The following is a 52,147-nucleotide window of genomic DNA, read 5'->3' on the forward strand; positions in this document are numbered from 1 at the left end:
TACGAGACGGGCACCAGCCTCGCCCCGCTACCCGCCCTCAAGGTAGCGTGAAGATCAACTCATCGACCCTGTCCGTCGAATCGGGTCAAGCCCAGTGGGGGCGTTTCCGGTCAGCTGGTTGTGTGGGCTGGCGGAGGGGGCGGTTGGAGGGCGTTCCGGTCAGCTGGGTGCGGGCTAGTGGTGGGGGCGGTCTGGGCGGCGTTGGTGGTCAGCTGGGTGTGAGGGCTGGTGGAGGGTGTGGTGTGGGGGTGGGGTTGGCGGCGTTGGTGGTCAGCTGGGTGTGAGGGCTGGTGGAGGGCGTGGTGTGAGGGCGGTCCAGGCAGCGTTGGTGGTCAGCGGGGCCAATGGGCTGGTGGTGGGTGTGGTGTGGGGGCGGGTTGGGCAGCGTTAGTCGTCAGCTGGGTGTGTGGGCTGGCGGTGGATGTGGTGTAAGGGCCGGCAGGGCAGCGCTGCTGGTCAGCCGAGGGTGTCGGCTGGCGGTGAGTGTCCTTGCGGCGGAGGTCAAGGCGTGATGAGTGCGGTGACGGCCGCGAGCACCTGAGGGCCGTCGAGGAGAACGCGATCGTTGTGATCGGCCCCGGCCACGGCCACCTCGGACACCAAGCCGGCCGCCCGGCCCGCCACCGCCGCGCTCTGGGACGGCGGCACGACCGTGTCGGCCGTGCCGTAGACGACCACCGTCGGGGCCGTGACCTGCCCGACCAGCGACGCGACCGGGAAACGATCACGCAGCAGCAACCCCACCGGCAGGAACGGATAATGCTCCCGCCCCGCCGCCGGCAGACTCTCGAACGGGGACCTCAGCACCAGCCCGGCCGGCGGCCGCCGCACGGCCAGCGCGGTGACGACCGCCGCGCCCAGGCTCTCTCCGTAGTAGAGCACCGGCAGACCGGCCTGCGACGAGAGGTAGGCCAGCGCGGCGTCGGCGTCCCGGGCCAGGCCGGCTTCGCTGGGTGAGCCGGGGTTGCCGCCGTAACCGCGATAGTCCAGCAGCAGCACGGTCAGGCCGAGGCCGGCGAGCGCTTCCCCCAGGGGCAGGCGCCCGGATCGGTTGCCCGCGTTGCCGGGGGCCACGAGGACGGCGAGGCGGCGGTCCGGCGTACCGGGCGGGGGTTTGATCAGCCACGCGCTCAGCCGCAGCCCGTCGGACGTGCTCAGGGTGATGTCGCTGACGCCGGCCGCCGGCGGCGGCGCGGCGCGGTCCGGGAAGTAGATCAGCTTGCGCTGCAGCGCCCAGGCCAAGATCAAGATCAACACCAGGGCGATCAGTACGACCACAGCACCCCGCACCAATCGACCCACCTCGTCATTCTCCGCCGCAACGGTACGGATGCGCCCGCCTGTCACGATGATCTCGTGGACGCCCGGGAGTTCGTGCTGATCCTGACCCTGATCCTCCTGTCGCTGTTCTCGGCGGGCTACGCGGTGCTCGACGCCGGCCGGAACGTGGTCATGCGAGCGACCTGGTATGAAGGCGTCGCAACGGTCCAGCGGGTCGACCTCGCCCCCGACGAGCGGAAGCTCTACCTGCTGGATTTCCAGTGGAAGGGCGAGGTCCACCAGGCGTGGACCGACCGGGAGTCCGGGGATCCGCAGCCCGGCGACCGGGTCGAGGTCTACATCGACGAGGACGATCTCGGTTCGGTGGCGATGCGGGGCTGGTTCTCGGACGACCTGTCCGGCTACCTGGCCCTGACCGGGCTGGCGGGCGTGACCGGGCTGGGCGCTTTCTGGCTGGTGCGGCGCCGCTGGCGGGAGCCTGAGGAGCCGCACCGCATTCTGCGGCCGCGCGGCAACCCAGGCCCCCGGCACCCGGCCGCGGGCAACCGAAGCCAGCGCCGGCGAGCCGAACGGCGCCGCCAGCGCGACCAGCGCCGAAGCAACGAACGCCGCCGGTGAAGCACGGCTACGCGGGCAGCGAACGCCGCCGGTAAAGCACTGCAAGGCGGGCAGCGAGCGACGCCGGCAAAGCGAAGCAATGCGGGAGGCGGGGAAGGGCCGGCGAAGCAGGCATCGCCGGCAGAGCCGAACACGCCGCTGAGGCCGAAAGCGATCAGCCCCGAGCGAGCCGCCACAGCCGGTGCGACCACCCGATGTCGACGGTGTCGACGACCCGCAGCCCGGCAGCGGCAAGCAGCGCCCCCACCCGCTCCTCGGTGCGCCGCCCACTGCCGAAAGCGCAGCGCATCTTGAGATCCCACTCGATCTCTTCAGGATCGGTGTCGTCCAGCGACCGGCATTCCTCGACCAGCACCACCTCCGCCCCACCCGGCAACCCCGCCGCGAACTCGGTCAGCAGATGCTCGGCGTCCTCGTCGGTCAGCCATTCCAGTGCCCGGACCAGCAGGTGGACAGCACCCGGCCGCACCGGGACCGCGCCGGACGTCGGCACCAGCTCGGTGCGTTCCGCCACCTCCGCGTCGAGGATCTGGTCGCGGAGCACCCCGAGCGCCGACGGCGCGGCCGCGATGCTCAACTCGATCTGCGGGTGTGCCTTGGCCAGCGCGTTCAGCGTGACGCCCGCCCCGTGCCCGGTGGCGGCGACGGCCCGCACCCCGGACCAGTCGTACCGGTCGATCAGGGTCGGCACCATCCACATCGCGGATTCCTCGATCGTGGCCCGCGCCGCCCCGCCCAGCCCGCTGTCGCTCTCGAACGTCGCGCGCAGCCCGGCCGCCGGCCGCCCGCGGCGAACGGTCTCCACCAGCCCGAGCAGCGACAGGTCGAGGGCCGCCTCGGCGCCGTCCAGGTGGTACCAGTCGGCGTCCTCGAGCAGCTCGTCACCGAGCTCACCGAGGCCGTAGCGGCCGTCGGCGTCGACGGTGAGCACGTCGAGCCCGGCCAGGTAGCCGAGCAGCAGGCGCAGCGTGCCCAGGTCGGCGTCGGTCTCCCGGGCCAGCAGTTCCGCGGTGTCCGCGCCGAGGTTGACCAGTTCGATCAGCCCGAGCGTGACCGCCGCCCGGATCGCCAGGCCTGGCGTCAGGTCGGTCAGCTCGTGCAGCCGCTCGTGCGCCTCGTCCTCGTCCTCGTCGGCCGCGGCGACCGGTGCGGTCAGCTTCCAGTACCCGGTGATCTCCATCTGCTCCGGTGGCAGCCCGCGTTCCACCCGCAGGTACCGGCGCAGCGGCTTGATCGCGCCGGCCTCTCCGGCCACCCAGACGAAGACCGTCCCGTCCGGCCAGGGCATCGTGCTGACCGCCTCGGCGAGCGATTCCCGCCCGGAGATCAGCCAGCTGATCTCCGCGTCCGCCGCGGTCGGCAGATCCTGCTTGCGGTCCTCCGCGGAGATCTCGATGAAGACGTACGCCCGGGTGCCGGCCGGCATCTCCCGCAGCCACCGCCGGATCGCCGGCAGTGCGGTCTCGTCCCCGGCGGCGATGACGACGTCGGCGCCGGCCGGGTGGCTCAGCGACATCTTCGGGCCGGCGACCCACACCGGATCGCCGGGGCGGGCGCTCTCCGCCCAGGTCGCGGCCGGGCCGGAGCCGTGCCGCACGAAGTCCAGGTCCATCTCGGTGGCGGTGACCCGGTGCGGGGTGTAGTCCTTGGCGATCGGCCGGGCCTCGACCGACCAGTCCAGGCTCGCGACCTGCTGTCGCGGCAGGACCGGCCGGTCGGCGCCCGGCGCGGCGAAGAAGAGCTTGACGTGGTCGTCGAAGCCTTCGGACCGCAGCGCCGGCAGGTCCAGCCCGTCCCGGTGGAACGCCCCGAACTGCGGGCCCCCGACAGTGATCCGGCGGGTGCCGGCGTTGACGTCGGCAACCCGCAGAACGGTCAACTCCCGCAGGACGATCGGGAAGGTCACGGTGGAACGCATACTGCGGCTGGACACGGTGGCCAGCGTACGAGCGGTCCGGACCCGCGAATCCAACGCAGGAACCGGCTCGTCATTTCGACAGCCCGCGCCGTGGTTTGGACTCGCCGCCCCGGACCGCTCGTACGGTTCCCCGCGTGAACCGGGCTGAACTGATGCGCCGATCCCTGCGGCAGGTCCGGGGTTTCCTGCTGCGCGCGGTCGGCTCGGCCGTGGTCCGCCAGGTCGCGTTCCTGTCGCTGCCCTGGCTGCTGGGGCGGGCCCTGGACGACGGCATCCGCACCGGTTCGGTGCGCGCCACCGCCGGCTGGGCGCTGCTGCTCGCCCTGGCCGCCGCCGTCGAGTACGCCGGGATGCGGGGCTGGGTCTGGTACGCCAACCTCGCCGGCGCCCGGGCCGGGATCTGGCTACGTGCCGAACTGCTGCGCTCCCTGCTGAGCGCCGAGACCGCCGACCGCGGCCACGGCGACCTGGCCGCCCGCGCCGGCCGGGACGTGCAGGCGGTGCTGGCCTGGGTGCACGGCCTGCCCACCTGGGTGGTGATCGGCACGACCGCGGTGGTGCTGGTCCCCGGCATCGCCCGGCTGGACCCGATGCTGCTGCTCGTCGCGGTGCTCACGGTCCCGGTGGTGGTGCTGGCGAACCGGCTCTTCCCCCGGCTGGTGGACCGGCGGGCGGCCGAGCTTGCCGAGGCGCACGGCCGGCGTACCGGCACCGCCGAGGAGCTGCTCACCTCGATGCTGCCGTTGCGCGGGGTGGGCGCCGACTCGCTGCTGGTCGACCGGCATCACCGGCACAGCGCCGGGATCACCGAGGCCGCCCTGCGGCTGGCGCGGGTGACCGCGAGCTGGGAGACGACCGGCTGGCTGGTGCCGCAGACCGCGGTGGTCGCCGGCCTGCTGGCCGGTGGTCTGGCCGCGCTCGACGGTGGCCTCACGGTGGGTGCGCTCACCACGTTCGTGCTGTGGATGGGCACCGTGTCGATGGCGGTGAACGTGACGGTGATCCGGCTCGGCGAGCGGGCCGAGGCGCTGGCGTCGGCGGCCCGGATCGCCGAGCTGCTGGAGCCCTCGCCGTTCTGGCCCGGCCCGGACGTGCTGCCGGAGCGCGGGCTGCTGGAGGTCACCGGACTCACCGTGGAGCGTGACGGCCGGCCGCTGATCGGGCCGCTCGACCTGGTCGCGGCGCCCGGCGAGTGGGTGGTGCTGACCGGCGCCACCGGCTCCGGCAAGAGCACCCTGCTGCGCGCGATGGCCCGGCTCCAGCCGCTCAGCGGCGGCGCGGTGCGGTTCGGCGGGGTGGATCTGGCCGGGGTCGCGCCGGAGACGCTCTACGAGACGCTCGGCTTCGTGCCGGAGAACCCGCTGCTGCTGAGCGGGACGATCGGCGAGAACCTGCGGCTGGCCGCGGACGCCGACCCGGCCGCGGCGCTGCGGACCGCCGGGCTCGACCTGGACCCGGACACCCCGGTGGGGGACCACGGCGGTGCCCTCTCCGGCGGGCAGCGGCAGCGGGTCGCGCTGGCCCGGGCGCTGCTGCGGGAGCCACGGGTGCTGCTGCTCGACGATGTCACCTCGGCGCTGGACGCCCGTACCGAAGCGGTCGTGCTGGACCGGCTGCGTGCCGCCACCCGGGAGACGGTGGTGGTTTTCGCCGGGCATTCCGGCGCGGTCCGCGACCGCGCCGATCGGGTGATCGAGCTGGTGGGAGGAGCGGTGCCGGTCCGTGGCTGAGGTGGCCGGGCTCAGCGACGAGCCGGACGAGCGGGCGGTGTTCCGCCGGGCGTGGCCGTTCCTGCGCGGGCATCGCGGGGTGCTCGGCACCGCGGTCGTGCTCAACCTGCTCAACGGCGCGGTCGCGGCCGGGGTGCTCGCCCTGGTCGGCCGGGTCGCCGACGCGGTGGTGGCCGGGGACCGGGCGGCGCTGCTGCGGGCGCTGCTGGCGCTGGCCGTGGCGACCGCGGTGGGCGGGTCGCTGGTCTGGTCCGCCCGCTACTGGCTGGTGCGTGCCGGTGAGCACGCGGTGCGCCGCCTGCGGGATCGGGCGGTCGCCGCGGTGGCGTCCGCGCCGTTGCGCTTCGTCGAGGTGCACCGCCGCGGCGACCTGCTGCACCGGTGCACCGGCGAGATCAACGAGCTGGCCGCGTTCGCCGGCGGGACGCTGCCCGAGCTGGTCACGGCCGGGGTCATGCTGGCTTTCACCGGGGCGCTGCTGTTCGCGTACTCCGGGCTGTTGACCCTGCTCCTGCTGGTGACCTTCCTGCCGGTCGCGGTGCTGATCGTGCGCCGCTTCCGGGTCCGGTCCGGGCCGGCGTTCGCCGCGATGGCCGCCGCCCGGCGGCAGGTGGCCGGCACGTTCGCGGAGATCCTGCCGGCCACCGAGCAGCTGCGGGTGAGCGGTGCGGCGGGCCGCTGGCTGGAGCGGTTCGGCCGGGAGCAGCGGGGACTGCTCGGCGCGGAACGGGGCCGGTTGCGGGCCGGGCTGGTTCTGCACCTGCTCACCCCGTACCAGAGTGTCTGCGTGGCCGCGCTGCTGGTGGCCGGCGCCGTCCTGGCCGGCCGGGGCCGGCTCTCGGTCGGCGTGCTGGTGGTCTTCGTGCTGGCCGCGCGCGACATCTTCCACCGGTTCGAGGATCTGGCGGCGGCGCTCGGCGAGGCGCGCGAGGCGCGCACCTATCTGGCCCGCGTCCTGGATCTGATCGCGGCGGCCGGCACGCCGGCCACCGCGACCGGAGCCGCGCTGCCCGCTCGCGGTGAGCTGGTGCTCGATCAGGTCACTTTCCGGTACGCGGAAAGCACCCCGGCTGTCGACGGCGTGAGTCTGCGGATCCCCGCCGGTGAGCGGCTGGCGATCGTGGGGGAGACCGGTTCCGGCAAGTCCACCCTGGGCAAACTGCTCGCCGGCCTGTATCCACCGGACGCCGGCCGGCTGACCTTCGCCGGGCACGACCTGACCGCTGCCGACCCTGCCCAGGTGCGGTCCCGGATGGTGCTGGTCCCGCAGGACGTGCACCTGGTCGACGGCACCCTGCTGGAGAACGTGACGATGGTCCCCGGCGCGCCCGGACCGGAACGGGTCACCGAGCTGCTCGACCGCCTCGGCCTGGCGGGCTGGGCGGCCGGGCTGCCGGACGGGCCGGGCACCCGGGTCGGGCCGCGCGGGTCGGCGCTGTCGGCGGGGGAGCGGCAGATCGTCGCGATCCTGCGCGCCGCGCTGACCGATCCGGCGGTGCTGATCCTGGACGAGGCGACCGCCGATGTGGATCCGGCGACCGCGGCGGTGCTGGAGACGGCGCTGTCCGCACTGGCCGGCGACCGCACGGTGGTGGTGATCGCCCATCGAGCCGGAACGATCGCCCGGGCCGGCCGGGTGGTGGAACTCTCTGGCGGCCGGTTAGGCTAGCCTTACCTCATGATGGACACGGCGACGTTGGACCACGAGGTGCTCCCGTTCGCCGAGTGGGGGAATCCGCCGCACGCTCATGACGAGCATTTGTTCCTCTATGTCCCGCTCGGCCGGATCGTCATCACCGTCGCCGGCCGGGAATACCCGGTGGACGGCTCGACCGGGCTCTGGGTGCCGGCGAAAGCCGAGCACAGCGGCTGGTTCAGCCGGGACGCGCTGATCATCTCCGAGCTGTTCGACGCCTGGGAGCACCGGCTGCCGCACGGGGGCCCCGCCTCGGTGGAGGTGACGGCGTTCGCCCGGGAGCGGCTGCTCGCCCGCCACCGGATCGGCGTCGACGACCTGGGCGACACGGCGCTGTTCACGCTCCTGGCCGGGTTGCGCGGCAGCCGGCTGTCGCTGCCCGAGCCGCGCAGCCCGATCGCCCGCGCGGTGGCCCGCCGCCTGGCCGAGGCCCCGGAGGACCAGCGCACCGCCACCGAGTGGGCGGCCCTGCACTACACCAGCTCGACCAGCCTGCGGCGGGCGTTCCGGGCCGAGACCGGACTGGCCTTCACCGAGTGGCGCACCCGGCTGCGGCTCAACCACTCCCTCGACCTGCTGGCGAAAGGGATGCTGGTCGGCGCGGTCGCCGCCCGGGTCGGTTTCACCAGCGCCAACGGCTACATCCTCGCGTTCCGGCGGCACTTCGGTGAGACGCCGGGCGCCTACATCGCCGGTCGCAGCACCCCCGGAGGAACGCACCATGGCCAACTTCAAGATTCGTAAGGCCGTCGACCCGCACGTGATCATGCTTGACGTGGTCGGCAGTGAGCGGATCTCGCCCAACGTGGTCCGGGTGACCCTCGGCGGCGAAGGCCTGGACAGGTTCACCCCGATCGGCTTCGACCAGTGGTTCCGGCTCTTCCTGCCGCGGCCCGGGCAGGACACGCTGAAGCTGCCGACCCGCACCTCGGGGCTCTGGTACGCGCAGTACCTCGCCACCGCCAAGCAGAAGCGGCCGTTCGTGCGCAACTACACGGTCCGTGCGTACCGGGCGGAGCCGCGCGAGCTCGACGTCGACTTCGTGATCCACCTGGAGCCGGACGGCACCTGCGGCCCGGCCGCGACGTTCGCGCTGGAGGCGAAGCCGGGCGACCAGGTGGGCCTGCTCGACCAGGGAATCGGCTACAACCCGCGGCACGAGCACGACTGGACGCTGCTGGTCGCCGACGAGACCGGCCTGCCCGCGGTGGCCGGCATCTGCGAGTCGCTGCCGGCGGAGACCAAGGGCGTGGCCATCGTGGAGCTGCCGTCGATCGAGGACCGGCAGGAGTTCCGCGTGCCGGCCGGTGTCGAGATCAACTGGGTGCCGCGCAACGGGCAGGGCGGGGTGCCCGGTGGGCTCGCCCTGGCCCGGCTGCGCGAGACCCAGCTGCTGGGCGGGTCCGTCTACGCCTATCTGGTCGGTGAGTCGGCGCTGGTCACCGGTGGCCGCCGGCACCTGGTCGAGGAGCTGAAGGTGCCGAAGACCAACGTGGACTTCATCGGTTACTGGCGCCACGGGCGCGCGGCGATGTAGTCCGGTGCAGCAGCTTCACGGCCAGGCTGCCCCAGTCCTCCAGCACCGTCACCGTGCCGTCGTCGAACGCCTTCGGCGACGGCGCCATGGCGCACAGGGTGCCCACCACCGAGCCCTGGACGTGCAGCGGCACACCGGCGTAGGCGCGGAACGGCCCGAAGATGCTGCTCGCCGGGAACGCACCCCACTGCTCGCTGTGCAGGTCGTCGACGAGCAGCGCCCGGTCCGGGTTCACCACCCGCGGGCACACCGCCCAGCCGGCCGGGATGGCGCGGGCCTCGGCGACCCAGCCGCTCAGGCCGGTCGCGGCGGCGACCAGGACGGCGTCCTCGCGGACCAGGTTCACGGCGGCGATCGGTACGTCGAGCTGCCTGGCGACGTCCTGCACGACGGCCTGGAGCTCGCCGTGAACGCCCGCCGTCGCCTGGAGCAGGTTGGTGACCGTCTCGGTGCGGGTGTCGACCAGCACGTCGAGCGAGGTGGCCTCGAAACCTGACTGCAGCATCGGTGATCCTTTCCGCCGGGCCGGTCATCGACCGGCATGCGACGACAACGCTCCCCGCGTTCGGGTGCGGCGCGGGACCCCTCCGGTTGCCGTCCGGTTGCGTGTGGGTCCGGCTCAGCGGGGCAGGGTGACGGTGAAACGGGTGCCGCCGACCGGGCCCGGGGCGGCGCCGATCGTGCCGCCGTGCGCCTCGACGATCGCCTTGGTGACCGCCAGCCCCAGCCCGGTCCCCTTGATCTTGCGGCTGGTCGCCGTGCTGGCCCGGAAGAACCGGTTGAACAGCTGCGGGTACTCGTCGGCCGGGATGCCGATGCCGGTGTCGGTGACCGCGATGACGATCGCCGTGTCGCCGGCCTCGGCGGTGACCGTCACCGTGCCGCCGGCCGGCGTGTACTTGATCGCGTTGGAGAGCAGGTTGTCCAGGACCTGCCGCAGCCGGGCCGCGTCGCCCGGCACCACCGGCAGCGCGCCGATCTCGGCGACCAGGGTGACCGGCCGGACGTCCGCGTTGCGCTGGTGCTCCTGGACGGCCTGGCGCAGCAGCCGGTCCGGCCGCAGCGGGCGCGGGTCGATCGTGGAGTTCCCGTTCTCCAGGCGGGCCAGGTCGAGCAGGTCCTCGACCAGATGCACCAGGTGGGCGCTGGTGCGCTCGATGACGGCCAGCTCCGCCCGGCCGGCCAGTTCCGGTTCCTCCAGCAGCGACTCGGTGTAGGCCGCGATGATCGCGACCGGGTTGCGCAGCTCGTGGCTGACCACCGCCACCAGCTCGTCCTTCATCCGGTCCAGCTCCTGCAGCCGGCGTACCTGCTGGGTCTGCTGGTCGGCCAGCTCCCGGCGCTCGGTGGTGTTGGTGCTGATCCCGTCGACGTAGAGGTGCCCGTCCTCCTCCCGGGGCACGGCCCGGGTCCACACCCAGCGGGTCTGCCCGTCGAACCCGATCACCCGGCACTCGACCTCGGCCGGCTTCCCGGCGATGACCTGGTCGCGGAACTGGAGGAAGGCCTTCTGGTCGTCCGGGGGCATCCGGTCCAGCTGACTCTCCGGGTCGCCGGGCTCGCCGCCGAAGACGCCGGTCGCGCCGGGGCTGAGGTACACCCCGCGGGTGTACCCGTCCGGCATGATCTCGACCGTCCAGAAGCAGTCGTTGACCTGCTGGATCACCCGGTCGAAGTCGCGCCGGGCGGCGGCCAGCGCCAGGGTCAGGTCCTCGGCGCGGCGGCGCTCCACGAACCGGCCGGTCTGCCCGGCGATGTCGTGCAGCACCGACAGCACGTCGTCGTCGCGGGCCACCCCGGTGTCGGTGAAGAAGGCGAGCACCCCGGCCACCCGGCGGTCGCTGTGCACCGGCAGGCCGATCGCGGTGCGCAACCCCAGCCGGTGCCCGGCCGCCAGCCGGCCCGCGTCGACGACGTCGTTGAGCAGGTCGTTGCTCCACAGGTCGGTGCCGCTCGCCCAGACCGTGCCGGGCACGCCCTCGCCGCGCCGGAAGGCGAGCGGCTCGGCGCCGGTGAACGAGTCCAGCTCCGCGCCGGGCCGCGACCAGGAGCCGGCCCGTTCGATGCACTCCTGGTCCTCGGCGACCTCCCAGTACTCGGCGCACGCCCAGTTCAGCTCGGTGGCGACCGCGGCGGCCGCGGCCACCGCCGCCTCCCGCGCCGAGGTGGCCTCGGAGAGCGCCTCGGCGACGGCCAGCCGGCAGCGGCGCAGCATCTCGGCCCGGTGCGCCTCGGTGATCTCGTGCATGGCGACGACCGCGCCGAGGCGCCGGCCGTCCGTGGTGTCGATCGGCCGGGCGTTGGTGAGGAAGCGGCGCGCCGGCCGGTCCGGTGCGTGGATCACCATCTCCTCGTGCTGCACGGTCTCGCCGGCGTACGCGCGGGCCAGCGGCACCTCGTCCGGCGCCATCGGGGTGCATCCGTCGGCCCGGAACAGGTGATAGGTGCTCGCCCACGACTCGGCCCCGACCGGGTGCCGGCCGATGCCGTGGATCCTGCGCATCGCCGAGTTGAACTGGGCCAGCCGCCCGTCGCTGTCGCAGGCCGCCACCCCGGTGTCCAGGCTGTTCAGCAGCGCCTGCAGGAAGGCCCGCTCCTGCGCCAGTTCGGTGAGCGCCGCGGTGCGAGCGCTGATGTCGTGCAGGAACGCGTGGAACACCGGCTGCCCGTGCTCGTGGTGCATCTGCAGGGTCATCTCGATCGGGAACTCCCGCCCGGAGCGGTCGATCGCCGACAGCTCCAGCCGGTGCCCGGCCAGCGCCGAGGAGCCGGTCCGCCGTACCCGGGCCAGCCCCCGGTCGTGCGCGTCCCGGAAGTGCGGCGGGATCATCAGCTCGGTGGCCCGGCGGCCCAGCGCCTCGGCGGTGGACCAGCCGAAGAGCCGTTCCGCGGCGACGTTCCAGGCGGTGATCCGCCCGTCGGCGCCCATCGAGACGAACGCGTCGTGCGTGCTGTCCAGCACTGCCTGGAGCCGGGCCGAGGCGAGCAGCACGTCGCCGTGCGCGGCCCGCAGCGCCAGTTCCGACTCGGCCGCGGCCGCCAGGTCGGCGAGGTTGGCCAGGTCCTCGTCGGTCCAGTCGCGCGGCACGATGTCGGCCACGAAGAACGCGCCGTGCGGGGTGCCGTCCGGGGCGTGCAGCGGATATCCGGCGTAGGCGGCCAGGTCCGGCGTGCCGGCGAACCGGGGGTCGGCCTGCAGGTCGGCGACGACCAGCGGGGTGTCCTCGGTCATCACGTAGCGGCTGGCCGGGTGCGGGTCTCCGCACGGCAGGCACACCTCGGCCATCGGCGCGCGCAGCATCCGGGCCGCCGCCCGGGTGAGCCGGTCCAGTCCCGCTGTCTCCGTGCGGTACGCCGTGGCGAGGTCGTTCTCGTGCGCCGTCACTAAATCCCGTTCGGCTGCCGAAAGCGGTCACTGAGGCTGTGACGACCGTCTCCTCCGTGGGGAATTTAAAATTTGAAGGACTGGTTGTGGGGGGCAACGGACACGAGGAGTGAGTCAGATGAGTGAGAAGAAGGTCATCGCGGTCGTCGGCGCCACCGGTGCTCAGGGCGGCGGACTCGTGCGGGCGATCCTGGCCGACCGGGACGGCGATTACGCGGTGCGCGCGCTGACCCGGGATACCACCTCGGAGAAGGCGCAGGAGCTGGTCAAGCTCGGCGCCGAGGTGGTCCAGGCGGACAACTACGACCCGGAGAGCCTGCGGCGCGCGTTCGCCGGGGCGTACGGCGCCTATCTGGTGACCAACTTCTGGGCGCACATGTCCGCCGAGAAGGAGCTGGAGGAGGCCACCAACCTGGCGGCCGCGGCGAAGGAGGCCGGCCTGCGGCACGTGATCTGGTCGACGCTGGAGGACACCCGCGACCACATCCCGGTCACCAACGACCGGATGCCCACGCTGCAGGAGAAGTACAACGTGCCGCACTTCGACGCCAAGGCGGAGGCGGACGAGCTGTTCCGCAAGGCCGGGGTGCCCACCACGTTCCTGCGGACCACCTTCTACTGGGAGAACCTGGCCAACGGCTGGGGCGCCACCCGCGACGCGAACGGCGTGCTGACCCTCTCCCTGCCGATGGGCGAGAGCCGGCTGGCCGGCATCGCGGTCGACGACATCGGCAAGACCGCTTACGCGATCTTCCAGGCGGGCGCCGAGTACGCCGGCCGCACCGTCCACATCGCCGGCGAGCACCTCACCGGTGAGCAGATCGCCGCGGGCCTGAGCCGGGCGGTCGGCGAGCCGGTCGTCTACCGGCCGCTGACCCACGACGCCTACCGTGGCCTCGGCTTCCCGGGCGCCGACGAGGCGGGCAACATGCTCCAGTACTACACCGAGTTCGAGGACTACTTCACCGGTGTCCGCGACCTCGACGAGGTCCGCAAGCTCAACCCCGAGCTGCAGACCTTCGACCAGTGGCTGAAGCTCAACGGCCACACCATCCCCACCGCCTAGTCCGGCGTGTGGAGTTCGAGGGTGGGTACAGTCCGGCTCCGTGACGACAGCAGAGATCACCGTAGCCACCCCCGCCGACCGGGTCCGCATCGTGGAAACGCTGGTGGCAGCGTTCCCGGCGGACCCGGTTCTGCGTTTCCTCTTCCCGGACGAGGAGACCTACCCGGCGCACGCGGCGGCCTTCTTCGGTCATCTCTTCGACAAGCGCGTGCACCGGGGCTCGGTCTGGACGATCGGCGGCGGCGCCTCGGTCGCGATCTGGGAGCCGCCCGGCCCCGGCGGCTCGGCCGGCGGCGAGCCGCCGGCTGAGCCGGATCTGCCGGCCGATGCGATGGCGCGCATGAAGGAGTACGACGAAGCCGTGCACAGCGCCCTGCCGGACAGCCCGTTCTGGTACCTGGGGGTGCTCGGCACCCACCCGGCGAGCGCCGGCCGCCGCTGGGGACGGGCGGTGATGGCCGCCGGCCTGCGCCGGGCCGCCGAGGATGGGCTGCCGTCGATCCTGGAGACCAGCAAGCCGGACAACGTCGAGCTCTACCGCCGCGCGGGCTGGCGGGTAACGCGCGAGGTGGCCGGTCCCGTACCCATCTGGATCATGCAGCAGTGAGGTCGCGGCCGGCCGGATAGCCGGTGCTCAGCAGCCGGGTGGCGGTGAGCCAGACGCCCAGGATCAGCGCCAGCTCACCGAGGTTGCTCAGCCAGAGCATGCTCGCCCCGGCACCGGCCGCGACGAACATGACGACCGCGCCGGCCAGCAGCCACGGCCGGCGCGCCCGGACCAGCAGCGCGACGCCGATGCCGACCAGCACCAGGATCGTGACGATCGCCGGGATCGGCGGGCCGTCCGAGGCGGCGTTGGTGTAGCGCAGCGTGTCCGCGTACCGGGTCGGTTCGAGGTCGAGCAGCAGGATGTCGTCCCGGGCGCCGACCGCGATGAGCAGCAGGGTGAGAACGCCGAAGGCGGCGGGCGTGGCCCGCCCGCCCAGCAGGCGCAGGCCGTGCCCGCGCCCCAGGCCCACCCCGACCATGATCAGCAGGGGTACGAGCAGCGCGTGCGTCCAGAACCGGGGAAGCGACAGCGCGTGCAGCGCATCCCCCTCGCCCAGCGTGGCGCCGGTCGCGAGCACGGCGTTGTCCCAGATCAGCGCGAGCACGACCAGGATCAGCAGGGTGAGCACCCAGTGCGGATGCCGGCGCCGCAGGACGACGATCAGGCCGAGCAGCACCACCTCGGCGACGGCGATCAGGGCGAAGAGCGCGCTCATCATGCCCGGCCCCTGTTTCTCTGAGGGAAACGTCGTTCCGCACAAGCTAGCGGGGCGGCGCGGTTCCGGCAAGATTGCGCTTCCGCCGGCCCGGCCGCCCCGCGAACTCCGCGGCGCCGCCAGATCGTCAAACCTGGCGGCGCCCCGTCGGTTCTCGGGGCGGCGGGCGGTCAGGTGGTCGCCTCGGCCGCCGGATGCTCGAGCGCGGCGGTACCCCCGGCGGTTCCTGGGGTGGCGGGCGGTCGCCTCGGCCGCCGGATGGTTGAGTGCGGCGGTACCCCCGGCGGTTCCTGGGGTGGCGGGCGGTCGCCTCGGCCGCCGGATGGTTGAGCCCGGCGGTTCCTGGGGTGGCGGGCGGTCGCCTCGGCCGCCGGATGGTTGAGCCCGGCGGTACCCCCGGCGGTTCCTGGGGCGGCGGGTGGTCGCCTTGACCGCCGGAGGTCGAGGCCGGCGGTGCCGCCGTCGGTTCTGGGGCGGTGGGCGGTCAGGGGGTCGCCTCGACCGCCTTGGCCGCCTGCGCGATCGCGGCGGTGTCCGCCTTCATCTCCCGGGCCAGCACCTTCTCCGCGGTCTGTCGCATCGTGCGCTCCACCCGCGGGCCCATGTCGACGGCGGCCACCACCACCAGGCCGGCCTCCCCGTCGTCCAGCAGCTCGCCGAGCTCCTTGAGGTCGTGGCGGCTCATCCCGGCCGCGGCGTGCCCGGCGATCGCGCCGATCACCGCGCCGCCGCCGGTGGTCGCGGCCAGCAACCCGCCGCCGAGCGCGGCGAACGGGAAGATCACCGCGGACAGCCCGACGGCCAGGCCCAGCCCGGCGCCCACGCCGGTGCCGACTCGCGTCGGCATCTCGTGCTTCTTGATGATCTTCGTCTTGCCGTCCGGGCTGCGCTCCAGCACGGCCGCGTCGTAGTCGTCGATCAGGCCCTCGTCGCGGTGCAGGCCCTTGATCACCTCGTAGTCCGCCTGCGCGGCGGCCACGCTCGGGTAAACGCCGACATAGACCGAGTACGTGTCGACTGCCATCTCCGGTCCCTCCGCTCGACTCGCGTCCGAGCCCGACACTGCCGACCCGCCGGCGCCCGCACATCCCCCTGAGCGAATGAGCCGCCTCCGGCTGACGCTCAGCGTCGTGTCCCGCCCACAGAACGAGCGCTGCCCGCCAGCCCGTTCAGCCGGCTGGCGCTCAGTGTCGTGTTTCGCTCACAGAACGAGCACTGGGCGGCAGCCCGTTCAGTCGGCTGGCGCTCAGTGTCGTGTTTCGCTCACAGAACGAGCACTGGGCGGCAGCCCGTTTAGTCGGCTGGCGGGCAGGGGCGTGTGGTGGCTGCGGAAGGAGCGCTGGGCGGCAGCCCGTTCAACCGGCTGGCGGGCAGGGGCGTGGGGCGTGCGGGGACAGCAGGGGGTCGGGGTGGCTAGCTCGGCGGGTCCATGCCGAGGAGGCGATCGAAGAGGCGGAAGCGGAACACGACGGTGAGCGTGGCGTACCAGAACAGCAGCGCGGGCAGCACCACGAGGAAGACCGGGCGGGACGGGCCCATCAGGCCGAAGTAGTCCCACAGCACCGGCACGTTCAGCACCGCGGCGAAGATCAGGCAGAGGGCGCCGACCAGCAGTGCCGGGCGCAGGTCGCTGCCGGGGGTGGTCCAGGCGCCGAAGACCCGTGAGCGCGGGGCCAGGAACAGGATCAGGATGAACGAGGCGAAGCAGAAGAAGGTCGACAGGCCGGTCTGCGCCAGGATCGTCGCCGAGGCGGTGGTGAAGTCCACGTCCACGCCCGACTGCAGGCCGGTGTACTGCTCGAACTCGTCGATGATCCGCTCCGGGGTGCGGCCGGACCCGAAACCCAGCGTGATCATCTCGTAGAGGGCGGTGTAGACGGCGGTGCCGAAGGTCGCGGTGACCACGGCGGCCGGGACCACGAACCGCACCAGGTTGCGCAGCAGATGCGGGTCGGGGCGGGTGGGCCGGGCCCAGAAGGTGAGGAACACCGTCGGGATGCCCACGGTGAACATGGTCAGCCCGACCTGCGTCGGTGAATAGGGAAAGCCCAGCCCGAGCAGGGTCACGCCGAGGATGACCAGGCCCTGGCTGGCCACCCGGGCGAGGAAGACGTAGAGCGAGATGCCGATGCCGTTGATGATCCGGCGGCCCTCGTGCTGGGCCGGTGGCAGCGCCGCGAACGAGTCGTCGACCAGCACGATGTCGGCCACGTCGCGGGTGACCGCGCTCCCGCTGCGCATCGCCACCCCGACCTGGGCCTGTTTGAGGGCGCGGGCGTCGTTCACCCCGTCGCCGATCATGGCGACGTAGTGGCCCTGGCGGCGCAGCGAGCGGACGATGCGCTCCTTGTGCTCGGGCGCCACCCGGCCGAACACCGCGGTGCGGGCCACCACCCGGTCCAGGGCGGCGTCGTCCAGGTCGTCCAGGTCGGCGCCGGGCACCGGCTCGTCCGCCTCGATGCCGGCCCGGCGGGCGATCGCCGCGACCGTACGCGGGTCGTCGCCGGAGAGCACCTTGAGCCGCACCCCGTCGGCGCCGAACCGGCGGACCGTCTCGACCACGTCCTCGCGCAACTCGTCGGCGAGCGCGACCAGCCCGACCGGCACCAGCATCGGCAGCTCCGGCCGTCCGTGCGGGTCGCGCAGCCCGGCCGCCGGATCCTCGGCGCGGGCCAGCAGCAGCACCCGCAGGCCGAGGTCCGTGCGGGACGTCACCTCCGCGGCCGGGACCGGGAAGCGCAGCCGTGGCGCGAGCGCGTCCGGGGCGCCGAGCACCCAGCTGCCCTCCTCGGCGACCAGCCCCGACCAGCGCAGCGAGGAGGAGAACGGGACCTCGTCGCGCACCCGCCAGGGCTCGCCGGGCAGGGCCGCGACCAGCGCCAGGGCGGTCAGGTTCGGGGTGGTGGCGTTGTGCGCGACCGCGCCGAGCACCTCGGCCACCTCGGCGTACTCGTGGTCGGCGAGCGGGACGATCTCCTCCACCGACAGCTGGCCGGTGGTCAGCGTGCCGGTCTTGTCGGTGCAGACCACGTCCACGTTGCTCACCGACTCGACCGCGTTGACCTGCTGGACCAGGGCGCCGTGCCGGGCGATGCGGACCGCCCCGGCCGTGTAGGCCAGGGCGATCAGGAAGAACAACCCGTACGGTACGAGGCCGGACAGCACCGCGGTGATCTGGACGACCCGCAGCACGCTGAAGCCCTCGATCACCGCCTGGCCCAGGATCGCGCCGCTCATCAGGGCGGTCAGCGCCATCACCAGCCGCACGATGAACTCGATGCTGCGCTGCAGCGGTGTCTTGTCGGTGGTGGAGCGGCGGGCTTCGGCGGTGAGCCGCCCGGCGTAGCTGTGCGCCCCGACGTCGCGGGCCAGCTGATGGCCGTCACCGGCCACGCACAGGCTGCCCGAGCGCAGGTCGTCGCCGGGATGCTTGACGACCGGGTCGGACTCGCCGGTCAGCAGCGACTCGTCGGCCTCGACCCGGCCGCCGTCCAGCAGCGGCCCGTCCACCACGATCTGGTCGCCCGGCCGGACCCGCAGCACGTCGCCGCGGACCACCTGCTCCGGGGCGATCTCGGTCTCCCGGCCGTCACGGACCACCAGCACGCCGGTGCGGTCGAGCAGCTGCAGGCGGTCCAGCTTGCGCTTGGCCCGGATCTCCTGGGCCGCGCTGATCACCGCGTTGATCAGGCCGAGGCCGACGCTGATCAGCGCGTCGCTGTACCGCTCCAGGACCAGCAGCGCGGCGCCGATGACGAACAGGATCAGGTTGAAGAACGAGAAGACGTTGGTGCGCAGGATCTCGGCGTAGCTGCGGCTCCCGCCCCGCACCGCGGTGTTGGCCTCACCCCGCCGGCGCCGGGCCTCGGCCTCCGCTCCGGACAGCCCTTCGGCCGGAGCGAGCATCAACTGTTCCATGCGATCGCAGCCCCCGTTTTCACGGTACATTTCCGGTTTGGGGGTTTAGATCTTTTTCAGTTATCGGCGCTAGCCGGTGACCGCGGTCAGCGCGGTGGCGTAGGCCTTCTGCCCGTCGGCGGTCGGGTGGAACGACTCGGCCATCAGGTCGCGGACCGCGTGGATCCACGGCGTGGCCGTGCACACCTCGTGGCCCTCGAAAGCCTTGCGGACGTCGACGAAGGTGAACCCGGCGTTCGCCGCCCGTGCCTCGATCAGCTTGTTCAGGGAGTCGGCGCCCTCGTTCAGCGCGTCGCGGCGCGCCTCGGTCAGCGCGTCGCATTTCACGCCGGCCCCGGAGGCCACCAGGTGCGGGTAGCCGAGCACGTAGACCTTCGCCTGCGGCGCCCGCTCCCGGATCGCGGTGTACAGCCCGTCCAGCTGCTCCGGCAACGCCGACTCGGCGCCGCCGATCGCGGTCCGGGTCGCCGATTGGCAGGTCTGGTCGCTGCCGAGCAGGCACTGCTGCAGCGTCTGGGACCAGCCCGCGTCGTTGCCGCCGACGGTCAGCGTCACCCAGCCGGTGTTCTCGTCGAGCTGCCGCAGCTGGGTGGTCCGCACGTCGTGGATGCGGGCGCCACCGCACGTGTTGTCGGTGACCTCGCCGAGCGTGCCGGCCGGCCGCGACTTCGCCCACAGCTGCGGGTATCCCGCGTCCTTGCTCCGGTAGCACTCGGTGTCCAGGTAGTTCCCGGCGCCGACACCGGCGGAGTACGAGTCGCCCAGCGCCACGTAGTCGCGTGCCTCGGCCGCCGACTCGGCATCGTTACCACCGCCGTCGCCCGAGCACGAAGCGACCGCGAGCCCCGCCGCAATCGCGGCGACCACGCCTGTCCACCGTCGCATCAATGGTTCCTCCTGCCCGCCGACGAAATCCGCCCATGATCATGCACGACCACCCGGGGAATGCATACTTCACTGCTGTGACTGTGCGACAGCCCCGCCTGGAGATCGAGTACTGCACGCAGTGCCGCTGGTTGCTGCGCGCCGCGTGGACCGCGCAGGAGCTGCTCACCACCTTCTCGAAGGATCTGGGCGAGGTGGCGCTGGTGCCCGGCACCGGTGGCGTCTTCGAGATCCGGCTCGACGGGGAGACGCTCTGGTCCCGCAAGGCCGAGGGTGGCTTCCCCGAGCTGCCGCCCCTGAAGCGACAGGTCCGCGACCGCGTCGCCCCCGGCCGCGACCTCGGTCACTCCGACCGGAAAGGCGAGGTTTCCAGCGGCGAGAGCTGAGGGCCTTTGGCAGAGTTGACAGGTGATGCCGAAGATCCTTTCTTATTTGTCCCGCTGGACCGTCTACGTCCCGATTCTCGCTGTCGCGGCCCTGATCCTGACCTGGGGACGCGACCTCCCGCCGCCCGCGGTGGTGGTCGTCGCGGTGCTGCTCGGCGCGGCGGTCCTCGCCGCCGTCCACCATGCCGAAGTGGTGGCGCACCGGGTCGGTGAACCCTACGGATCGCTGATCCTCGCGGTCGCGGTCACCGTGATCGAGGTCGCCCTGATCGTCACCCTCATGATCAGCGGCGGCGAGAAGTCCCAGTCGCTGGCCCGCGACACCGTGTTCGCGGCCGTCATGATCACCTGCAACGGCATCCTCGGCATCTCCCTGCTGGTCGGCGCGATGCGCCGGCGCATCGCGGTCTTCAACCCCGAGGGAACCGGTTCGGCCTTCGCCACCGTCGCGGCGATCGCCACCCTCAGCCTGGTGCTGCCGACCTTCACCACCAGCAGCCAGGGCCCCCAGTTCACCCCCGCCCAGCTGGGCTTCGCCGCGGTGGTCTCGCTCGGCCTCTACCTGCTGTTCGTGGCCGTCCAGACCCGCCGGCACCGGGACTACTTCCTGCCCATCACCACGTCCGGCAAGGTGATCGACGCCGAGGAGCACGTCGACCCGCCGTCCTCCCGCACCGCCCTGAACAGCCTCGGTCTCCTGCTGCTGGCGCTGATCTCCGTGGTGGGCCTCGCCAAGGGCATCTCCCCGGCCGTCGAGTCCGCCGTGGTCAACGCCGGCCTGCCGCACGCTGTGGTCGGTGTGGTGATCGCCCTGCTGGTGCTGCTCCCGGAGACCATCGCGGCGGTCCGTGCCGCCGCCCGCGACCGCATCCAGACCAGCCTCAACCTGGCGCTGGGCTCGGCGATGGCCAGCATCGGCCTGACCATCCCCGCCATCGCCATAGCGATGATCTGGCTGCCCGGCCCGCTGGTCCTCGGCCTGGGCGGCACGCAGATGGTGCTGCTGGTGCTCACCGTCGTGGTGGGCACGCTCACGGTCGTCCCCGGCCGGGCCAACATCCTCCAGGGCGGTCTGCATCTCAGTCTGCTCGCGGTCTTCCTGTTCCTGGCGGCCAGCCCGTAAGCGGGACCGGAAGGATGAGCCCGCAGCGCGCCGGACGGCCTGGCGCATGTGGATGGTCGCGGGGTAGCCACGGGCGCATGCGTAACCCGTACCCGATCGGGTTGTCGCCCTTGTCGCGCATCGCGCAACCGGTAGATTTCTTCGCTGCAGCCGACGGCAGGGGAGCGAGTGAGGGTGACCGGGGCCGGCACGTTGGAGCGCACGGGCCGGCAGCGGCCCGGGGCCGGATCGGTGGAGGTGCTGGCGGCGCTGCTCGTGCTGCTGGTGATCTTCCGCGGGTGGCTGTCCGGGCTGGTCGACGGGGCGCGCTGGCAGACCTGGACCACGGTGTTCGTGTCGGTGCTGGTGCAGGCCGTGCCGTTCCTGGTCTTCGGGGTGCTGCTGTCGGCGGTGATCGCGGTGTTCGTGCCGCGGTCGTTCTGGGCGCGGGCACTGCCGCGGCACCCGGCTCTCGCGGTGCCGGCGGCCAGCATGGCGGGCGTCGTGCTGCCGGGATGCGAGTGCGGCAGCGTGCCGATCGCCGGCTCGCTGATCCGGCGCGGGGTGACGCCGGCCGCGGCGCTGGCGTTCCTGCTGGCGGCGCCGGCGATCAATCCGATCGTGCTGACCGCGACGGCGGTGGCGTTCCCGGGCAACCCGGAGATGGTGCTGGCCCGCGGGCTTGCCAGCCTGGTGGTGGCGATGGTGATGGGCTGGCTGTGGCTGCGCCTCGGCCGCACCGACTGGATCCGGCTGCCGCACCGGCCGGACCTGGAGGGCGCGCCGAAGGGCCGGGCGTTCTGGTCGGCGTGCCGGCACGACGTGGTGCACGCCGGCGGGTTCCTGGTGCTCGGCGCCGCGGCCGCCGCGACGATCAACGTGCTGGTGCCGGAGGCCTGGCTGCAGACGCTGGCGAGCAACCCGGTGCTGTCGGTGCTGGCGCTCGCGGTGCTGGCCGTGCTGCTGTCGATCTGCAGTGAGGCGGACGCTTTCGTGGCGGCCTCGCTGTCGCAGTTCTCGCTCACGTCCCGGCTGGTGTTCCTGGTGGTGGGGCCGATGGTCGACCTCAAGCTGATCTCGATGCAGGCGGGCGTGTTCGGCCGCCGGTTCACCGCCCGGTTCGCGCCGGCCACCTTCGTGGTGGCGGTGCTGGCCGGCTCGGCCGCCGGGGCGGTGCTGCTGTGAACCGGCAGGCGCAGGCGGTGGTGCTGCTGCTCTTCGGCGGCGCGATCCTGCGGGCGTCGCTCTCCGATCTCTACCTGCGGTATGTGAAGGAGGGCCTGCGGCCCTTCCTGATCGCGGCGGGGGTCGCGCTGGTGGCGACCGCGATCGCCACCCTGTTGTACGAACGCCGGCCCCGCGACGACCACGGTCATGGTCATCACGAGCCGAGGGTGGGCTGGCTGCTCATCCTCCCGGTGCTGGGCCTGCTGCTGGTGGCCCCGCCGGCGCTCGGCTCGTTCACCGCGGGGCAGTCGGGCACGCTGCCGGTGTCCGACTCGGACTATGCGGCGCTGCCGTCGGACGATCCGGCCCCGATCGGCCTGCTCGACTACGCCTCCCGGGCGCTCTTCGACGACGGCCGCAGTCTGGCCGGCCGCCGGGTGCGGCTGACCGGGTTCGTCGCGCCCGGCCCGGACGGGGCGCCGATGCTGGCCCGGATCGTGATGAGCTGCTGCGCCGCGGACGGCCGGCCGATCAAGGTGGGCCTGACCGGGGGCCCGGTGGTGGACGTGCCGGCCGGCACCTGGATCCAGGTCACCGGGACGCACAGCACCCGGCGCGGCACCGACCCGGTGAACCAGGCGGAGATCGCCTATCTGGAGGTCGCGCAGTGGCAGCCGATCACTCCACCGAAGCAGCCGTACGAATGATCACCCGCTCCCGGATCGCCCTGGTCACCGCCCTGCTCGCCGCCGGAGCCCTGCTCGCCGGCGGACTGCCGGAGCAGCCGTCCCCGGCACCGGCCCGGCCCACCGTGGAGGCGCTCTGGCCGTCGGCCGAACGCGCCGACCTGCGCGACCTGACCGTCGAACCGCTGCTCTTCCTCGACGCCACCACCGCGGTCGGCACCGTCACCGAGGGCGGCTTCGTCCGGCTGGTGGTGGAGCCGGCCGGCGGCCCCGCCCGCGAGTTGCGCCGCCTCCCGGAGGCCGGCGAGCCGCGCTTCGACAATCTGACCGCGGCCGGCGCCGATCTGCTGTGGACCGAGTCGGTGGGGGACCGGCCGGTGGAGATCTGGGCGGCGCGGGTGGACGCCGCCGGCGCACCGCGCCGGCTGACCGCCGACACCGGCAACGTCCTGTTCTACGGCAACCAGCACGACCTGGTGGTGGCCGGCGGCCGGGTGCACTGGGCGGCCGGTGACGGCGACGACCGCACCGAGATCCGGTCGGTGGCGCTGACCGGCGGCGCGGTCCGGGTCCGCGACGAGCCGGGCCAGTGGGCGCTCACCGCCTGGCCCTGGCTCACCGACGACGTGGGCGGTCAGGCCGGCACGATCCGGATGCGCGACATGGACACCGGCCGTGAGGTACGGGTGACCGCCTCCGGCGCCGAGTGGAACATGTGCAGCCCGTCCTGGTGCCGGGTGATGGTGATGTCCGGTGACGGCCTGGCCCGGATCGACCTGATGCGCCCGGACGGCTCCGAGCGCCGGCGCATCGCCGGGCCCGGCACCCAGTCGGCGGTCACCGACGTCGCCGTGCTGGACCGCTTCGAGGTGCTCTCCCAGCCGCGCCCGGACACCGATCTGACCGGCGCCGCCGGGCTGCTGGTGCACGACCTGCAGTCCGGCAACAGCGTCACCCTGGCGGACGCGGCCGACGTGGCGGCCACCCGCGACGGGATGCTCTGGTGGTCCACCGGGGACCGGGAGGCGGCGGTGTGGCACACCCTGGATCTGCGGACGATATAAGCACGTATCGTCATCTCTTCATTAGACGATAAATAGCGCGGGCCCCTACCGTTCCCTTTCGTGAAACGAATTCCTGGTGTTTTCGCCGTCGCGGCGGTGACGGTTCTCGCGCTCGTCGGATGTGGTTCCGGAAACGCTTCGTCGGCCGAACCGGCCAAGCTCAAGGTGGTCGCCACCACTCCCGAGGTGGCGGACTTCGTCCGTAACGTCGGCGGCGACCGGATCGACGTCACCCAGATCATCAAGCCCAACGTCGACCCGCACGAGTACGAGCCGACGCCCGCCGACATCAAGGCGATCGGCGAGGCGAAGATCGTGGTGAAGAACGGTGTCGGCCTGGAGGAATGGCTGGACCGCACCATTGAGGCGGCCGGTTTCCAGGGCGCCGTGGTCGATTCCAGCCAGGGTGTGAAACTGCGCGAGGGCGGCCACGCCCATGAAGAGGAGGAGGCGGAAGCGGGTCACGAGGAAGAGCACGACCCCCATATCTGGCACGACCCGCGCAACGCCAAGCTGATGGTGGCGAACATCGAGAAGGGCCTCACCGCGGCCGCCCCGGCTGACGCGGCCACCTTCTCCGCCAACCTGACCGCGTACTCGGCGAAGCTCGACAGGCTGGACGCCGACAACGCCGCCGCCTTCGCGAAGCTCACCAACCGCAAGCTGGTCACCAACCACGACGCCTTCGGCTACTACATGGACCGTTACGGCCTGGAGTTCGTCGGCTCGGTCATCCCCAGCCTGGACACCTCGGCCGAGCTCTCCGCGCAGCAGCTCACCGACCTGGTCGGCAAGATCAAGGCGACCGGCGCGAAGGCGATCTTCGCGGAGAGCTCGCTGCCGGCGAAGAGCGCGGAGACCATCGCCCGGCAGGCCGGCGTCAAGGTGGTCGCCGGCGAGGACGCCCTGTACGGCGACAGCCTCGGCCCCGACGGCACCTACCTCGCCGCGGAGGAGCACAACACCCGGGTCATCGTCGAAGCGCTGAGCTGATGACCGTTCTGGAGTACGCCGGGGTCAGCGTCGGCTACCGGGGCTCGCCGGTCCTCACCGACGTGAACCTCGAGCTGCCGGCCGGCCGGTGCCTGGCACTGGTCGGCCCGAACGGCGCCGGGAAGTCCACCCTGATCCGTTCCGCGGTCGGTCTGGCCGACGTTCTCGGCGGCACCGCCCGCGTCTTCGGGCAGACCCCGGAACGCGGCCGTGACCGCTGCGGTTACGTCCCGCAGATCGGCGACCTGGACGCGGACTTCCCGGTCACCGCCGGCCAGGTGGTGCTGATGGGCCGGTACCGGCGGATCGGCTGGTTCCGGCCCACCGGCGCGGCCGACCGCCGGGCCGCCCGGGACGCGCTGGAACGGGTCGGGCTCGCCGCGCAGGCCGGCCGGCGCTTCGGGCTGCTCTCCGGCGGGCAGCGGCAACGGGTGCTGCTCGCCCGGGCGATCGCCGCCGAGCCGCGCATGCTGCTGCTCGACGAGCCGTTCAACGGTGTCGACGCGGCCAGCCAGGAGAGCATCCTGACCGTGCTGCGGGACCTGACCGCGGCCGGCGTCGCGATCGTGATCAGCACCCACGACCTCACCCTGGCCCGGGAGCTGGCCGACGAGGTGTGCCAGGTGAACGGCCGCCCGTGATCGAGCCGTTCACCGTACCGTTCATGGGCCGCGCCCTGATCGAGATCGCACTGCTGGCGCTGATCTGCGGCCCGGTCGGGGTCTTCGTCTTCGCCCGGCGGCTGTCGTTCGTCTCGGACGCGCTCACCCACACCGTCTTCCCGGGCGTGGTGATCGGGTTCCTGGCCGGCGGGACCGACGGGATCTTCCCCGGCGCGCTGGTCGCGGGCCTGGTCACCGCGGTCGCGCTGACCTTCCTGACCCGGCGCGGCGCGGTCACCGACGACGTGTCCACGGCGGTGGTGCTCACCGCGATGTTCTCGGTGGGTGTGGTGCTGGTGTCGCGGCGGTCGTCGTACACCTCGGACCCGACGACCTTCCTGTTCGGCCGGCTGCTCACGGTGACCGGCCGGCAGATCGCCGAGACCGCGGCGCTCGCCGTGGTGATCCTGGTGCTGCTCGCGGTCGGCGCCCGGGCGCTGCTGTTCCGCGCGTTCGACCCGGCCGGCTCGGCGGCGGCCGGCTACCGGGTGTTCTGGCTGGACCTGTGGCTCAACGTGATCGTCGCACTGGTGGTGGTCGCCGCGGTCCGTGCCGTCGGCACCATCCTGGTGGTGGCCCTGCTGGTCGTCCCGGCCGCGGCCGCCCGCCTGGTCACCGACCGGCCGGTGGTGATGGCGCTGGCCGGCACCGGTCTGATCCTGGCCGCCGGCTACGCGGGGCTGCTGGTCAGCTGGCACGCCTCGGTCGGCCACGGCATCGCCCTCACCTCGGCGTCCACCGTGGTGCTGACGCTGGTCGCCGCCTATCTCCTGTTGCTGCCCCTCGGCGCCGTTCGGAGGTCGACGCGTGAACTGGGATGACGCCCTGCACCGGGCGGTCGCCGAGGTGGTCCTGGCCGGTGCGCTCGCCGGTCTGGTCGGCGTGCACGTGGTCCTGCGCCGGTTGTCGTTCCTGACCATGGCGCTGACCCACGCCACCTTCCCCGGTGTCGTGCTCGCCGCCCTGCTCGGGGTGAACCTGCTGCTCGGCGGCATGGTGGCCGGGGTCGCCGTGGTCCTCGGGGTGGCCGCGCTGAGCCGCCGCCCGGGACAGAACGCGGCGGCGGCGACCGGCGTGGTGCTCTCCGCCGGGTTCGCGATCGGGGCCGGGCTGGTCGCCCTGCGCAGCGGGTTCAGCCGGGACCTGTCGTCCTTCCTGGTCGGCTCGATCCTGACGGTCACCGTGACCGATCTGCTGATCACCGGTGCCGTGCTGGTGCTGGTGGCCACGGTGCTGCTGGTGTGCGCCCGCCCGCTGAGCTTCACCGCCTTCGACCCGTCCGGCGCCCGGGCCGCGGGATTCGCCACCGGCGCCTGGCTGCTCCTGCTGCTCCTGCTGATCGAGGCGGTGGTGGTGACCCTGGTGCCGGCGGTGGGCACCATCCTGGCCGTCGCGCTGATCGTCGCCCCGGCGGCCGCCGCCCGGCTCTGGACCAGCCGGCCGGCGCTGCTCACCGCCCTGGCGATGGCGTTCGCCGTCCTGAGCGGACTGGCCGGCCTCTCCGCGTCGTACCGGTGGAATCTGGCGGCCGGCGCGAGCATCGCCCTGGCCGCCACCGGAACCCTGGCGCTCTCCGCGCTGGTCACCGGCGCACGGCGGTGGGCCCGATGACGCCGGCGCTGCTCGGCCGGGCGGTCACCGTGCTGCGCGGCATGGCCTACGAGCACCGGCTGCACATCCTGATCCTGCTGCGCGAGGGGGAGCGGACCGCGGGGGAGCTGGCGGCCGAGGTGCCCACCGATCCCACCGCGGTCGCCCACCACCTGCGATGCCTGCTGGACGCGCGCCTGGTCCGGCGGCAGCGCCGCGGGCGCAACGTCTTCTACTTCCTGCCGGACGAGGCGACCCGCCACCTGATCAGCGAGGTGCTCCGGCACGCCGGCCGCGCAGACCCCCCACCACCGCGTCCACCAGCAGGAAGATGACCAGCGGCACGCCCAGCAGCGGCATCGCCCAGCCGACCGCGAAGACCACCGGCACACCCACGACGATGACCCAGGCCGGCAGGCCGAGCCAGGCCCCACGCGCCGGCGCGGCGCCGGTCAGGGCACGCCGATCGGTACGGGTGGGCCGCCGCTGCCACCACATCCGGTAACCCCAGAGGATCACGCAGAGCAGCCCGATCGCGAGGGCGGCGAGCAGGATCTGATTGGCCGGTCCGAACAGGACGCCCATGTGCGCCTGCACCCCGAGCTTGCTGAGCTGGGCCAGCACCGGCCAGTCGGCGAAGTCGCTGCGGGCCACCACGGTCGCGGTGGCCGGGTCGACGGCGACCCGGTCGAGCCCGACCGGCCAGGTGTTGTCGATGCCGGCGACGGTCCACGCCTGGCCGCCGGTCTCCGGCAGGGTCAGCTCGACCGGCCCGGTGAGGCCGTTGTCGCGGGCGACCCGCAGGACCGTGTCCGCGGCGGCCGGGTCGGCCTCGGAGGGCGAGTCGCCACCGCCGCCGTGGTGACCGCCGGCCGACGCGGTGGCGCCGGGAACCTCCAGGGCGGGACGGTTCGCGTCGAGTGTGTCCAGCGCGATGGTGAAGTTGCCGCCCGCGTAGCGGCTCCAGGTGAGCCCGGTGGCGGAGAGGATCAGCAGGCCGACGGCGAGCCAGACACCGGTGGCGGCGTGCCAGCCACGGGTGCGGCGTACGCCCCTGCGGGCCGACAGGTCCGGGGTGAGCATGCCGCGGACGCTGCGCCGGCGCCGCCACCAGAGCACGATGCCGCCGAGGGCGAGCACCCACAGCCAGCTGGCGGCGAGTTCCGAGTAGTGCCGGCCGAGGTCGCCCAGGTGCAGGTTGCGGTGCAGGTCGTCGAGCCAGGTGGTGGCCGGGGTGGAACCCCACCAGGTGGTCAGCTGTCCGCGCACGTCGGCGGTGTACGGGTCCACGTACACGGTGTGCTGGTTCTCGCCCAGCTCCGGCTGGGAGAAGACCACCCGGGTGGTCTCGTCGCCGCTGCCGGGCTGGACCGCGGCGAGCGTGCCGTTCGGGTGCGCGGCCCGCGCCGCGGCGATCTGCTCGGCCAGCGGGAGTGCCGTGCTGCCCGGCGTCGCGACGGTCAGCTTGTCGCCGTAGAGCATCGCGTCCAGCTGCGGGGTGACCGTGTAGAGCAGCCCGGTCACGGCGGCCACCACCAGGAACGGCGCGACCATCACCCCGGCGTAGAAGTGCAGGCGCAGCAGCAGCGCGGCGAAGCCGGACGGGCGGCGGGCCGGCCGTTCCGGGCTGCTCGCCGGTGCGGGTTCGGCGACTTCGGTGAGCTCGGGTGTCACGGCCATCGGCTGTCCTCGTCGTGGTGTCGGCGGCGCGGTGTGCGCCGGCATCCAGGGGGTTGCAGTCGACGCGCCCGGCGTCCCGGTGGAGGCGTCGCAGCATTGGTCGCCGCGACGTGTCCCGCGGTTCCCAGCAGATTCCCGGGAACCTTCGCCGGCCGGCCGGCGACTAACGGGCGTTCCCGAGCCTGAGGAAGATGATGCTGAGAGTTGCCGCTGTGGCGATCGTCGCCGCCCTTGCCCTGACCGGTTGCGGTGGGACCGAGCCGAAGTCCGAGACCGCGGCCGGGGCCGCGCCCGCACCGCCGGCGGCCGGGCTGACCGTGCGGGACCCGTGGGTGAAGGCCGCCGACAGTGGTATGACCGCGGCGTTCGGCACGCTGGTCAACAACACCGGCGCCGACGTGACCGTGCAGTCGGCGACCTCGCCGGCCTCCCCGATCGAGCTGCACACCATGGCCATGAAGGACGGCGAGATGGTCATGCAGCCCCAGCCGGACGGGTTCGTGGTGAAGGCCGGCGCCTCCCACGAGCTGGCCCCGGGCGGCGACCACCTGATGCTGATGAAGCCGTCAGCCGCGATCAAGCCGGGTGACGAGCTGACCTTCACCCTCAAGCTGGGCAGCGGCGACAGCGTCGAGTTCACCGCGGTCGCCAAGCCGTTCGCGGGGGCGCAGGAGAGCTACGAGCCGGGTACGCACTCGTGACGATCGGCCGGCGGGCGCTGTTGACCGGCGGGGCGGTGGCCGGCCTCGGCGCGGCCGGAGCCGCCGTCGCCTACCGCCGGCCCACCCAGTCCGGCACATCCGAAATCTCGGATACGGGGAAGGCGGTGGTGCCGTTCCACGGTCCGCGCCAGGCGGGGGTGACCAACGAGCCACCGGCCCACGCCGCGTTCGTCGCGTTCACCCTCGCGCGCGGCACCGACCGGACCACGCTGGGCCGGATGATGCGGCTGCTCACCGACGACACGGCCCGCCTCACCCGGGGTGAGCCCGCCCTGGGCGACACCGACGCGCCGCTGGCCGTGCACCCGGCGAGCCTGACCGTCACCTTCGGGTTCGGCCCCGGCCTGTACCGCGCGGCCGGCCGCCCGTCACCGGTCGCCGACCTGCCCGGTTTCGCCATCGACCGGCTGCAGGAGCGCTGGTGCGGCGGTGACCTGCTGCTGCAGATCTGCGCCGACGACGCGCTCACCGTCACCCACGCCCAGCGCATGCTGATCAAGGACGCCCGGCCGTTCGCGGCGGTGCGCTGGGTCCAGCGGGGTTTCCGGCGCAGCCCGGGCGTGCACCCGGCCGGGTTCACCCAGCGCAACGTGCTCGGCCAGCTCGACGGCACCGCCAACCCGCGGGACGCGGCGATGGAGACCGCGGTCTGGCAGCCGGACGGCAGCACCACCCTGGTGGTACGCCGGATCCGGGCCGAGATCGAGACCTGGGATCTGCTGAGCGTCGCCGACAAGGAGGCCGCGGTGGGCCGGCGGATGGAGTCCGGCGCCCCGCTGACCGGCATGGCCGAGCGCGACGAGCCCGACTTCACCGCGGTGGACCGGACCGGGCTGCCGGTGATGCCCGACCACGCGCACGTGACCAGGGCACACATGACCGATCCCCGGTTCAAGATTCTGCGCCGGCCGTACAACTACGATGAGGCCCCGGATTCGGCCGGGCGACCGGACAGCGGCCTCGTCTTCGCCTCGTTCCAAGCCGACATCAACCGCCAGTACCTCCCCATTCAACGGCGGCTCGCCGAGAAGGATCTACTGAACGAATGGACGACACCGATCGGATCCGCGGTCTTCGCCATCCCGCCCGGCTGCGCCGAGGGTGGCTGGATCGGCGAGCGGGTGCTCGCGTGAGCGCCCCGGCCCGCCTCCTGCTCGCCCTCGCCGCGCTGCTGCTCGTGCTCGTGCCGGGCGCGCCGGCCTGGGCGCACAACGCGCTCGCCGAGGCCAGCCCGGCCAAGAAGGCGACGCTGACGAAGTCACCCACCGAGGTGAAGCTGCGGTTCCTGCAGAAGCTGGATCCCGACTACACGACCATCACCGTCACCGATGTGGCCACGCAGCTCGTGCCGGCCTCCGAGCCGGTGGTGAAGGGCAGCACCGGGACGATCACCCTGGACGGCCCGCTCGCCAACGGCGTCTACACGGTCGCCTACCAGGTGGTCTCCACCGACGGGCACACGGTGAAGGGCTCGTACCAGTTCACCGTCGCCGACCCGTCCGCGCCGCAGGCCACCCCGCCTGTCAGTGAAGCTCCCGCTGCCGAGCCGACCAGTTCGGCCAGTTCCCCCGCAGCGGCCGCACCGCCGATCGAGGAGAAGGCCTCGTCCAGCACCGGGACGGTCGTCGGCATCGTCGTCGCCGTGGTGGTTGTTCTGGCCGGCCTCGCCGGTTTCCTGTACGTCCGTCGCCGCAAGGCGTGAAAGGTCTCGTGATGAAGCAAGCAGTTCTGCGCCGTGCCGCCGCCGTCTCCGCCATGACGGCCGCGTTCGTGCTGGCCGTGGCCGGCCCCGCGGCCGCGCACGTGACGGTCAACCCGGGCACCGCCACCCAGGGCGGCTACACCAAGGTGACGTTCCGGGTGCCCAACGAGAGCGACACCGCGTCGACCACCAAGCTCGAGATCAACCTGCCGGCCGATGCGCCGGTCGCGTCGGTCTCGCTCAAGCCGGTTCCGGGGTGGACCGCGGCGCCGGTCAAGACGAAGCTGGCCACCCCGATTAAGGCGCACGACAGCGAGATCACCGAGGCGGTCACGAAGATCACCTGGACCGCGGCGTCGGGTTCGGAGATCAAGCCCGGCACGTTCCAGGAGTTCGACGTCTCGCTCGGCCCGCTGCCGGAGGCCGACCAGATGATCTTCAAGGCGCTGCAGACGTACTCCGACGGCACGGTGGTGCGCTGGATCGACGAGCCGAGCACGGACGGGACCGAGCCGGAGAGCCCGGCGCCGGTGCTGAAGCTGACCGCGGCGTCCGCGGCGTCGGCCGCCGCGTCGGCGCCGGCTGCGGCGGCCGAGTCGTCGACCGCCGACGAGGGTGGCGACAGCGGCCTGGCCTGGGGAATCGCGGGCCTGGTCGCCGGCCTGGCCGGTCTGGTGCTGGGCCTGCTCGCCTACCGCAAGGCGGCGCAGCGCCCCTGAGGTGGACCGGGGCCGGCCGGTGCCGGCCCCGGAACCTCTATCGCGACGAGCTCAGCGGCAGGTCCCGGACCAGCATCCGGTGCGAGCGCCAGCCGGGGAACGGCACCAGGTCGCCGACGTGCTGGAAGCGCAGTCGCTGCAGAGCGTGCCAGACCCGGGTGTTGGTCTCGGTGACGGCCAGCGACACCCGCTCCTCGGTGCGCTGCTGCAGCAACTCGTTGGTCATCCGGACACCCAGCCGATGCCGGCGGAACTCGGGCAGCACGAAGGCCTCGCAGACGGCGAACGTGCGCCCTTCCCACTCGACCGCCAGGTCCGGGTCGGTAGCGTCGGTGAGGTCCCGCCACCACAGGGTCTCGGCCGGCAGCGGACAGCCCATCACGGTGCCGACCAGCTCGCTGCCGACGTAGCCGAGCGCGGCCTGGAAGCCCGGGGCCTCCGCGGTCCAGATCAGGCGCTCCTCGACGGTCGGCGTGCTGTGGTCGATGAGGTGCAGGTCGGCGGCGTGCACGCGGCGGTAGACCGCGGCCAGCGCCTCGATGTCGACCTTGTCGGTGATCACCACCGTGCTCTCAAGGTCCTCGGCGGGCGCGGTGAATTGCAGTGTCATAGGTGGTCTCCTGGTTAAGGTAAGGCTTACCTAAGCAAAGGTTTCTTTCACAAGCAACCCACAGGTGCGCTCAGACACGTGAACAGCGACAGCGGATGCAGGGCCCGGCGCTGGACATCGCATCGCTCGGCCAGCGCGCCGGTCAGTTCCCGCAGCCGGGCGAACCGGAAGTCGTAGATCAGCAGCCGCCCGCCGGGGCGCAGCACCCGGGTGAGTTCCGCGGCGGCCCGGTCCGGTTCGGGCCACTCGTGCGCGCTCAGCGTGGAGACGATCACGTCGGCGCTGTGGTCCGGGCGGGGCAGTGCCGCGACGTCGGCCACCTCGAACCGGATCGCCGGCGCGGTCGCCGACCGCTGGGCCAGCGCGACCATGTCGGGGGAGAGGTCGAGGCCGGTCAGCGAGAGGTCCGGCCGTCGTGCGGCGAGCCGGCCGAGCAGCCCGCCGGGCCCGGCGCCGATGTCCAGCACCATGAAGTCAAGGCCCGCGCCCCTGTCGATCGGCGACCTGGCGGGCGAACTGCGGCAGCGCATCGCCGCCGCACAGGCCGCCCTGGCGATCGTCGAGCACGCGGCCCGGTGCACGGCCGACGACGCGCTCGCCTGCCCGGACCTGCGGGCGAAGGTCGCCACGCGCCTGCCCGGCGGCCTTCCGGCCTGATCAGGCGCCCAGCTCGGCCTCGATCTCCTCCGGCGCGCGCATCCGCCAGGCGTCGGTGATCAGCTCGCTCAGGCGGTCCACCGGCACCGCCGGCAGGCGCAGCATGACCAGCGGCAGGCCGTCGTATCCCGCAGTCGTGAAGAACAGGTCCGGCTCGCCCAGCAGCAGCGCCTGCTTCTCCGCCTCGTCGCCGACGAACAGCACCGCCACGTCGGTGCGGATCACCCGGGGCCGGCCCGGCAGCCGCTCCGGGTACGACCAGACGAACCCCTTGTTCGCCACCCGGAAGTCGAAGCCGTCACTGTCGATCTCCACGACGTGGGGCAGGGACAGCGCCAGACGGCGCACATCTTCCGCGTCAGCCATGGGCACAGGTTACGGCCGCGCGTCCGCAGGTCGGGACGACGCCTTGCCGTGCGGCGCGAGAACCACTAATCTCCGATCCAACGCATAGGAAATACAGGATTGGCAGAGCAGGTCGGCGAAGGTGCCGGCGGGCCGGAAACCCTCATTCATAACTGGCGGTAGAGACATGCAGAAACTCCTCCTTCTCGCCCTTGTCGGTCTCGGAGCCCAACTGGTCGACGGCAGCCTCGGCATGGCCTACGGCGTCACCTCGACCACCCTTCTGCTCGCGATCGGAACCAACCCGGCTGCCGCCTCGGCGACCGTGCACCTGGCCGAGATCGGCACCACGCTGGTCTCCGGCTTCTCGCACTGGCGGTTCGGCAACGTCGACTGGAAGGTCGTCCTGAAGATCGGCGTCCCCGGCGCGATCGGCGCCTTCGCCGGTGCGACGTTCCTCTCCAGCATCTCGACCGAGACCGCCGCGCCGCTGATGGCCGTCATCCTGCTCACCCTCGGTCTCTACGTCTTCCTCCGCTTCACCTTCCAGGGCCTGCCCAAGGGCCAGCTCGGCAAGCCGCTGCGCAAGCGCTTCCTGGCCCCGCTCGGTGTGGTCGCCGGCTTCGTCGACTCCACCGGTGGCGGCGGCTGGGGCCCGGTCGGCACCCCGGCGATCCTCGCCAGCGGCCGCCTCGAGCCGCGCAAGACCATCGGCTCCATCGACACCAGCGAGTTCCTGGTGGCGATCGCCGCGAGCATCGGTTTCATCGTCGGCATCGGCTCGGAGAACATCAACTACGGCTGGGTCCTCGCCCTGCTCATCGGCGGCGTGATCGCCGCACCCATCGCCGCCTGGCTGGTGCGGCACATCCCGCCGCGCGTCCTCGGCGCCGCGGTCGGCGGTCTGATCATCCTCACCAACACCCGCTCGCTGCTGCGCAGCGACTGGATCGACGCCTCCGACAACGTCCGCTACGTCTTCTACGCCGTCATCTACGTGGCGTGGGCGGCAGCGCTGGCCTACGCGATCAAGCAGTACCGCAGCCACCGCGCCGAGGACGAGCAGATCCTCGCCGAGGCCGAGACGGCCACGGCCGGCGAGACGCCGGACGAGAAGGCCACCACCCCCGCGTGACGTGAGCTGAGCAGTGATGCCCGGGAGCCAGGCTCCCGGGCATCTTCGCATTCCGTACGTCCTACCGCGCCCCAACCGCAGCTCGACGGTTCCGCGGTCGCGGCCGGTTCGACGGCGCCGCCACGTGCCGGCTGGGATCAGTGGTCGGGGGTGCCGGGCGGAGCCATGATCCGCAGGGCGTTGGCGTCCAGGGCGATCCGCAGCGGGGTGCGCCCGCACGGCTCCCCGTCCACCTCGACGTGCGCCGGCCGGTCGGTCTCCAGCCACAGTTCGCCGACCGCCAGGAACGGGCGCTCGTGCAGGGTGCGCCGGTGACCGGTGAGGGCGTTGCGGGCGGTCTCGCGCAGCAGTTCCCGCCGGGAGCCGCCGCCGACCGGGTAGGCGACCAGCAGGCGGTCGTCGGCGTGCGCGTCGGCGGTGATCGGGCGGCCGGCGTGGAAGCCGCCGTTCGCCACGTAGATCTGGTGGGTCACGAAGACCCGCTCCACCCCGTCGGCGCGGACCGTCACCCGCAACGGCCGGTGCCGGGCGAGCAGGCCCAGGGCGGTGATCGGGTAGGCGAGCCGCCCGATCACCCGCTTCAACCGGCTCGGTGCGTTGATCATCACCTCGGCGGAGAGCCCGGCGCCGACGTGGTTGGTGAACGGCATGTCACCGGCGACGCCCAGGTCGACGTCGATGACCGTGCCGTCGACCAGCGTCGACACCGCCTCGTCCAGGGACGGCTGGATGCCGACGGTGCGCGCGAAGTTGTTGGTGGTGCCCAGCGGCAGCAGGCCGAGCGCCATGTCGCGGTGCGCGAGCATCCGGCCGGCCGTGCTGATCGTCCCGTCGCCGCCGCCGGCCACCAGCAGGTCGGGTCCCTGCTCGATCGCGGCGGTCAGCGACTTCTCCAGGTCGCGCTCCACCGCGTAGGCGCCGAGCAGCTTGAAACCGGCGGTCAGCAGCCGGGCGTGTGCGTCCTCGTAGAGCTGCCGGCCACGGCGGGACCGGGCGTTGACCACGAGGGCCGCCCGCCGCTCGGTCCGGATGTCCTCGGTCAGCTGCTGCTTCGTCCGCACCGGCAGACCCTATCGTCCGAGGCTGGGCCGGAGCTGTTCGCGATCGTGGCTGCTGTCCGTTACTGGATATCGACTGGTCGCGCCCGTGAGGCAGTGGCGAGAATGGCGCCGTGGTCATCGATGTGGGCGTGCTGGGGCCGGTCGAGCTGTGCCGGGACGGCGTCCCGGTCCCGCTGACCGGCGCGCCGCAGCGCGTGCTGCTCGCCCGCCTCGCCCTCGCCGCCGGCCGCCCGGTCCCGGTCGCCGACCTGATCGACGCCCTCTGGGAGGGCGAGGCGCCGGAGAACGCGGTCGGCAACCTGCACAGTTACGTCTCCCGGCTGCGCCGGCACACCGGCGGGGAGGCGATCCGCCGGGAGCCGGGCGGTTACCGCCTGGACCTGCCGGAGGACGCCCTCGACCTCCGGCGTGCCGAGCGGCTGGTCGGGCAGGCCCGTGCCCAGCCGCCGGCCCGGGCCGCCGCCACCCTGGCCGAGGCGCTGGCGGTGTGGCGCGGCGACCCGCTGGCGGACGTGGCGGACCGGCTGGTGTTCGCCCCCGACGTGGCCCGCCTGTCCGAGTGGCGTCACCACCTGCGGGAGGAGTGGCTGGACCGCCGCCTCGACGCGGGCGAGGCCGCCGAGGCACTGCCCGAGGTGGAGGCCATCGCTGCCGCCGAGCCCCTGCGCGAGCGCATCCATCTGCTGCTCATGCGCGCCCTGCACGCGACCGGCCGCACGCCGGAGGCGCTGGCCGTGGCCCGCGCCTTCCGCGACCGGCTCGCGGAGGACCACGGCGTCGACCCGTCCCCGGCCCTCGTCGACCTGCAGCGCCGCATCCTCAGCGACGACCCGGCCCTGCGCCCACAGCCGCTTACGCCGTCCTTGCGCCCACAGCCGCTTACGCCGACCTTGCGCCCACAGCCGCTTACGGCCGGCTCCTCGGCCGGCCAGCCGCGGCATCCCACCGGGCCCGTGCTGAGTGATCAGCCACAGCACGGCTCTGGAGCCGTGCCGGGTGATCAGCCGCAGTATTCCACCGGCTCGCCTCTGACCGGCCCGCCGCAGCCGTCGACGTCCGATCAGGCGGAGGCGGACCCGGCCGGGCGCGGCCAGGCCGCGGTGGGCGAGGACGAGGCCGGCCCGGGGGAGCGGCTGCCGCCGGTGCGGGTGCGGCGGCGGGCGGACCGGTTCTTCGGCCGTCGCGGAGAGCTGGCAGCCGTGCGGGAGGCGCTGGCCACCGGGCGGGTCACTACGCTGGCCGGGCCCGGCGGGGTGGGCAAGACCCGGCTGATGACCGAGGCCCTGACCGGCGACGAGTTCGTCGTGGAGCTCGCCGAACTCTCCGTCCCGGCCGATGTGGCCGCTGCGGTGGCCGGCGCGCTCGGGCTGCGCGCCGCGCCGCGCGGTGGCGTCGCCGCACTCGCCGAGCGGCTCGGCGCGGCCCCGGCGGTGCTGGTGCTGGACAACTGCGAGCACCTGCTGGACGCGGTCCGTGACCTGGTCGACGAGCTGGTGGTGCGCTGCCCGGGCCTGCGCGTGCTGGCCACCTCCCGCCAGCGCCTCGACGTCGCCGGCGAGCGGGTGCTGCGGCTCGGCCCGCTGCCGGCCGAGGATCAGGTCGCGCTCTTCTGCGACCGCGCCGCCCTGCTGCGCGCCGACTTCGCCGACGAGCCACAACCGCGTACGCGTGAGCTCGCCGCCGAGATCTGCCGGCTGGTCGACGGCCTGCCGCTCGCCGTGGAGCTGGCCGCCCGCCGGGAGGCGGTGTTCGGGCTGGTGCATCTGCGCGACCGGCTCGGCGCCGGCCTGCACGTCCTCGACCCGGCCCGCGGCGGTGACCGGGCCACCGCGGTCTCGGCAACGGTGGAATGGTCCTACCGCCTGCTCGACCCGGCGGCGCAGCGCCTGCTGGACCGGCTGGCGGTCTGCCGGGGCGGCTTCGGCGTGGACGCGCTGCCCTACTTCCTGCCCGGCGAGGGTGAGCAACTACTCGCCGAGCTGGTGGACGCCTCGCTGGTCACGCCCGATCTGCGGGCCGACCCGCCGCGCTACCGGCTGCTGGAGACGGTGCGGCACGTCGGGCTCAGCCACCTCGGGCCGGACGGCGAGAGGCAGGCCCGCGACGCGCACGCCCGCTGGATGCTCGATCATGCCGCCGAGCTGGTGCGGCGCGGGCGGGACCGGGATCCGTGGACCACCCCGGCGATGCACCGGGAGCTGGCGAACCTGCAGGAGGCGCTGACCTGGCTGGGGGACGGCGACGACGGTTCCCGGCTGGCCGCGCTGCTCGCGGTGATCGAGGCCGGCGCCCCGGATCCGAGCCTCACGGAGCAGCTGGCGCGGCTCGCGCCGCAGCGGGTGGAGACCGAGAGCGAGGTGCACCGGGCACTGGCGGCCGGCACCGCCGCGCTGATCTCCAACCGTCAGCCGGAAGCCGACCGGCTGCTCAGCGCGGTGCTCGACCGGATGCCGGTGGGGCACCCGCTGCGGTGGAGCGCGCTGGTCAGCCGCATCTCCAACGCGATGTTCGGCGGGCGGGCCGACGACGTGCGCGCCGACGCGGAACGGATCGTCGTGGACCCGTCGGCGCCGCGCTGGGCGCGGGCGACCGGCGTCTGCTGTTCGGCGCTGATGGACGCCTACCACGGTGATCCGGAGGCGGGCCGGCGCTGGCTGGAGAAGTACGCCGCCGAGCTGCACACCGAAGGCCTGGACGGTTTCGTCCCGTTCACCCGTGGCGAACTGCTCGCCGCCGCCGACCCGGAGCGCGCCCTGGCCTGGTACGAGCATTCGATCGCCGCCAGTGACCGGGTCAACCAGGTCTACATGGCGAACGTCGCGCGGGTGGCCCGGGCGGCGGTGCTGATCCGGCTGCGCCGCCACCGGGAGGCGGTCGTCGCCTGCCGGGAGGTGATCGCCGCGGTCCGGTCGGCCGGGATGACCGCGCAGGTGTGGACGATGCTGCGGCTCACCGCCGAGCTGCTCGCCGACCTCGGTGAGGCGCGGGCGGCCGCGATGATCGTCCGGGCGGCGGACGCGGATCCGCTCGCACCGGCCGTGATGGGCCCCGATCGCGACCGCCTGGCCCGGCTGCGCACCGGCCCGGAGGAGCCGCTGCCCGGCGGCGGGGACGCCGCGTCGATCACCGCCTTCGCGCTGGCCGCGCTGGCCCGCCACGCGGAGCACGAGCAGGGAACAGGCAAGCGCTGACAGCCGGCGACAAGGTCGCAGCAAGGTCGCGGCAAGCGCCGCCCCGCACGGTAGGGGCATGACAGACACACAGCAGACCCCGGCCATCGACGAAGCCCGGGTGGAAGCCTTCGTCGGCCAGCTGGTCACCGACATCGCCGGCGCCGCCACCACCGTGATGACCGTTCTCGGCGACCGGCTCGGCCTGTTCAAGGCCATGACCGGCGCCGGCCCGCTGACCGCCGACAAGCTCGCCGCCCAGACCGGCCTGCACCCACGCCTGGTCACCGAGTGGCTCAGGCAGCAGGCGGTCTCCGGCTACCTGACCACCGAGGGCGACACCTTCGAGCTGCCCCTGGAGCACGCCCTCGCCCTGTCCGTGCTCGACTCACCCGCGCACATCGTCGCCGCCGGCGAGATCATCACCGGGCATTTCCTCTCGCTGGAGCAGGTCGAGGCCGCGTTCCGCGGCGACGGCGGCCTGCCCTACGACGAGGTTCCGGGTTGCACGCACCACGGCATCGAGCGTTACTTCCGTACGGCGTACGTCAACCACCTCGCGCAGACCTGGTTCCCGGCGGTTCCCGGCCTGCTGGAGAAGCTGGAGGCCGGTGCCCGGGTGGCCGACGTCGGCTGCGGGCACGGGTTCGCCACCCTGCTGATGGGCAGCACCTGGCCGGCCGGCACGGTGACCGGTTTCGACAACCACGAGCCGTCGATCGCCACCGCCCGGGCCCGCGCCATCGAGGCCGGCAGCCCGAGCAACGTCGCGTTCCACGTGGCCGACGCCGCGGGGATCGCCGGGCACGGGCAGTTCGACGTGGTGGTCTTCTTCGACGCGCTGCACGACCTGGGTGACCCGGCCGCCGCGCTGCGCTCGGCCTACGACGCGCTGGCGCCGGGCGGCATCGTGGTCGCCGTCGAGCCGTGGTCGGCCGACGACTTCACCGCCACGATCGGCATGCCGATCAGCCGGATCGGTTTCGCCTCCTCGACCGCGCTGTGCACGCCCGGCTCCCTGAGCCAGCCGGGCGCTTACGGCCTGGGCACCGCCGGTGGTCCCGCCAAGCGGCTGGAACTGCTCGCCGGCGCCGGTTTCGCCGACCCGATCCTGGCCGCCGACACCGGCTTCAACCTGGTCGTCTCCGCCACCAAGAAGTAGGCCGCCAAGAAGCAGGCCACCACTGTGGTGATTTCGGGTGCGCGCCGCACCCGAAATCACCACGCTCACTCCGCCTTGCCGCAGATGTAGTTGGGCTCGGCGTCGTAGCGCCAGGTGAACTTCTCCCGCTTGACCACCTTGCCGTCGCGGTGGAACAGCCGGAACGCGTCCTGGGTGAAGCCGTTGATGCCGCTGGTCGCGATGCAGCTCGGCCCGTCCGGCAGGGTGATGGTCCGCGGCGAGGTGATGTTGCGGCGCGGGCTGTACTCGGTGGTCACCTTGTCCCAGACCTTGGTGCTCCATACCGACACGGTGATCGAGTTGCTGGTCCAGGCGGTGTCGATCAGCACGCCGTGCGGGCTGTCGTTCTTGAACCGGAAGTCCAGGTCCGGGTAGAAGATCGTGGACTCGATGACCGCCGGGTACCGGTCGAAGTAGTACGAGTGCGGCTTGTGCTCCACGTCCTCGAGCCCGGCGTAGTAGGTGGCGTTGAACAGCGTCGTGGTGAACTGCGAGACCCCGCCGCCGACACCCGGCACCAGCTTGCCGTTGAGGATCACCGGCGCGTCCTTGTAGCCCTGCTTGTAGCTGCGCTCACCGGTGTGCTTGTTCAGCGAGAACGTCTTGCCCGGCAGCACCAGGGCGCCCCGCACCTGCTTGGCCGCCTGCACGATGTTCTGGCTGCGCGACGAGCCGAGGCCACCGGTGAACTTGGTGGTGAAGCTCGACACCTTCTCCTTCACCCCGAGCTTCTCCAGCTCGGCGGTGGTCAGCTTGGGCGCCGACTTGGTCAGGGCGGCTTCCACCGTACGGTCGCTGGTGCTCTTGAGGGCGGTGAGCAGCTGCGGCGCCGCCGCCGCGAGGTCGAGAGCGGCCCCGTCGGTGCCGGCGACGATCTTGGGTTTACCGGCGGCGAAGGTGAAACGGGCGTCGCGCGCGGCGACCTCCAGTTTGGCGAGCTGCGGCGCGACGGCGGCCCGCAGCTTCTTGTCGTCGATCCGCGGCTCGATCTTCCCGGCCTTGTCGGCGGTCAGCACCAGGCTCTTCGCGATGGCCGCCGGTGGGATGCTCAGCGTGCCGCGCTCGGAGGTGAGGGTGACCGGCGCGGAGACCGCCGGGCGGGCGACCGTCTCGACCAGTTCGTCGACCTCGGCCGCGGTGGTCACCGGGTGCACCTCGACGAGCGGCACGGTGACCGTCCCGCCGCCCAGCCAGCCGGTGCGCAGCGCCTCGGCGGAGCGGGCCGGGTCGAGGTCGCGGCCGGGTTCCGGGTGCACGGCGCGCGGGGTGACGCCGTCGAAGACGACGGCGGGCTTGCGCATCGTCGTGCCGAACTTGCCGGCCGACTTGCGCAACGCGGCGTCGAGCAGGTCCGGGTCGACGGCGACGACCGGTTCCACCTCCCGGCCGCCGAACAGGGCGGGACGGCCGCGCTCGGCGGCGTCGACGGTCGCCTCGACGTCGACGACCAGGCCCACGTCGGCGGGTTTGACCGCGGCGGTCTTGCCGGTGCCGTCGATCGCCACCTGGACCGGGCCGGCGAGTTTCTGATCCGCCGCGAGGTGGGCGCGCAGGGCCGAGGAGGCCTCGGCGCGGCTGAGCCCGCCGAGGTCGACGCCGAGCACCGAGACGCCCCGCGGCACCTCACCCTGGAACGCCCAGGTGACGGCGCCGCCGGCGCCGGCGGCCAGGACGAGCACGGTGACCCCGGCGATGAGCAGCTTGCGGCCGCGCCGGCCGGCCGGCGCCTCCGGGGCGGCCGGTGGGGGGCCGACGGTGTCGTGCACCGGCACGGCCTGCTGCGGGAGCCGGATGGTCGGCGTGTCCTCGGTCGAGGGCTGGCGGTCGCTCGCAGTGGTCACCGAGGGCGTCCTTCCGGGGTCGGTGGGCGCTACGTCCAGGTTTGGACGTATTCGCGGACGCCGATCACGTCGCGGGCCAAGAATCGTAGTCGACGCCGGGCCCCGGTGCCCCGTGGGTCAGCTGTGATGGGCCGCGATCAATGCTGACCGCACCGTGCTGATCAGCGTCTCCCGGTTGTACGGCTTGGCGAGGATGGTCGATCCCGGCTCCAGGTTGTTGCCCTGCTCGTCGAAGAGCGCCTCGGCGAACCCGGAGACGAACACGATGGTGAGGTTCGGCTGCCGGGAGGTGGCGATCTGGGCCAGCTGGCGGCCATTCATCCCGGGCATCACCACGTCGGTGACCAGGGCGGCGACGTGCCCCGGGTGCTGCTCCAGCACCTTCAGTGCCTCGGTGCCGTCGGAGGCGGTCAGCACGTGGTAACCGGCGCTGCTGAGGATCCGCGCGGTGACCTGGAGCAGGGCCACCTCGTCGTCGACCAGCAGCAGGGTCTCGCCGCCCGGGCAGGCCTGGTGCTCCTCGGCCGGGGGCGGTTCGGCGGGCGTGGTGACGACCGCGGGCAGGGCGAACGTGGCGGTGGTGCCGGCGCCCTCGCGGGAGAGCAGGGTGAGCTGGCCGCCGGCCTGGCTCACGATGCCCTGCGCGGTGGACAGGCCCAGCCCGGCCGTGCCGGCGGTGGGCTTGGTACTGAAGAACGGCTCGCAGGCGCGGTCGAGGACGTGCTGCGGCATGCCGGTGCCGGTGTCCCGGATGCGGAGCACGACCTGCTCGTCCTCCAGGGCCGTGGAGATCGTGACGGTGCCGCCGCGCGGCATGGCCTCGGCGCTGTTGCGGACCAGGTTCTGCACCGCCTGGGTGATCTGCGCCGGGTCGGCCTGGATGTCCGGCAGGTCGGCGGCCAGGTCGAGGACCAGCTCGGCCGTCTCGCCGGCGGCGGCGCGCAGGGTGTCGGACGCGTCGCGCAGCAGCGTGTTCATGTTGCACGGGGCCGGCTGGGTGACCTCGCGGCGGCCGAAGGCGAGCAGCTGCTGGGTGAGGGTCTTGGCGCGTTCGCCGCCCTTGACGACCTGGCCGAGATCGTCGAGCAGCGACGCGGCGGTCTCCGCCGGTACGCTGCCGTCCTCCTGCCCGTCGGTGATCGTCTCGATGGCCAGCGTCGCGTACCCGATGATCGCGCCGAGGATGTTGTTGAAGTCGTGCGCGGTGCCACCGGCCATCCGGCGCAGGCTGTCCAGGCGCTCGGCGTCGCGGTGCCGGGCCTCCTCCTGGCGGCGCTGGGTCTCCTCGCGCAGCCGCTCCTCCGCGGAGACCAGGTCGGTGACGTCGTCGACCATCAGCACCCCGCCGGCGAGCTGGCCGTCCTCGTCGTCGTGGATCTGCCGCAGGTGCAGCCGCAGCCGCCGGGTGGTGCTGTCTGACCAGGTGATCCGGTGGTCGAACTTCAGCTCGGTGGTGTCGCCGGCGCCGTGCAGCAGGCTCAGCGCGGCGTTCTGCGCGTCGGCGTCGAGGCAGGCCAGCCAGCCCTGGCCGAGGAAGCTGTCCAGCGGCCTCTGCATGATCTCGGCGAGGCGCGGGTTGATGTAGTCGGCGTTGCCGTGCCGGTCGATGATGCCGATGCCCACCGGTGAGGCGATCGCCATCGCCTCGAAGCGGCGCTCGGTGTCGTGCAGCGCCCGTACCTTCTCGATCAGCTTGGCGTTGACCGCGTGCAGGTGGGCCTGGGCGAACGTGTCGTCGGCGGCCGGCACGTCGATCGTGACCGGGCCCTGGGCCAGGGCGGTGTCGACCGCGTCCAGCAGGGTGTGCGGGTCCTGCGAGCGCAGCACCACCTGGCTGACCCCGCAGGCCTCGGCGATCGGCCGGGTCTCCGGCTCCAGGTAGTTCGCGGTGTAGAAGATGACCGGCGCCTGGGCGGCCTGCCGGTCCGGGTCGCTGCGCAGCCGGTGGACCAGCTCCAGGCCGTCGATACCGGGCATCAGCACGTCGGAGACGACGACGTCGGGGTGGTGGACGTGGGCCAGGCGGAGCGCGTCGGCCCCGTCGTGCGCCTCGATGACCTCGTGACCCCGGTAGCCGAGCAGCATGCGCACGATGTCCCGGTTGGCTGCCACGTCGTCGACGACCATCACTGTCGCCACGGCGTCTCCCTCTGCGTGATGCCGAAGAACTTATGTCCGGAATAAGGCTAAAGCAGAAAATCATCACATGTACGGTGATGCTGAATCGGATTCGTCTGCCGGGAGTGGGTGTGTGGATCTACGGAGCGGCTGCCGCGGCCGCCCTGGCACTCGGTGCCACCGCGCTGCGCCGCCGGCGGCGTGGCCGGCGGCGTGGCCGGGCTGTTCAGCCGCAGCTCCTGTTCAGCAGCCAGACCCACGTCAACGCCCGCCTGGCCGCGATCGTCGAGGCCTCCCAGGACGCCATCGTCAGCAAGGCGCTGGACGGCACGATCCACACCTGGAATCCCGGCGCTGAGCGGCTCTACGGCTACACCACCGACGAGATGGTCGGCAGCGACGTCACCCGGCTGCTGCCGCCGGACCGGCGCGGGGAGGAGAAGGAACTGCTCGGCCGGGTGCTGGGCGGTCAGGCCCTGAGCCGTTACGAGACCCGCCGCCAGCGCAAGGACGGCAGCATCATCGAGGTGTCGCTGAGCATGGCGCCGATGCGCGACACCGACGGCACGGTGATCGGCGCGTCCACCGTCGCGCACGACATCACCGCCCGGGTGCACGCCGAGCAGCGGCTCCGCGTCGAGCGCGAGCAGCTGGAAATGATCATGCAGGCGGCCAGCGACCCGTTCTTCACCATGGACGGCGAGGGCGTGATCGCCGAGTGGAACCGGCAGGCCGAGCACGTCTTCGGCTGGCGGCGGGAGAAGATCGTGGGCCGCAACGTCGCCGACACCATCCTGCCGGCCCGTTACTGCGGTGCTCTGGAACGGGTGCTCGACGGCCGGTGGGACTGGCTGCTCGACCGCCCGACCGAGATCGCGGCGACCCACCAGGACGGCCACGAGATCCCGGTCGAGCTGACCATGTGGCGCATCGGCCACGACGGCGGCGTGCACTTCCACGGCTTCGTCCGCGACATCACCGCCCGCCGGCAGACCGAGCAGGCCCTGGCCGAGGCCCGTGACCAGGCGATCGAGACGGCCCGGCTGAAGTCGCAGTTCCTGGCGTCGATGAGCCACGAGATCCGGACCCCGATGAACGGGGTGATCGGCCTGACCGGCCTGCTGCTCGGCTCACCGCTCGACGACAAGCAGCGCCGCTACGCCGAGGGCATCAGCGCCGCCGGCTCGGCCCTGCTCGCGGTGATCAACGACATCCTCGACTTCTCCAAGCTGGAGGCCGGCAAGGTCCTGCTGGAGGAGGCCAACTTCGAGGTCGGCCGGCTGCTCGACGACGTGGTGTCGCTGGTCGCCCCGCCGGACACCCGGGACGCGGTGACCGTCGTCGGGATGTGCGACCCGCGCCTGCCGGGCACCGTCTGCGGCGATCCGGCCAAGCTGCGCCAGGTGCTGCTGAACCTGGCCGGCAACGCGGTCAAGTTCACCAGCCGGGGGCAGGTCGCCATCACCGCCGCGCTGGACGAGCGGCATCCGTCCGGCCCGGACGCCGTACCGATCCGCTTCGAGGTGCACGACACCGGCATCGGCATCGACGAACACCAGCAGGAACAGCTCTTCGAGGCGTTCACCCAGGCCGACGCCGGCACCACCCGCAAGTTCGGCGGCACCGGGCTGGGCCTGGCGATCAGCCGTGACCTGGTCGAGCTGATGGGCGGCGGCATCGGGGTGGAGAGCGAGCCCGGGCACGGCAGCACCTTCTGGTTCACCGTCACGCTGCGCGCCGCCCGCGACGACCTCGACCTCTCCGAGCGGCACTCGCTCGACGGGCTGCGGGTGCTCATCGTGGACCGCGACGAGAACGACCGCAGCGTGCTCGCCGACCAGCTCGCCGCCTGGTCGATGCAGGCGACCGGGACGGTGGACACGGCGAGCGCGGGCACCGCGCTGCGCGACGCGGCCGCGGCCGGCCGCCCGATGGACCTGGTCATCGTCGACATCGGGACCGCCCGCGACGACGGGCTGGACATCGGCGGCCTGACGATCGCCCCGGCCGGCTGCCCGTCGCCGAAGACCATCCTGCTCGCCGACGACGCCCACCACCTGCCCGAGGAGCCGGACCCGGAGCGGTTCTCGGCGGCCTTCGCCAAGCCGTTGCGGCAGTCGCAGCTTTACGACGCGCTGGTCGGGGTGCTCACCGACCACGCCGAGGATCAGGCCATCGGCACCACGGCCGACGCTCCGCTGGGCCGCGGCCATCTGCTGCTGGTCGAGGACAACGACATCAACCGTACGGTGGCCCTCGGCGTCCTCGCCAACCTCGGCTACAGCGCCGACGTCGCGGTCAACGGTGTGGAGGCGGTCGAGCGGGCCACCGGGCAGGAGTACCAGGCGATTTTCATGGACTGCCTGATGCCGGAGATGGACGGGTACGCCGCCACCGAGGAGATCCGGCGCCGTGAGCCGGAGGGCCGGCACGTCCCGATCATCGCCCTGACCGCGAGCGCGCTGCCCGAGGACCGGGCCCGCTGCCTGGCCGCCGGGATGGACGGGCACATCGCCAAGCCGCTGATCCCGGCCGACGTGGCGCGGGTGCTGGAACGCTGGACCAGCCCGGTGCCGGTGCCCGAGCTGAGCACCGTGGTCACCGAGATCGAGCAGCGGCTCGACCAGCTGCGCGGCCCCGACCCGGTGGCCACGGCCACCGCGCTGGACGGGCTGCTGCGCGCCCTGTCGGCGAAGATCCCCGAGCATCTGGAGCGGATCATCCACGCCCTGGCGTTCGACGACGCCGACCTGCTGCGGGCCGAGGCGCACCAGCTCAAGGGCATCATGGCGAACCTGGGGGCGGGCGCGGCCACCGAGGCCTGCGGCCGGCTGGAGAACGACGCCCGCGCCGGCGACCTGGAGGCCGCGGTGGCTTCGCTGGCGCACGCCCGCCCGCTGATCGAGCTGACCCGGCAGGCGGCCGATCAGATCCGCCCGCGGCTCAGCGAGGCCTCCTCGGCGTAGCGGTGGCAGGCCGCCCGCCGGCCGTCGGGCAGGTCGTCCATCGGGGCGGCCGGGACCCCTCAACGCCCGGCGGCGACGGCCTCCCGGCGGTTGGCCAGCAGGCTGGTGGCCGTCACGGTGGCGAGGGTGACGGCGATGACGGCGAGCGACAGCTCGGTCGGGATGTCCGGCACCGACGGCCAGACCTTGTGCGCCCAGTGCAGCACCAGCTTCACGCCGATGAAGGCCAGGATGATCGCCAGCCCGTAGTCCAGGTGGCGCAGCCGGTCCAGCACGTTACGCAGCACGAAGTACAGCGCCCGCAACCCGAGCAGGGCGAACGCGTTGGTGGCGAAGACCAGGTACGGGTCCTCGGTCACCCCGTACACCGCGGGGACCGAGTCGACGGCGAAGACCAGGTCGGTCATGAACACCGCCACCACCACCAGGGCCAGCGGCGTCAGGGTACGACGGCCGGCCTCCATCACGGTCAGCCGCCCACCGTGGTAGCGGCCGGTCACCGGCATGAACCGGCGCATGAACCGGACACTGCGCAGGTTCTCGATGTCGACGTGGTACTGCTCGTGGCGCATCGCGTCGCGCATCACCTTGACCGCCGTGGCCAGCAGCGCCGCCCCGAACAGCAGGAACGCCCAGGCGCCGGTCTGCAGCACGGCGGCCCCGGCGGCGATGAAGATCGCCCGCATCACCAGCGCCCCGACGATGCCGTAGAGCAGCACCCGCTGTGCCAGGGCGGGCGGCACCGCGAACGCCGCCAGCAGCAGCATGAACACGAACAGGTTGTCCACCGACAGGGACTTCTCCACCACGTACCCGGTGAAGAACTCGATGCCGGGCTTGCGCCCGTACACCTGCCAGATGAGGACGCCGAAGGCGGCCGGAAGCGCGAGATAGAAGATCGACCACCCGACCGCCTCGCGCATCGCCACCTCGTGCGGGCGCCGGGTGAGCGCGAAGTCGGCGGCCAGCAGCGCCAGCAGCACCACGATGGTGATCGTCCAGAGTTGTGGGGACGCGATGGTAGAAAGGGGCGTCACAGGGCCTCCTCGGACATGCCTAGTAGTCCGAGGTCTCCCTCACCCGCGAGACGATCCCACGAGCGAGCGCACGGGGGCATTTCGGTATGCCCGTGATGACCGCCACGCTCTCGGAGGAGGTACTCCCCTCACGGGCAGGATAGGCACCCCGCCCGCCGGTAGCCATCCCGAACACCGAAATAACCGATTCGGGTTGACGGCCGGACCCCGCCGCGCGACCGTGGGATGAAGGCCGTCCGCCGGGGGATCTTCCCTGGTGGCGGCGGGGGAAAGGTAGGACCGTCGCATGCTGATCGACATTCTGGTCGGCACGATGCTGATGCTCTGCCTCGTGATCAGCAGTGCCGCACTGCTACCACCGCGCCGGCACGCGCATCACGGTCATCACCGGATGCGCTTCCATCACCGGCACAGTTGAGAACAAACGGCCCGGGCCGGATCCGACCCGGGCCGTCGCCTGTCCCGCTCACAGGAACTCGCGCAGGGTCGCCGCGAACGACGCCGGCGCGCGCAGGTGCGGAAAACCCGAGCGCGGCCGGGCGGCGGAGACCGGGTGCGGCCGCGCGCGGCCGGCATCCGGTCGCCGGAACCAGCATCGGTACGCGCGCAGCAGCGTCGCGTCCGGCCGGGCGACCGCGAACTGCCGGTACGCGGCCGGAATGGCGCCCAGGTCGGCGGCGGCCAGATGCTGCTCCACGGTCTCCGGCGGTTCGGCCACCGGCTCGTCGAGGGTGACCACGGCCCGGGTCGCGACGGTGTCCGCGAACGCCTCGGCGAGCAGCGCGGACTCGCCCTGCCCGACCAGCACCGGGGCCCGGTGCAGCTGCAGGCCGGCGATCAGCATCGCCAGGTCGTGGGCGAGCGACTCCAGCTCGTAGTCGCCGCGCGGCGCGGACTGCCCGTGACCGGGCAGGTCGACGGCGATGACGCTGCACGCGTTGCCCAGGTCGGCCGCGACCGGCCACCACATCGTGCGGTCGTAGAGCAGGCCGTGCAGCAGCACGACCGGGCGGCCGTAGGCGCCCCACCGGTCGTAGACCAGCCGGTTCTTCGGGGTTCCGTAGGCGTGGGTGGTGCGGCGCGGGGGCTGGGGATGCATGCTCACGGTCTTCCTGCTTCGGGGGATCGTCAAACCTGTGTGCCGGGGGGAAACGCTCACCGGTTCACTACGGGCGCGATGATGGTCGCGATCGAATCGATCGGGAGGAGTTCCGTGTGACCGGGCAGCTTGCCCCCGCCCAGCTGTCCCCGTGGCGGGCGATCGCCGCCTTCGGCGTGGTCAGCCTCGCCGCCGACATGGTGTACGAGGGCGCCCGCTCGGTCACCGGCCCGCTGCTCGGCGCCCTCGGCGCGTCCGCCCTCGCGGTCGGGCTGATCACCGGTGCCGGTGAGGCCGCGGCCCTGCTGCTGCGGCTGGTCTCCGGCCCGCTCGCCGACCGCACCGCGCGGTACTGGGCGCTGACCATCACCGGGTACGGGCTGACCGCGGTGTGCGTACCGCTGCTGGCCGTGGCGCCCGTCCTCGGCGCCGCCGGTCTGGCGGTCGCCGCCGTGCTGATCGTGACCGAGCGGATCGGCAAGGCGATCCGCAGCCCGGCCAAGTCCGCTCTGCTCGCCGAGGCGGCCGGCGCGGTGGGCCGGGGCCGCGGGTTCGCCGTGCACAAGGCGCTCGACCAGATCGGCGCGTTCGCCGGGCCGCTGCTGGTCGCCGCGCTGGTCGCCGTCGCCGGCACGGTCTGGCCCGCACTCGCCGTGCTGGCCGTCCCCGGCGCCGCCGCGATGGTGCTGCTGGTGTGGATGCGGCGCCGGTTCCCCGGCCCGGCGCCCCGGCCGGCCGAGGCGGGAAGCCCGATCGCCGCCGGGGCCCGCGGGCTGCCCCGGCGGTTCCACTGGTTCGCCGCCTCGGCCGCCGCCTCCACCGCCGGGCTGGTCACGTTCGGGCTGATCTCGTACCACGCGAGCCGTACCGGCGGGATCGCGCTCGCCGCGGTGCCGATCCTGTACGCCGGCGCGATGGCCGCCGGCGCCCTGGCCGCCCTGGCCAGCGGCCACCTCTACGACCGCTGGGGCGCCCGGGTCCTGTACGCCCTGCCGGTGCTCGCCGCCGCCACCCCCGCGCTGGCCCTCTCCGGCAGCATCCCCGCCATCGTGACCGGCACGCTGCTCTGGGGCGCGGCCATCGGCGTGCAGGACTCCACCGTGAAGGCGCTCGTCGCCGATCTGGTTCCCGGTGACCGGCGGGCCACCGCCTACGGGGTGTTCGCCGCGGTGCAGGGGGTCGCCGCGATCGCCGGCGGCGCCCTCGCCGGTGGCCTCTACGGTTACTCGATCACCCTGCTGGCCGTGATCCTGGCCGGCGCCCAGGTGCTCGCGCTGGTGCTGTTGGCGCTGACCCTGCACCGCGTACGGTAAGCGCCACGATGGCGTTCGTTCTCGACACCGCGGGCATCCCGGTCCAGGACCGGCTGGAGGCCGTGCACACCGCGATGATGTACGCCTCGGCGCCCTGCCACGTCATCCACGAGGACCCGGACGGCCCGGTCTACGCCCGGATGGAGGTCTGGGACCTCAGCGACGCGAACGTGTTCACCCAGCGCTCCTCCGGGATCCGGCTGGTGCGCACCGCGAAGCTGGCCCGGCAGGACGCGATGCCGGTGATCGCCCTGTCCGTGCAGCACCGCGCCACCGGCCGGCTCGCCCAGGGCGGCCGGCAGGAGCTGACCGCGCCCGGCGAACTGCTCGGCGTCGACCTCTCCGCGGCCTACGACTACTCGTGGGCCGGGCACGGCGCGGCCGGCTGCGTCCAGATCCCGCTCGACCGGCTCGGCCTGCCCGTCGACGTGATCCGCACGGCCCTCGGCAACCTGCGGGGCAGCCCGCTCTACCGTCTGGTCACCACCCACATCGACCAGCTGGCCCGGGATCCGGCCCGGATCACCGCCGACCCGGCCGCGGCCACCGTGGCCACCGCCACCATCGACCTGTGCCGGGCGCTGCTCGCCTCGGCCGGCCGCTCCCGCACCCACACCCGGCAGGCGCTCGCCGACACGCTGCTCACCCGGGTGCTCGCCTATGTGCGCCAGCACCTCACCGACCCGGCGCTGAGCCCCGCGACGATCGCCGCCGCGCACAACATCTCGGTGCGCCACCTCTACAAGGTCTGCGCCGGCGCCGACCTCAGCCTGGAGCAGTGGATCATCAGTGAGCGCCTCCAGGGGGCCCGCCACGAGCTGCTGCAACGGGGCAGCGCCCGGCGCTCGATCGCGGCGATCGCCCGGGGCTGGGGGTTCCGCGATCCGACGCACTTCGCCCGCCGGTTCAAGGAGCGTTACGGGATGTCGCCCCGCCAGTGGCGCGACTCCACCCACGACGCACGCTGAGCCGACAACCGTGCACGCACAGCAAAGCCCCGGGCACGTGACGCTGACTAGCGTTCCAGCCAGTCATGGTGCTCAGGGGGAGAGCCGTGGAGTGCCGCACGCTGGCGGCCTTCACCACGGCAGTGCGCGGCGGGCTCGGCGGGACGTTGGTGCTGCGGGGCGACCCGGGCATCGGCAAGACCGCGCTGCTCGACCACGCCGCCGGCCGGGCCGGTGACCTGCGGGTGATCCGGCTGGCCGGCGTCGAGGAGGAGGCCGGTTTCGCGTTCGCCGCCCTGCACCGGCTGCTGATCCCGCACCTGTCCCGGCGGGACACGCTCAACCCGGCCCACCGCCGGGTGCTCGGTGTGGCCTGCGGTCTCACCGACGGGCCGCCTGCCGATCCGCGTCTGGCCGGGCTGGCGACCGCGGCGCTGCTCGCCCGGGCCGCCGCGGACGGTCCGGTGCTGTGCTGCGTGGACGACGCCCACTGGCTGGACCGGGAGTCCTTGGAGGCGCTGGTCACGGCGAGCGCCGGCCGGCCGGCGCTCGGGATGCTCTTCACCGCCTGTGGCGCGGTGCCCGAACTGGACGGGCTGCCGGTCGTCGAGGTCGGCGGCCTGCCCGAGGCCGACGGCGTGGCGCTGCTGCGCTCGGTGGTCACCGGCCCGCTGGACCAGCGCGTGGCGACCCGGCTGGTCACCGCCACCGGCGGCAATCCGCTGGCCCTGCGCGACCTCGGCCGGGAACTGACCGCGGACCAGCTGACCGGCGCGCAGTCGCTGCCCGACCCGGTGCCGCTGCTGGACGTCGCGGACGCGGTCCGCCCGTACCCGGAAGTGATCGCAGTCCTGGAGAGCGCCGCGGACGACGGGTTCCTCGGCGCGCTGCCG

At 72.9% G+C, this 52,147-nt stretch carries 47 protein-coding genes; 30 read left to right on the forward strand and 17 right to left on the reverse strand.

Annotation, left to right across the window (positions count from 1 at the left end; genetic code table 11):
* Positions 1-501: 501 nt before the first annotated feature.
* Positions 502-1,302 carry an alpha/beta hydrolase gene (locus AB0F81_RS24475; protein WP_360200807.1) on the reverse strand — a complete coding sequence of 267 codons (801 nt, stop codon included), beginning with the start codon at positions 1,300-1,302 and terminating at the stop codon, positions 502-504.
* A gap of 54 nt (positions 1,303-1,356) precedes the next feature.
* Here AB0F81_RS24475 and AB0F81_RS24480 point away from each other — a divergent pair, with 54 nt between their 5' ends.
* A complete protein-coding gene (locus AB0F81_RS24480) occupies positions 1,357-1,899 on the forward strand; it encodes a hypothetical protein (RefSeq protein ID WP_360200808.1) in 543 nt (180 codons plus the stop codon).
* Between the two features lie 154 nt (positions 1,900-2,053).
* On the opposite strand, the gene AB0F81_RS24485 is transcribed toward AB0F81_RS24480, so the two are convergent.
* Positions 2,054-3,832 carry a siderophore-interacting protein gene (locus AB0F81_RS24485; protein WP_360200809.1) on the reverse strand — a complete coding sequence of 593 codons (1,779 nt, stop codon included), beginning with the start codon at positions 3,830-3,832 and terminating at the stop codon, positions 2,054-2,056.
* A 119-nt stretch (positions 3,833-3,951) separates the two neighbouring features.
* On the opposite strand from AB0F81_RS24485, the gene AB0F81_RS24490 reads away from it, so the two are divergent.
* From AB0F81_RS24490 to AB0F81_RS24505, 4 genes are read left to right on the forward strand one after another with little or no spacing between them, the layout of a single operon-like run.
* Positions 3,952-5,547, forward strand: a complete 1,596-nt coding sequence (locus AB0F81_RS24490; protein ID WP_360200810.1) for an ABC transporter ATP-binding protein — start codon at positions 3,952-3,954, stop codon at positions 5,545-5,547.
* A complete protein-coding gene (locus AB0F81_RS24495) occupies positions 5,540-7,216 on the forward strand; it encodes an ABC transporter ATP-binding protein (protein WP_360200811.1) in 1,677 nt (558 codons plus the stop codon). The genes AB0F81_RS24490 and AB0F81_RS24495 overlap by 8 nt, the downstream gene beginning before the upstream one ends.
* Positions 7,217-7,225: 9 nt before the next feature.
* Positions 7,226-7,987, forward strand: coding sequence for an AraC family transcriptional regulator (locus AB0F81_RS24500; protein ID WP_360200812.1), 762 nt, complete (start codon positions 7,226-7,228; stop codon positions 7,985-7,987).
* On the forward strand, positions 7,965-8,780 hold the full coding sequence (locus AB0F81_RS24505; RefSeq protein WP_360200813.1) for a siderophore-interacting protein: 816 nt from the start codon (positions 7,965-7,967) through the stop codon (positions 8,778-8,780). Before AB0F81_RS24500 ends, AB0F81_RS24505 begins: the two co-directional genes overlap by 23 nt.
* On the opposite strand, the gene AB0F81_RS24510 is transcribed toward AB0F81_RS24505, so the two are convergent.
* Both AB0F81_RS24510 and AB0F81_RS24515 read right to left on the reverse strand, forming a co-directional pair.
* Positions 8,743-9,285 (reverse strand): GAF domain-containing protein, encoded by a 543-nt coding sequence (locus AB0F81_RS24510; protein ID WP_360200814.1) that lies wholly within the window; start codon positions 9,283-9,285, stop codon positions 8,743-8,745. The two genes, AB0F81_RS24505 and AB0F81_RS24510, sit on opposite strands and share 38 nt — an antisense overlap.
* A gap of 114 nt (positions 9,286-9,399) precedes the next feature.
* A complete protein-coding gene (locus tag AB0F81_RS24515; RefSeq protein ID WP_360200815.1) occupies positions 9,400-12,165 on the reverse strand; it encodes an ATP-binding protein in 2,766 nt (921 codons plus the stop codon).
* A gap of 118 nt (positions 12,166-12,283) precedes the next feature.
* On the opposite strand from AB0F81_RS24515, the gene AB0F81_RS24520 reads away from it, so the two are divergent.
* Positions 12,284-13,231 carry an NmrA/HSCARG family protein gene (locus AB0F81_RS24520; protein WP_360200816.1) on the forward strand — a complete coding sequence of 316 codons (948 nt, stop codon included), beginning with the start codon at positions 12,284-12,286 and terminating at the stop codon, positions 13,229-13,231.
* Between the two features lie 40 nt (positions 13,232-13,271).
* Positions 13,272-13,838, forward strand: coding sequence for a GNAT family N-acetyltransferase (locus tag AB0F81_RS24525; protein ID WP_360200817.1), 567 nt, complete (start codon positions 13,272-13,274; stop codon positions 13,836-13,838).
* Here AB0F81_RS24525 and AB0F81_RS24530 read toward each other — a convergent pair.
* The 4 genes from AB0F81_RS24530 to AB0F81_RS24545 form a co-directional block, all read right to left on the reverse strand.
* The gene (locus AB0F81_RS24530) at positions 13,825-14,499 is read right to left on the reverse strand and encodes a hypothetical protein (protein WP_360200818.1); all 675 of its coding nucleotides are present in this window, start codon (positions 14,497-14,499) and stop codon (positions 13,825-13,827) included. The two genes, AB0F81_RS24525 and AB0F81_RS24530, sit on opposite strands and share 14 nt — an antisense overlap.
* Positions 14,500-14,980: 481 nt before the next feature.
* Positions 14,981-15,520, reverse strand: coding sequence for a hypothetical protein (locus tag AB0F81_RS24535; protein WP_360200819.1), 540 nt, complete (start codon positions 15,518-15,520; stop codon positions 14,981-14,983).
* Positions 15,521-15,909: 389 nt separating this feature from the next.
* On the reverse strand, positions 15,910-18,414 hold the full coding sequence (locus AB0F81_RS24540; RefSeq protein ID WP_360200820.1) for an HAD-IC family P-type ATPase: 2,505 nt from the start codon (positions 18,412-18,414) through the stop codon (positions 15,910-15,912).
* A 69-nt stretch (positions 18,415-18,483) separates the two neighbouring features.
* On the reverse strand, positions 18,484-19,299 hold the full coding sequence (locus tag AB0F81_RS24545; protein ID WP_360200821.1) for an SGNH/GDSL hydrolase family protein: 816 nt from the start codon (positions 19,297-19,299) through the stop codon (positions 18,484-18,486).
* Positions 19,300-19,376: 77 nt separating this feature from the next.
* Between AB0F81_RS24545 and AB0F81_RS24550 the strand changes: the two genes are divergently transcribed.
* From AB0F81_RS24550 to AB0F81_RS24595, 10 genes are all read left to right on the forward strand, one after another.
* Complete coding sequence (locus AB0F81_RS24550) at positions 19,377-19,685, forward strand: SelT/SelW/SelH family protein (RefSeq protein ID WP_360200822.1); 309 nt, start codon at positions 19,377-19,379, stop codon at positions 19,683-19,685.
* Between the two features lie 25 nt (positions 19,686-19,710).
* The gene (locus AB0F81_RS24555) at positions 19,711-20,808 is read left to right on the forward strand and encodes an ionic transporter y4hA (RefSeq protein ID WP_360200858.1); all 1,098 of its coding nucleotides are present in this window, start codon (positions 19,711-19,713) and stop codon (positions 20,806-20,808) included.
* Between the two features lie 168 nt (positions 20,809-20,976).
* On the forward strand, positions 20,977-21,972 hold the full coding sequence (locus AB0F81_RS24560; protein WP_360200823.1) for a permease: 996 nt from the start codon (positions 20,977-20,979) through the stop codon (positions 21,970-21,972).
* Complete coding sequence (locus tag AB0F81_RS24565) at positions 21,969-22,661, forward strand: TIGR03943 family protein (protein WP_360200824.1); 693 nt, start codon at positions 21,969-21,971, stop codon at positions 22,659-22,661. The genes AB0F81_RS24560 and AB0F81_RS24565 overlap by 4 nt, the downstream gene beginning before the upstream one ends.
* Complete coding sequence (locus AB0F81_RS24570) at positions 22,658-23,704, forward strand: hypothetical protein (RefSeq protein ID WP_360200825.1); 1,047 nt, start codon at positions 22,658-22,660, stop codon at positions 23,702-23,704. Before AB0F81_RS24565 ends, AB0F81_RS24570 begins: the two co-directional genes overlap by 4 nt.
* A gap of 60 nt (positions 23,705-23,764) precedes the next feature.
* A complete protein-coding gene (locus AB0F81_RS24575) occupies positions 23,765-24,697 on the forward strand; it encodes a metal ABC transporter substrate-binding protein (protein ID WP_360200826.1) in 933 nt (310 codons plus the stop codon).
* Complete coding sequence (locus tag AB0F81_RS24580) at positions 24,697-25,338, forward strand: ABC transporter ATP-binding protein (RefSeq protein WP_360200827.1); 642 nt, start codon at positions 24,697-24,699, stop codon at positions 25,336-25,338. Before AB0F81_RS24575 ends, AB0F81_RS24580 begins: the two co-directional genes overlap by 1 nt.
* Positions 25,335-26,180, forward strand: coding sequence for a metal ABC transporter permease (locus AB0F81_RS24585; RefSeq protein ID WP_360200828.1), 846 nt, complete (start codon positions 25,335-25,337; stop codon positions 26,178-26,180). Before AB0F81_RS24580 ends, AB0F81_RS24585 begins: the two co-directional genes overlap by 4 nt.
* The gene (locus tag AB0F81_RS24590; protein WP_360200829.1) at positions 26,167-26,970 is read left to right on the forward strand and encodes a metal ABC transporter permease; all 804 of its coding nucleotides are present in this window, start codon (positions 26,167-26,169) and stop codon (positions 26,968-26,970) included. The genes AB0F81_RS24585 and AB0F81_RS24590 overlap by 14 nt, the downstream gene beginning before the upstream one ends.
* Positions 26,967-27,284 carry a metalloregulator ArsR/SmtB family transcription factor gene (locus AB0F81_RS24595; RefSeq protein WP_360200830.1) on the forward strand — a complete coding sequence of 106 codons (318 nt, stop codon included), beginning with the start codon at positions 26,967-26,969 and terminating at the stop codon, positions 27,282-27,284. Before AB0F81_RS24590 ends, AB0F81_RS24595 begins: the two co-directional genes overlap by 4 nt.
* On the opposite strand, the gene AB0F81_RS24600 is transcribed toward AB0F81_RS24595, so the two are convergent.
* Entirely contained in the window at positions 27,217-28,629 is a 1,413-nt protein-coding gene (locus AB0F81_RS24600; RefSeq protein WP_360200831.1) for a PepSY domain-containing protein, read from the reverse strand. The genes AB0F81_RS24595 and AB0F81_RS24600 overlap by 68 nt on opposite strands.
* Positions 28,630-28,820: 191 nt before the next feature.
* Between AB0F81_RS24600 and AB0F81_RS24605 the strand changes: the two genes are divergently transcribed.
* From AB0F81_RS24605 to AB0F81_RS24620, 4 genes are read left to right on the forward strand one after another with little or no spacing between them, the layout of a single operon-like run.
* Positions 28,821-29,330, forward strand: a complete 510-nt coding sequence (locus AB0F81_RS24605; RefSeq protein WP_360200832.1) for a copper chaperone PCu(A)C — start codon at positions 28,821-28,823, stop codon at positions 29,328-29,330.
* Positions 29,331-29,332: 2 nt separating this feature from the next.
* Complete coding sequence (locus AB0F81_RS24610; protein ID WP_360200859.1) at positions 29,333-30,484, forward strand: Dyp-type peroxidase; 1,152 nt, start codon at positions 29,333-29,335, stop codon at positions 30,482-30,484.
* A complete protein-coding gene (locus tag AB0F81_RS24615; protein WP_360200833.1) occupies positions 30,481-31,053 on the forward strand; it encodes a copper resistance CopC family protein in 573 nt (190 codons plus the stop codon). The genes AB0F81_RS24610 and AB0F81_RS24615 overlap by 4 nt, the downstream gene beginning before the upstream one ends.
* Before the next feature lie 11 nt (positions 31,054-31,064).
* On the forward strand, positions 31,065-31,772 hold the full coding sequence (locus AB0F81_RS24620) for a YcnI family protein (RefSeq protein WP_360200834.1): 708 nt from the start codon (positions 31,065-31,067) through the stop codon (positions 31,770-31,772).
* A 37-nt stretch (positions 31,773-31,809) separates the two neighbouring features.
* On the opposite strand, the gene AB0F81_RS24625 is transcribed toward AB0F81_RS24620, so the two are convergent.
* A complete protein-coding gene (locus AB0F81_RS24625) occupies positions 31,810-32,382 on the reverse strand; it encodes a GNAT family N-acetyltransferase (protein ID WP_360200835.1) in 573 nt (190 codons plus the stop codon).
* 47 nt (positions 32,383-32,429) lie between these two features.
* Positions 32,430-32,852: a class I SAM-dependent methyltransferase gene (locus AB0F81_RS24630; RefSeq protein WP_360200836.1), complete on the reverse strand. Its 423-nt coding sequence runs from the start codon at positions 32,850-32,852 to the stop codon at positions 32,430-32,432.
* On the opposite strand from AB0F81_RS24630, the gene AB0F81_RS24635 reads away from it, so the two are divergent.
* Entirely contained in the window at positions 32,851-33,039 is a 189-nt protein-coding gene (locus AB0F81_RS24635; RefSeq protein ID WP_360200837.1) for a hypothetical protein, read from the forward strand. The genes AB0F81_RS24630 and AB0F81_RS24635 overlap by 2 nt on opposite strands.
* On the opposite strand, the gene AB0F81_RS24640 is transcribed toward AB0F81_RS24635, so the two are convergent.
* Positions 33,040-33,405: a hypothetical protein gene (locus tag AB0F81_RS24640; protein ID WP_360200839.1), complete on the reverse strand. Its 366-nt coding sequence runs from the start codon at positions 33,403-33,405 to the stop codon at positions 33,040-33,042.
* Between the two features lie 166 nt (positions 33,406-33,571).
* Here AB0F81_RS24640 and AB0F81_RS24645 point away from each other — a divergent pair, with 166 nt between their 5' ends.
* Positions 33,572-34,519 (forward strand): sulfite exporter TauE/SafE family protein, encoded by a 948-nt coding sequence (locus AB0F81_RS24645; RefSeq protein ID WP_360200840.1) that lies wholly within the window; start codon positions 33,572-33,574, stop codon positions 34,517-34,519.
* Between the two features lie 137 nt (positions 34,520-34,656).
* Here the strand turns inward: AB0F81_RS24645 and AB0F81_RS24650 are convergent, their stop codons facing one another.
* Positions 34,657-35,580, reverse strand: coding sequence for a diacylglycerol kinase family protein (locus tag AB0F81_RS24650; RefSeq protein ID WP_360200841.1), 924 nt, complete (start codon positions 35,578-35,580; stop codon positions 34,657-34,659).
* Positions 35,581-35,690: 110 nt separating this feature from the next.
* Between AB0F81_RS24650 and AB0F81_RS24655 the strand changes: the two genes are divergently transcribed.
* Both AB0F81_RS24655 and AB0F81_RS24660 read left to right on the forward strand, forming a co-directional pair.
* Entirely contained in the window at positions 35,691-38,771 is a 3,081-nt protein-coding gene (locus tag AB0F81_RS24655; protein ID WP_360200843.1) for a BTAD domain-containing putative transcriptional regulator, read from the forward strand.
* A gap of 58 nt (positions 38,772-38,829) precedes the next feature.
* On the forward strand, positions 38,830-39,912 hold the full coding sequence (locus AB0F81_RS24660; protein ID WP_360200844.1) for a class I SAM-dependent methyltransferase: 1,083 nt from the start codon (positions 38,830-38,832) through the stop codon (positions 39,910-39,912).
* 65 nt (positions 39,913-39,977) lie between these two features.
* Here AB0F81_RS24660 and AB0F81_RS24665 read toward each other — a convergent pair whose 3' ends face one another.
* Positions 39,978-41,774 (reverse strand): VanW family protein, encoded by a 1,797-nt coding sequence (locus AB0F81_RS24665; protein ID WP_360200846.1) that lies wholly within the window; start codon positions 41,772-41,774, stop codon positions 39,978-39,980.
* Between the two features lie 117 nt (positions 41,775-41,891).
* Positions 41,892-43,913, reverse strand: coding sequence for a response regulator (locus AB0F81_RS24670; RefSeq protein ID WP_360200848.1), 2,022 nt, complete (start codon positions 43,911-43,913; stop codon positions 41,892-41,894).
* Between the two features lie 110 nt (positions 43,914-44,023).
* Between AB0F81_RS24670 and AB0F81_RS24675 the strand changes: the two genes are divergently transcribed.
* Entirely contained in the window at positions 44,024-46,858 is a 2,835-nt protein-coding gene (locus tag AB0F81_RS24675) for a PAS domain S-box protein (protein ID WP_360200850.1), read from the forward strand.
* A gap of 59 nt (positions 46,859-46,917) precedes the next feature.
* On the opposite strand, the gene AB0F81_RS24680 is transcribed toward AB0F81_RS24675, so the two are convergent.
* Positions 46,918-47,895, reverse strand: a complete 978-nt coding sequence (locus tag AB0F81_RS24680) for a TerC/Alx family metal homeostasis membrane protein (protein WP_360200851.1) — start codon at positions 47,893-47,895, stop codon at positions 46,918-46,920.
* Between the two features lie 286 nt (positions 47,896-48,181).
* Here AB0F81_RS24680 and AB0F81_RS24685 point away from each other — a divergent pair, with 286 nt between their 5' ends.
* Positions 48,182-48,313, forward strand: coding sequence for a hypothetical protein (locus AB0F81_RS24685; RefSeq protein WP_360200853.1), 132 nt, complete (start codon positions 48,182-48,184; stop codon positions 48,311-48,313).
* Between the two features lie 48 nt (positions 48,314-48,361).
* On the opposite strand, the gene AB0F81_RS24690 is transcribed toward AB0F81_RS24685, so the two are convergent.
* The gene (locus AB0F81_RS24690; RefSeq protein ID WP_360200861.1) at positions 48,362-48,994 is read right to left on the reverse strand and encodes an alpha/beta fold hydrolase; all 633 of its coding nucleotides are present in this window, start codon (positions 48,992-48,994) and stop codon (positions 48,362-48,364) included.
* Positions 48,995-49,191: 197 nt separating this feature from the next.
* Here AB0F81_RS24690 and AB0F81_RS24695 point away from each other — a divergent pair, with 197 nt between their 5' ends.
* The 3 genes from AB0F81_RS24695 to AB0F81_RS24705 form a co-directional block, all read left to right on the forward strand.
* The gene (locus tag AB0F81_RS24695; protein ID WP_360200863.1) at positions 49,192-50,307 is read left to right on the forward strand and encodes an MFS transporter; all 1,116 of its coding nucleotides are present in this window, start codon (positions 49,192-49,194) and stop codon (positions 50,305-50,307) included.
* A gap of 8 nt (positions 50,308-50,315) precedes the next feature.
* On the forward strand, positions 50,316-51,275 hold the full coding sequence (locus tag AB0F81_RS24700; protein ID WP_360200855.1) for a helix-turn-helix domain-containing protein: 960 nt from the start codon (positions 50,316-50,318) through the stop codon (positions 51,273-51,275).
* A 65-nt stretch (positions 51,276-51,340) separates the two neighbouring features.
* On the forward strand, positions 51,341-52,147 hold an 807-nt coding region (locus AB0F81_RS24705; RefSeq protein ID WP_360200856.1), incomplete at its 3' end, for an AAA family ATPase.

Source organism: Actinoplanes sp. NPDC024001, assembly GCF_040638955.1.
Taxonomy (GTDB): Bacteria; Actinomycetota; Actinomycetes; order Mycobacteriales; family Micromonosporaceae; genus Actinoplanes.

What these genes read in the sequence shown, in the direction of transcription:
- AB0F81_RS24635 (WP_360200837.1), top strand. Translation starts at nt 32,851, where the DNA reads ATGAAGTCAAGGCCCGCGCCCCTGTCGATCGGCGACCTGGCGGGCGAA.
- AB0F81_RS24605 (WP_360200832.1), top strand. Translation starts at nt 28,821, where the DNA reads ATGATGCTGAGAGTTGCCGCTGTGGCGATCGTCGCCGCCCTTGCCCTG.
- AB0F81_RS24520 (WP_360200816.1), top strand. Translation starts at nt 12,284, where the DNA reads ATGAGTGAGAAGAAGGTCATCGCGGTCGTCGGCGCCACCGGTGCTCAG.
- AB0F81_RS24630 (WP_360200836.1), bottom strand. Translation starts at nt 32,852, where the DNA reads ATGGTGCTGGACATCGGCGCCGGGCCCGGCGGGCTGCTCGGCCGGCTC.
- AB0F81_RS24555 (WP_360200858.1), top strand. Translation starts at nt 19,711, where the DNA reads ATGCCGAAGATCCTTTCTTATTTGTCCCGCTGGACCGTCTACGTCCCG.
- AB0F81_RS24535 (WP_360200819.1), bottom strand. Translation starts at nt 15,520, where the DNA reads ATGGCAGTCGACACGTACTCGGTCTATGTCGGCGTTTACCCGAGCGTG.
- AB0F81_RS24690 (WP_360200861.1), bottom strand. Translation starts at nt 48,994, where the DNA reads ATGCATCCCCAGCCCCCGCGCCGCACCACCCACGCCTACGGAACCCCG.
- AB0F81_RS24645 (WP_360200840.1), top strand. Translation starts at nt 33,572, where the DNA reads ATGCAGAAACTCCTCCTTCTCGCCCTTGTCGGTCTCGGAGCCCAACTG.
- AB0F81_RS24640 (WP_360200839.1), bottom strand. Translation starts at nt 33,405, where the DNA reads ATGGCTGACGCGGAAGATGTGCGCCGTCTGGCGCTGTCCCTGCCCCAC.
- AB0F81_RS24595 (WP_360200830.1), top strand. Translation starts at nt 26,967, where the DNA reads ATGACGCCGGCGCTGCTCGGCCGGGCGGTCACCGTGCTGCGCGGCATG.
- AB0F81_RS24685 (WP_360200853.1), top strand. Translation starts at nt 48,182, where the DNA reads ATGCTGATCGACATTCTGGTCGGCACGATGCTGATGCTCTGCCTCGTG.
- AB0F81_RS24620 (WP_360200834.1), top strand. Translation starts at nt 31,065, where the DNA reads ATGAAGCAAGCAGTTCTGCGCCGTGCCGCCGCCGTCTCCGCCATGACG.
- AB0F81_RS24510 (WP_360200814.1), bottom strand. Translation starts at nt 9,285, where the DNA reads ATGCTGCAGTCAGGTTTCGAGGCCACCTCGCTCGACGTGCTGGTCGAC.
- AB0F81_RS24540 (WP_360200820.1), bottom strand. Translation starts at nt 18,414, where the DNA reads ATGGAACAGTTGATGCTCGCTCCGGCCGAAGGGCTGTCCGGAGCGGAG.
- AB0F81_RS24570 (WP_360200825.1), top strand. Translation starts at nt 22,658, where the DNA reads ATGATCACCCGCTCCCGGATCGCCCTGGTCACCGCCCTGCTCGCCGCC.
- AB0F81_RS24500 (WP_360200812.1), top strand. Translation starts at nt 7,226, where the DNA reads ATGATGGACACGGCGACGTTGGACCACGAGGTGCTCCCGTTCGCCGAG.
- AB0F81_RS24625 (WP_360200835.1), bottom strand. Translation starts at nt 32,382, where the DNA reads ATGACACTGCAATTCACCGCGCCCGCCGAGGACCTTGAGAGCACGGTG.
- AB0F81_RS24505 (WP_360200813.1), top strand. Translation starts at nt 7,965, where the DNA reads ATGGCCAACTTCAAGATTCGTAAGGCCGTCGACCCGCACGTGATCATG.
- AB0F81_RS24600 (WP_360200831.1), bottom strand. Translation starts at nt 28,629, where the DNA reads ATGGCCGTGACACCCGAGCTCACCGAAGTCGCCGAACCCGCACCGGCG.
- AB0F81_RS24700 (WP_360200855.1), top strand. Translation starts at nt 50,316, where the DNA reads ATGGCGTTCGTTCTCGACACCGCGGGCATCCCGGTCCAGGACCGGCTG.
- AB0F81_RS24660 (WP_360200844.1), top strand. Translation starts at nt 38,830, where the DNA reads ATGACAGACACACAGCAGACCCCGGCCATCGACGAAGCCCGGGTGGAA.
- AB0F81_RS24580 (WP_360200827.1), top strand. Translation starts at nt 24,697, where the DNA reads ATGACCGTTCTGGAGTACGCCGGGGTCAGCGTCGGCTACCGGGGCTCG.
- AB0F81_RS24530 (WP_360200818.1), bottom strand. Translation starts at nt 14,499, where the DNA reads ATGATGAGCGCGCTCTTCGCCCTGATCGCCGTCGCCGAGGTGGTGCTG.
- AB0F81_RS24695 (WP_360200863.1), top strand. Translation starts at nt 49,192, where the DNA reads ATGGTGTACGAGGGCGCCCGCTCGGTCACCGGCCCGCTGCTCGGCGCC.
- AB0F81_RS24545 (WP_360200821.1), bottom strand. Translation starts at nt 19,299, where the DNA reads ATGCGACGGTGGACAGGCGTGGTCGCCGCGATTGCGGCGGGGCTCGCG.